The organism is Pelomonas candidula, assembly GCF_043555985.1.
Classification (GTDB): Bacteria; Pseudomonadota; Gammaproteobacteria; order Burkholderiales; family Burkholderiaceae_C; genus Pelomonas; species Pelomonas candidula.
Map to the genome: position 1 here is coordinate 280064 of NZ_JBIGIC010000006.1, position 55619 is coordinate 335682.

Consider the following 55619-nt stretch of genomic DNA (forward strand, 5'->3'; position numbering starts at 1 on the left):
GATGCTGGTCAAGGAGTGCGAGGCCGGCGGCGTGACGCGCTGGCAGCCTTGCACGGTGGCGGACGTGCACCCGCTGCCCGACGGCGGCTTCGAGCTGGACACCAGCCAGGGCCCGGTCAAGACGCCACGCGTCGTCGTCGCAACCGGCGGCCTGCCGGTGCCCAAGATCGGCGCCAGCGATTGGGGCCTGCGCCTGGCCAAGCGCTTCGAACACGCCATCGTCGAGCCCCGCCCTGCCCTCGTGCCTCTGACCTTCGACGCCGATGCCTGGGCACCGTTCGCGGCGCTGGCCGGGTTGTCGCTGCCGGTGGAGGTCTCGTGCGGCAGCGGCAAGGCGCGCGGACGCTTCGTGGAGGATCTGCTGTTCACGCACCGCGGCCTCAGCGGCCCGGCCATCCTCCAGATCTCCAGCTACCGGACGGCAGCGGACCAGCCGCTGCAGATCAACCTGGCGCCCGAGCTGAAGCTGGACAAGGAGCTGGTCGACGCCAAGGCCAGCTCGCGGCGCCAGTTGGGCAACGAGTTCGCCGCCCGCCTGCCGCAACGCCTGGCCGCCGCCTGGCTGGAACGCGCCAAGCTGGACGCCTCACGCCCGATGCCCGAATGCCGCGATGCCGACCTGCAACGCCTGGGACGCAGCGTGCACGACTGGCAACTGACGCCCAGCGGTGACGAAGGCTGGCGCAAGGCCGAGGTCATGCGCGGCGGGGTCAGCACGAAGGACCTCAGCTCGCAGACGCTGGAGAGCAAGCGGGTGCCGGGCCTGCATTTCATCGGTGAAGTCGTCGACGTGACCGGCTGGCTGGGGGGCTACAACTTCCAATGGGCATGGTCCAGCGCAGCCGCCTGTGCAGAGGCCATGGCGGCGGCTTCAGCAGCCGCCTGAGCAAATATTGGCAAGTCCTTGATTTCCCGGCTACAATCCTCGGCTTTGCTGGCAAACCCCGCGCGTCGATTCGCTGATTCACTAGGTGACGCAGTAATCCGGAACCTGCTGCTGAAACTTAGCCGCGAACACCGAGCGCAATCTGAAGGAAATACATGACCACCATCCGCGTCAAGGAAAACGAGCCGTTCGACGTCGCACTGCGTCGCTTCAAGCGCACCATCGAAAAGCTGGGCCTGCTGACTGACCTGCGTGCCCGCGAGTTCTATGAGAAGCCCACCGCTGAGCGCAAGCGCAAGAAGGCCGCCGCCGTCAAGCGCCACTACAAGCGTGTGCGCAGCATGCAGCTGCCCAAGAAGCTGTACTGATCGGCTCCTGACGCGACCCGGAACCTGTTTGAGAAAGCAGTTCCGGTGAACTCCAAAACCCGCCACAGGACGCTGTCGCGGGTTTTGTCTTTTCGAACCGGAATTTCCCATGAGCCTCAAAGACCGCATCACCGAAGACATGAAGGCCGCGATGCGCGCCAAGGAAGCCGACCGCCTGCTGACCATCCGTGGCCTGCTGGCTGCCGTGAAGCAGAAGGAAGTGGACGAGCGCGTCGTCGTCGACGACGCTGCCCTGGTCGCCATCGTCGACAAGCTCATCAAGCAGCGCAAGGACTCCATCAGCCAGTTCACCGCCGCCGGCCGTGACGACCTCGTTGCCAAGGAAACCGCCGAGCTGGCCGTGCTGCAGGTCTACCTGCCCGATCGCCTGTCCGCCGAGGCCGTGGCCGAGAAGGTGGGCGCCATCGTTGCCGAGCTCGGAGCCAGCGGCCCGGGCGACATGGGCAAGGTCATGGCTGCCGCCAAGGCGGCCCTGGGCAACTCGGCCGAAATGAGCACCGTGTCGGCCGCGGTCAAGGCCGCTCTGGCCAAGTAAGGAGATCTCCATGAGCCTGCCGCTGCAAGCCATCGCCCCCGACATCTGCGCCGCACCGCAGCTGACGCCCGAAGCCATGGCCGAGGCCGCGGCGATGGGCTTCAAGAGCGTCGTCAACAACCGGCCCGACTTCGAGCATGGCCCGGACCAGCCGACTTCAGCCCAGATCCAGGCCGCGGCTGAGGCGGCCGGCCTGCAGTACCGCCACCTGCCGGTGGCCGGCGGTTACCAGTCGCCTGAGGAGATCGCGGCGTTCGCAAAGCTGCTGGAAGAACTGCCGCGCCCGCTGCTGGTCTTCTGCCGCTCGGGCGCACGCTCGACGCGCCTGTTCGTCCAGGCGCAGCAGCTCGGCTGAGTCATGCCGGGCGCCCTGCATGGCGCCCGTCCTTCGACACGCGTCGCGCAGTGCGCAGGCACTGCGCTCGGTCGTGTCTCAGTGCCCGAGGTAGGCGGCCTGCACGCGCGGGTCGCCCAGCAGTTCGGCACCGCTGCCCTGCAGCACCACCTGACCGTTCTCGATGACGTACGCGCGTTGCGCGAGCTTCAGCGCCTGCTTCACGTTCTGCTCGACGAGGAAGATGGTCAGCCCTTCCGCGTTGATGCGCCGCAGCGTGCGGAAGATGTCCTGCACGATGATGGGCGCGAGGCCCATCGACGGCTCGTCCAGCAGCAGCAGGCGCGGTTTGGCCATCAGCGCGCGGCCGATGGCCAGCATCTGCTGCTCACCGCCCGATAGGCTGCCGGCCATTTGCGCGGCACGCTCGGCCAGCCGCGGAAACAGCGAGTAGACATGCTCGATGTCGCGCGCACGAGCCGCGGCGCCATCGCTGCGCGTGTAGGCGCCCAGCTCCAGGTTCTCGCGCACGCTCAGCGTCGTCAGCGTGGCGCGGCCTTCGGCCACCTGCACGAGACCGCTGGCGACGATCTTGTGCGGCGCGAGCGACGTGATGTCCCGGCCGTCGAACTGCACGCTGCCGCCGGCCTTCTTCACCAGGCCCGACAGGGCCATCAGCGTGGTCGACTTGCCGGCACCGTTGGCGCCGACGAGCGTCGTGATCTCGCCGGCGGCCAGGTCGAGGTCGATACCGCGCACGGCGTTGACGTGGCCGTAGTTGACGGTCAGGTCGCGAACGCTGAGCAGGGGTTGACCGCTCATGCCGCGACCTCCTCGTCATCCCGCCCCAGGTAGGCCTCGATGACCTGCGGGTCGTTGCGCACCGCGTCGGGCCCGCCCTGGGCAATGATGCGGCCGAAGTTCAGCACGGCGATGTGCTCGCACAAGCCCATCACAAAGCGCATGTCATGTTCGATCATGAAGATGGTGTAGCCGCGCGTCTGGATGTTGCGGATCTCGGCCATCAGCTCGGTCTTCTCGGTGCTGTTCATGCCGGCAACGGGCTCGTCCAGCAGCAGCAGCCTGGGCTCGGTGGCCAGTGCGCGCGCCAGTTCGAGCTTGCGTTGCTCGCCGTAGCTGAGGTTGTCGGCGATGTCGTCGGCCTTGTGGTCCAGCTTCATCCACGACAGCAGCTCGCGGGCACGCTCGCGCGCGGCGTGCTCCGCGGCACGAAAGCTGGGCAGGCGCAGCAGCAGGCCCGCCGCACCGTAGCCCAGGCGGCCATGCATGCCGACGATGACGTTCTCCAGCAGCGTCATCTCCTTGAAGACGCGGATGTTCTGGAAGGTGCGCGCGACGCCGCCCGTGGTGATGCGATGCGGCTTGCGGCCCACCAGGCTTTCGCCGTTGAACAGGATGTCACCCGACGTGGGCGGCAGCAGCCCCGTGATGAGGTTGACCACCGTGGTCTTGCCGGCGCCGTTGGGGCCGATCAGGCCGAAGATGCCGCCCTGCGGCACCTCGAAGCTGACGTCCTGCAGCACCTTGAGGCCGCCGAAATGGCGCGATACGGATTGCAGCTTCAGCATCGTCAGCCCTTGCGCCCCAGCAGTGCGCGCACGCGCGCCGGGTCCCACAGCCCGCGCGGCAGGAACAGCACGATGCCGACCAGGATGAGGCCGTTGACGACGTTGCGGAAGTCCGCGAGGCCGCGGAGCAGTTCGGGCAGCAGCGTCAGGATGACAGCGCCGGAGATCGGTCCCATCAAACCGTTGATGCCGCCGAGGATGGTCATGGTCAGGATCTCGACGCCGCGGTCGAAGCCGTATTCATTCGGGCCGATGAAAAAGGTCAGGTGGGCGTTCAGTGCACCGGCCAGGCCAGCCAGCATCGCCCCCAGCACGAAGGCCAGCATCTTGTGGGCGTTGACGTCGATGCCCATCAGGCCCGCCGCGGTCTCGTCGAGCTTGATGGCTTCGAAGGCACGGCCCACCTTGGAGCGCCGCAGCAGCGCCAGCACCACGCAGGCCAGCACCAGCGCCAGCAACACATGCCACCACTCGGTCTGCGGCGGGATGCCGTTCAGCCCCAGCGCACCGCCGGTCCAGTCCTCGGTGTTGAGGATGAAGATGCGCACCACCTCGCCGAAGGCCAGCGTCGCCATCGCGAGGTAGACGCCCGACAACCGCAGCGTCGGCCCGCCGATCAGCAACGCCACGACGGCCGGCGCGGCCATGCCGCCGGCCAGCGCGACCGGGAACGGCATGCCGGCGTTCATCGTCAGCAACGCGGCCGTGTAGGCGCCGATGCCCATGAAGGCCGCGTTCGCCATCGCCAGCATGCCGCAGGACAGGGTCAGGTAGATGGATAGCGCCAGCAGCGAGTTGGTGCCCAGCGTGAGCACCAGGTTGCTGTAGACGGCCCAGAAACTGTCGAAGGCTTCCATCACACCTTCCGTTCGTTCGTCGTACCGAACAGGCCCTTGGGCCGCAGCAGCAGCACGGCGAACAGCAGGCCGAAACCCACGGCGTCGCGCATCGTCGAGCCGATGTAGGCCACCGACAGCACCTCGGCAAAGCCCAGGAACAGGCCCGCCAGCATCGCGCCGCGGATGTCGCCCATGCCGCCCAGGATGATGACGGCGATGCCCTTGTGCAGGATGGGCTGGCCCATCAGCGGGAACAGCGCGTTGGAGTACAGGCCGATCAGCACGCCCGCCACGCCGCCCAGACCGGCGGCGAAGAAGCTGGTCAGCATGAACAGCCCGCCGACATTGATGCCCAGCAGCGCCGCCGCCTTGGGCGACTCGGCGATGGCGCGCAGCGCGCGGCCGAGCTGCGTGCCGCGCAGCACCAGCAGCAGCACGGCCATGAGGCCGAAGGACAGCACGATGATGCCCAGTTCCAGCACGGTCACGTGCAGGCCGGCGATATTCAGCGTCTGCTGCGGCAGCACCTCGGCCGGGAAGCGCAGGTTCTCGGCGCCGAAGAGGCCCTGGGCCAGGCTGTTCAGCGCAATGGCCAGCCCGATGGTGGCGATCATCGGGATCAGGTGCGGCGCGTTCCGCGCGCGCAGCGGCCTCAGCACGAGCAGGTCGATAAGCAGGCCCAGAACGCCTGACACCGCGAAGGCCACCACAAGCGCGCCGGCCAACGGCAGGTTCAGCCGCGTGACGGCCTGCAGCGCCGCGTAGGCGCCCACCATGAAGACGGCGCCATGCGACAGGTTGACCACGCCCAGCACACCGAAGACCAGCGTGAAGCCGAGTGCGAACAGCGCGTAGACGCTGCCGAGCGAGAGGGCGTTGAAGAGCTGCTGTTCAAGCACGGGGTAGCCTGGAAAAAAGGAGGCCCGCGGTGACGGGCCGCGGGCCGCTGCGGCAGAGCGCGCTTACTTCTCGATGGCGTAGCGGCCGTTCTTGGTGACGCTGACGATGGCGGTCTGCTCGGCGTCGTAGCCGGCCGGCTTGCCGGCCTTGTCGACGGCGCGGCGGAACGCGAAACCGCCGGTGGCACCGGTCCATTTCACCGCGGGCAGCGCGTCGCGCAGAGCTGCGCGGTCCTTGGCAAGATCGCCGCTGAGCTTGATCTTCTTCAGCGCCTGGGCCGTGATGTACATCGCGTCGTAGGCCTGGGCCGCAAACTGGTCGGGCGCGGACTTGTGCTGCTTGGTGTAGGCCACGATGAACGCGCCGTTCTCCTTGGTCTGGCTCTCGATGGACCAGGGGCTGCCGATCCAAAGCCCGTCGGACGCGCCCTTGGCGAGATCGAAGACCTTGACCGAGTTCATGCCGTTGCCGCCGATGACCGGCACGTTCAGCCCGAGCTGGCGGGCCTGCACCATGATGGGCGCGCCTTCGGCGATCAGCGCGGACAGCACCAGCGCGTCCGGCGCGCTGGCCTTGATCTTGGTCAGTTGGGCCTTGAAGTCGACATCGCCCTTGGCGAAGGTCTCGGTCGTCGTGACGGCGATCTTCTGCGCCTCCAGCGCCTTCTTGAAATTGTCGTAGCCGCTCTTCGTGAAGACGTCGTCGTTGCCGTACAGCACGGCGACCTTCTTGATGCCCAGCTTCTTCACCGTGGTGGACAGCGTGACAGGCAGCACGTCGGCCTCGGTGACGGAGTTGCGGAACACGTGGTCGCCGATGGAGGTGATGCCGTCGGCCGTGTTGGAGGTGCCGAACACGACTGTCTTGGAGGCCTGTGCGATCGGGTCGGCGGCCTGGGCCGAGTTGGACAGCGTGGGGCCGAAAAGCATCAGCACCTTGTCCTGGAAGATCAGCTTCTTGAAGGCGTTGATCGCCTCTTCCTTCTTGCCCTGCTCGTCTTCGACGACCAGCACCAGCTTGTTGCCGTTGATGCCGCCGGCGGCGTTGATTTCGTCAGCCGCGAGCTGGAAGCCGTTGCGGATGCTCTGGCCGTACTGCGCGGCACCGCCCGACAAGGCCTCCGCCACGCCCAGCTTGATGTCGGCGGCCTGGGCCAGGCCGGCCAGCGCCATGAACGCGGCGACGACGAGCGGCTTGAAGGTGCGGGTGATCATCTGCGAGGTCTCCTCGTGTTGTTCGGTGGAATCGGTTTTCGATGATAGGGCGGCGGCTTCAGTTGCCTGCCAGCTTCATGCCCGTGACCAGCACCGAGCCGACGGTCTTGGTGCCCATCGAATATTCGTCGGCGCCGATGCCGACGATGTTCCGCAACATGTCCTTCAGGTTGCCGGCGATGGTGACCTCGTGGACCGGGTAGGCGATCTCGCCGTTCTCGACCCAGTAGCCGCTGGCGCCGCGCGAGTAGTCGCCGGTCACGTAGTTCACGCCCTGCCCCATCAGTTCGGTGACGAGCAGGCCGCGACCGAGGCGGCGGATCATCGTCGGCAGGTCATCGCCGGGCGCCGTGGCGCGGCTGGTCATGCGCAGGTTGTGCGAGCCGCCGGCATGGCCGGTCGTCTGCATGCCCAGCTTGCGCGCCGAGTAGCTGGACAGGAAGTAGCCCTGCAGCACGCCACCCTGCACGACCGAGCGGGCACGTGTGACGACGCCCTCGTCGTCGAACGGCGAGCTGCCCTTGCCCTTCTTCACATGCGGGTCCTCGGCGATGTCGATGTGCGGCGCCGTGACCGCCTGGCCCAGGCTGTCGAGCAGGAAGGTGGTGCGCCGGTACAGCGCGCCGCCGCTGGTGGCCTGCACCAGCGCGCCCAGCAGGCCGATGGCCATCGTGCTCTCGAACAGCACCGGCACCTCGGCCGTGGCGACCTTGCGGGCCTTCAGGCGCGACAGCGCGCGCTCGGCGGCGTAGCGGCCCACGGCCTCGGCCGAGGACAGGTCGGCCGCGTCGCGCATGGAGCTGTACCAGGCGTCGCGTTGCATGTCGTTGCCGCGGCCGGCGATGGGTGCAACGGACAGCGAATGCCGCGAGCTCGCATAGCCACCACGGAAGCCGCGTGAGTTACCCATCCAGAAGTGCGACTGCTGGGCCGACACGGCCGCACCCTCGCTGTTGGTGATGCGCTTGTCCACGCCCAGCGCCGCGGCCTCGCAGCGCAGCGCGATCTCGGCGGCCTGGGCCGCGTCGATGGCCCAGGGATGGAAGAGGTCCAGCTCAGGCCGCGCGGCGGCGTCCAGCGCGAGGTCGGCTTCGTCGGGCAGGCCGGCGAACTCGTCCTCGGCCGTGAAGCGGGCGATGTCGTAGGCCGCGCGCACCGTGTCGCGGATGGCCTGGGGTGAGAAGTCGGACGTGCTGGCGTTGCCGCGGCGCTGGCCCAGGTAGACCGAGATGCCCAGCGACTTGTCACGGTTGCGCTCGACGTTCTCCAGCTTGCCCAGCCGCGCCGACACCGACAGGCCGCAACCCTCGGACACCTCGGCGCCCGCGTCGCTCGCACCCAGTTTCTTCGCCTCGGCAAGGGCATCCTCGATCCACTGCTGGAACTGCTCGGGGCTGTAGGCGAAACCGTCTTGGGCTTGGGACATGGATGGAACGCAAATCGAGGTGGGCGACAATCATAGGTCTGGCACGACACGTCCACAGATGCAAGACAACACCCCCGAATACGACGCCGAGGACGACTTCGACCGCCCCAGCAAGTCGCAGCTCAAGCGCGACATGACCGCGCTGCAGAAGCTCGGAGACGATCTGCTCGCCCTGCCCGAATCGCGCTGGGAGCCGCTGGCCCTGCCCGAGATCCTGTACGACGCGCTGAAGGCCGCCAAGAAGATCACCAACTTCGAAGGCAAGCGCCGGCAGATGCAGTACATCGGCAAGCTGATGCGCAAGATCGACGCCGAACCCGTGCGCGAGGCCGTCGCCGCCTTCAAGCTGGGCCATGCGCAGGACAGCCTGCGCCTGCACCAGTCCGAACGCTGGCGCGAGCGCCTGCTGGCCAGCGACGACGCGCTGCAGGAGTTCCTGAACGCGCACGCCGACGTCGACATCCAGCAGCTGCGCAACCTCGTGCGCGCCGCGCGCAAGGACGCCGCCAACGTGCCGGAGAAGCGCAGCGGGCGCGCGTTCCGCGAGCTGTTCCAGTTCATCAAGGCGTCCGAGGCCCCCGAAGAGGCGGCGGAGCCCGCTGACGAGGACGCCGATGAGTGACGCCGTCCGCATCGGCATCGTCTCGATCAGCGACCGGGCTTCCACCGGCGTCTACGAGGACAAGGGCCTGCCGGCCCTGAAAGACTGGCTGACGAGCGCGCTGCTGAACCCCATCGAGTACGTGCCCCGGCTGATCCCCGACGAGCAGGCCGGCATCTCGCAGGCGCTCATCGAGCTGGTTGACACCGAGCGCTGCGACCTCGTGCTGACCACCGGCGGCACCGGCCCGGCGCCGCGCGACGTGACGCCCGAAGCGACGCTGGACGTGGCCGATCGCGAGATGCCCGGCTTCGGCGAGCAGATGCGCCAGATCTCGCTGCATTTCGTGCCGACGGCCATCCTGTCTCGCCAGGTCGCCGTCATCCGCGGGAAGGCGCTCATCATCAACCTGCCCGGCCAGCCCAAGGCCATCGCGGAAACGCTGGCAGGCCACGAGAAGGCCAGCGGCATCTTCGCCGCCGTGCCCTACTGCATTGACCTCATCGGCGGGCCTTACCTCGAAACGCGCGACGAGGTCTGCAAGGCCTTCAGGCCCAAGAGCGCCCAGCGCACACCGGCCGCCTAACCGACGACGGCGCCCGGCTCCGCCGGCGAGCCCATCGCGGCCTCCACTTCGTCCAGCTCGCGATTGCTGCTGAGGCCGAAACCGCCCACGACGCGCGCGCCAATGGCGCCGCGGCCGCTGGCTGTGTGCACGCCCACCCAGGCGTTGCGGCCCGAGCGCTTGGCTGCGTACAGACCGAGGTCGGCCAGGTTGACGACCTGCTGCCAGCTGCGCGCCTGCGGCCGCTCCAGCTCGAAGGGCATGCAGGCAAACCCGACGGAACAGGTCACCACGATCTCGCCGCCGTCCTCGAGCCGGAACGGCGCACCGGCGATGACGGCCCGCATGCGCTCGGCCAGCTCCTCGGCCTGGACGCGGTCGGTGTCGCGGGCCACGGCCAGGAACTCCTCGCCGCCCCAGCGCACCAGGTAGTCGGACTCGCGCAGCACCGAGCGCAGCCGTGCGCCGAACTGAACGAGTACCGCGTCGCCGGCCGCGTGGCCGTGGCGATCGTTGATGCGCTTGAAGGCGTCGATATCCAGCAGCAGGAAGACGCTGTCCGTGTCCAGCGTCTGGCCTCCGGCGGCGCGCGTCTCCTGCGCGCGGCGCAGGCTGGCGGCGAGATCCTGGTCGATGTGGTCGGTCAGGAAGCGGCGGTTGTGCAGGCCGGTCAGCGGGTCGGTCACGCTGCTCATCTGCAACTGCACGGATTTCTCTTCCAGCGAGCGGTGCAGCGTCTCCAGCTCCGCGGTGCGCTGGCGCACCTTGAGCTCCAGCTCACGCTGGCGATGGCGCAGCAGTCGCGTGCGCACGCGCACGGCGCCCAGCAACAACAGCAAGCCCCCCACCGCAGCCAGCGTGCGAAACCACCACGTCTGGTGCCAGGCCGGCAGCACCCGGATGGGCATCGCCAACTCATGCTCGCCCCATCGACCGTCGCGGTTGGACGCGCGCAACAGCAGCCGGTAATCGCCCGGCGGCAGGTTGGCGTAGGCCGCCAGCCGGCGTGACGCGTCGGTGGCCACCCAGTCGGCGTCGTAGCCTTCCAGCTTGAAGGCGAAGCGGTTTCGCTCGGGGGCCGAGAAGTCGGTCGAAGAGAACTCGACGGCCAGGCTGTTGGCCTCGGGCTGCACCGTCAGCGCGGCACCGGCCGGGTCCACCGGCCAGGGCCGGCCGCCCAGCTTCACGTCGGTAACGAGCACGCGCGGGAGGTAGTCCCATGTCTGCAGCTTCTCCGGCCGCACGACGGTCATGCCACCGGCGCCGCCGAACAGCAGCTCGCCGCGGGCCGTGCGCGCGGCGGAGCCGGTCCAGTAGGTCGGGAAGACGACGCCCTCGGCGCGGCGCAGTGCCAGCACCTCCAGCGTCTTCGCGTCGACACGGGCCAGGCCGTTGTCGGTGCTGGCCCACACACGGCCCTGCAAGTCCTGCAACAGCGCGTTGACGGTGCTGTCCGGCAAACCCTGGGCCATGCCGATGCGGCGTAACGCCGTGTCACCCGGCGCCGGCAGCACGTCGATGCCACCGCCGTAGCTACCCACCCACAGCCGACCGCCGTCGTCGGTCAGCAAGGCGGTGATGAAGCCGGCCGCCAGATGGCCCACCTGGACCGGACCGGGCAGCCACTGCGTGACGGCGAGATCCGCCAGCTCGACGCGGTTCAGTCCGTGCCGCGTGCCCACCCACAGCACGCCGGGCGCGCGGGCGTCGCGCGCCAGCACGGTGATGCGCTGGTCGCTGAGTCCGGGCGCGGCCGGCGTGACCGGCGCGCTGCGGCCCGAGCGCAGGTCCAAGCGCCACAGGCCATCGGCCTGGCCGCCGATCCACAGGTCATCGCCATCGGCCAGCAACGCCCACACCGAAGCCGCCGGGTCGCGCCCGGCCAGCTCGACGCGGGCGACGCGCCGGCCCGCAGCATCCGCGCGATAGAGGCCGCGTTTGGTGCCAATGAAGAAGCCGCCATCCGGCGCAGGCGCCATCGCCAGCACGATGTCGACCGGCAGCGCTGCATCCGGCCGCATGGCGTCGGGCCGCAGCGCACCGACACGGGCGCCGGAAGCGTCGAGGATGTCGATGCCGTTCTTGTGCGTGCCCAGCCACAGGCCACCGTCTGACAGAGACTGAATCCAGCTGATCTCGGTACTGACGAAGCGGGCATCGAGCGCGTCGCCACCGTCGGGCGTGACGCCGAAGCGCGTCAGCACGCCGCTCTGACGGGGGTCGTGGCGGCTCAGGCCACGGTTGGTCGCCACCCAGATCAGGCCGGCACGGTCGCGGTACAGCCCTCGCAGCGCGTTGTCCGCCAGACTCATGGGCCAGGCCGGCACGTGGCGGATGCGGCGCGTGCTGCCGTGGGCCAGATCCACGGCAACGAGCCCCTGGCTCAGCGTCGCCACCCACATCTCGCCGGGCTGTACCTCGACCAAGCCGGCGATCTGGCTGTCCTTCAACAGGTCCAGCCCGTCGGGCATGGCCACCTCGCGTACCGGCGACGCCGGCGCCCTGCCCTCGTCCGGCAGCACGAAGACGCCGTGCTGCAAGGTGCCGACCCAGATGCGCCCGGCGCTGTCCTGCTTCAGGATCTCGGGCTGGACGATGGCGCCCGGCCGCAGCGGCACGGCCTGCAGCTGCTCGGCACCCGGCTCGCGCCGGAACAGGCCGGCCGCGCTGCCCAGCCACAGCGTGCCGCGGCGGTCGCGCAGCAGCACACGCACCTGGTCGCCGGCAGCGGCGGCCCAGCCGCGGCTGGCGTGCTCGATGCGGCCGCTGACCGGGTCCAGCCGGTCCAGGCCGCCATCGGTGACGACCCACAAGCCACCGTCGCCATCGTCCTGCACCTGGCGCACGCTGACGTGGCTGAGCCCGCGCTCGCCGCCGACCGGGTAGCGCACGAAGCGGTCGGTCGCCGGGTCGTGGCGCAGCAGCCCTGCGGACGTCGTGCCCACCCAGAGACGGCCGCGCGCATCGCCGTGCAAGGCCTGCACATAGTTGTCCGGCAGCGAGCCCTCGCGTTGCGGGTCGGCCTGGTAGACACGGAAACGGTAGCCGTCCCAGCGCGACAGCCCACCCGGGCTGCCTATCCACAGAAAGCCCTGCCCATCCTCGGCCAGCGCGGTCGCGATGGCGTTGGGCATGCCCTGGTCCTGGCTGACGTGCTGGAAGGTGATGTCGGCCAGGCGGTCTTGACGAGGCTCGGGCGCGGCCTGGGCAGCCAGGCCGGCGGCCAGCACCAGACCCGGCGCCAGTCGCCAGGCAGAAAGGAACCGAAGTCGTAACTCGCGCAGCAGCAAGGCAGGCCGTCGGGGGCGGGCACATCAGGCCCGGAACCGCCGATTCTCATCGACGGCGGTGCCCGTCAGCAGCAAGAAGCCGTCTTGCTGCGGCCTATTTCATCGCCAGACCTATTTGACGAGCCGGCTCATCTCGGCGGCGTCGAAGGCCTCGTCACGCTGGGCGTCGCAAGGTACGCAGTCGCTCACCGGCTTGCCGAGTTCCGACGAGAGCTTGCAGACCGCTTCCCACAGCAGAGCGATCTGATGCTCGTGGCCCGAGGCGCTGTCGATCAGGCCGCGCATGGCCTGCCCCACCGGATCGTCGCCGTGCGCCACACCGTAGGCCGAGAAGCCCATTCGGGCCGCGGCCTCCTCGCGGGCCTGGTCACTGGCGGCCTCGATGATGCGGGCCGGGTTGCCCACGGCCGTCGCGCCTGCCGGCACGGGCTTGGTGACGATGGCACCCGAGCCGATGCGCGCACCGGCGCCGACCGTGAAACCGCCCAGCACGCAGGCGTTGGCCCCGACAATGACGCCCGGGCCCAGCGTCGGATGCCGCTTGGCGCCCTTCACGAGCGAGGTGCCGCCCAGCGTGACGCCCTGGTAGATCGTGCAGCCCTCGCCGATCTCGGCCATCTCGCCGATGACGATGCCCATGCCGTGGTCGATGAAGACCTTGCGGCCGATCTTGGCGCCGGGGTGGATCTCGATGCCGGTCAGGAAGCGGCCCCAGTGCGAGACCCAGCGCGCAAGCCACTTGAAGCCACGCGTCCACAGCCAGTGCGCGCGACGGTGCATCCACAGCGCATGCAGGCCCGGGTAACAGGTCAGCACCTCCCACGTCGACCGCGCGGCCGGATCGCGTTGCAGGATGAGGGCGATGTCTTCGCGCAGGCGCTGGAACATGGTGTGCTGCCGGAAGGAAAGGCGGACCAGTCTAGGCGGGTGGTCAATGACCTGACGGGGCTGAGGTCTTGGTCATCTGCCGGGCAATGCCGCGCAGGATGTGGACTTCCTCGTTTGTCAGGCCGGCGCGGTTGAAGAGCTGGTTCAGCCGCGGCATCAGCTTCCTGGGCGCGGCCGGGTCGAGGTAGCCGATGTCGGTCAGCGCCGTCTGCAAGTGGTCGAGCAGGCCCTGCACGGCGCGGGCGTCGGCGCGCTCGGGGTCGGGCGTGCGGGCCGCGACCTCGAAGCCACCCAGCGCCTGGCGCAGGTCGTAGGCCAGCAGTTGCACGGCCTGCGAGAGGTTCAGCGAGCCGTAGTCCGGGTGCGTCGGGATGCTGAGCACCGCGTGGCAACGATAGACGTCTTCGTTCGCCATGCCGTAGCGCTCGGAGCCGAACACCAGCGCCAGCCGCGGTGCGGCCTCACGCGAGGCCAGCTCGGCGAACAGCGCGCGCGGCTGGTGCGTCGGCGGGCCGAAGTCGCGCGGCGTCATCGCCGTAGCGCAGGCGTAGTCGACGCCGTCCAGCGCCTCGGCCAGCGTCGGCACGACGCGGGCGCGGGCCAGGATGTCGGCCGCGCCACTGGCCATCGCGATGGCTTCCTCGTGGCACAGCACGTCGGCAAAACGCGGCGCGACGAGCACCAGGTCGCGAAAGCCCATGACCTTCATCGCCCGCGCCGTCGCCCCGACGTTGCCGGCATGGCTGGTGTTGATGAGGACGAAGCGTGTGGATTCCACGGGGTTTCTACGGAGGCGTGCAGCTAGAATGCCGCGATTATCCGGGCCTGCCGTCAGTCAACCTGCCGTCGCCCGACGCTCTTTCCTCCTGTCAGCCCCTTCTTCCCAGCGAGTGCACGCATGCAGCAAACGTCCCTCCATCCCATGCTCAATGTCGCCATCAAGGCGGCGCGTGCAGCCGGCGCCATCATGAACCGCGCCTCGCTGGATCTCGAGGCTCTGCGCATCAACACCAAGAGCCCGAACGACTTCGTCACCGAGGTCGACCACGCTTGCGAAGGGGTGATCATCGAGACGCTGCTGGGCGCGTACCCCGACCACGGCATCCTGGCCGAAGAGTCCGGCCGCAGCCACGGCAACAAGCATTCCGACTACGTCTGGATCATCGATCCGCTGGACGGCACCACCAATTTCATCCACGGCTTCCCCGTGTACTGCGTGTCCATCGCGCTGGCGTTCCGCGGCAAGATCGAGCAGGCCGTCGTCTACGACCCGACCCGCAACGACCTCTTCTACGCCACCAAGGGCCGCGGCGCCTTCCTGAACGACAAGCGCCTGCGCGTGTCCAAGCGCACACGCATGAGCGACGCGCTGATCGGCACCGGCTTCCCGTTCCGCCGCGGCGACAACTTCAAGCGCTACGTGAAGATGTTCGAGGAGGTCATGCAGCAGTGCGCCGGCCTGCGCCGCCCGGGTGCGGCCGCGCTGGACCTCTGTTATGTCGCGGCCGGCTACTACGACGCCTTCTTCGAGACCGGCCTGCAGCCCTGGGACGTCGCGGCCGGTTCGCTGATCGTCACCGAGGCCGGCGGCCTGATCGGCAACTTCACCGGCGAATCCGACTTCCTGCACCAGCGCGAAGTCGTCGCCGGCACGCCGCGCATCTACGCGCCGCTGGTGCAGACACTGTCGCCCTACAGCCGCGTCATCAAGGAAGAAGACCTGAACGCCCCGGCGCCGGCCGCTCAGGCCGCCGAGGTCGTGCCCACGCCGGCACCCAAGAAGCGCGGCCCCGTGCGCCTGAAGAAGGCAGACCAGGGCGACGACGCGCCGGTCTGACCCTCGACTTCTCCGATCTCGAAGCCCTCCGCGTGAGGGCTTCTTCGTTTTCGGCCGTGACGAAGTTGGCACCAAGTTGGACCACGGGTGAACCCGAGCTTTCGGCCGTGACTTGTGCACGGCCTACCCCCTTGGACGTGGGGGGAGGGCTGGCCAGAATGCGGGTCAACGCGGCACGACGCCGCACCGAATCCACCTGCAACCTCAAAGAAAGATTCCGATGCTCGTTCGCTCCGCTCTCGCTCTCGCCCTCGCCGCTGCCGCCACGCTGGCCCACGCCGATGCCAAGGTCCTGAAGAAGGTGGCCCCGGAGTACCCGAACGAGGCCGTGAAGAAGAACATCAATGCCGGCAGCGTGCGCGCCAAGATGACCATCGCCGGCGACGGCAAGGTCTCCAACGTCGAAGTCGTCGAAGCCGAACCCAAGCGCATCTTCGACCGCGCCGCCATCGACGCTCTGAGCCAGTGGAAGTTCGAAGGCACGGGCGCCGCCCAGACCCACGAAGTCAAGCTGGTGTTCAAGTCGGAAGACTGAACTCCTCCCGAGACAGGGCCTTTAGCCTGTCGTTCGTGAGCAGCAACCAAGGCCCGCATCGCGGGCCTTGTGCTTTTATGGCGTCGCCCGTGGCGGCACTCGCGTCTCGAGGGGTTGAGGCATATAGCCCGGCTCGAAGCGGCAGCTCGACCCCAGCACCACCCTCGCCTTCTCGCATGCCGCGGCGATGCCGTCAGGCGTCGGTTTCCTGCCCTGGGTCGCCCAGGCCACCAGCGCTTCCATCAACGCGGCATAGGTCGGGTCGCTGAGATAGCTGTGGTCGCGGTCACCGGTGTAGGTCTGCACCAGACCGTCCGCGTGACCGGCCGCGGCCATGGCGTGGCCAAAGCTTTCCTGTAGCTCGACCATCGCCGTCGGGTCATGGATGGCATGCACCGTCAGCACCGGCACCGGAATGTGCCCGCCCAGGTCGGTGTCCGCCGCCAGCATCGCCACGGCCTTGGGGTCTGCCGTGTAGCGCGATACGCCGGCATTGAGCGCCTCGTCGTCCGTGGAGCCCGAGTAGCGCACGCCGGCATTGCCGAAGGGGCTGGCGCCGCCAGTGCGCTTCAACGTGATGTCCTGGAAATGCCAGGTCGCCCAGTTCAGATGCGAGCCAATGCTGCGCTCCGGAATATGGATGACATCAACAAGCGTCTTCACCTTGGCCGCCTGCTCGGCCGTGCGCTGGGCGGCCGGCTTGTCCAGCCCCAGGCAGTCGTCTAGGCGCCTGCCCAGATACGCCGGGGTCAGCTTCGCATCGGCAGGCAGGCCGATGTTCAGCGGGTACTGCGCCTCGCTCGGCAGCGGGTGGTTGTGGCACAGGTATTGATAGACGACGCGCAGGTCGAGCCGGAAGTCGTAGCTGCGCGTGCCGCCGCCCAGCACGCCGGAAGTCAGCAGCACGGCGTCGTAGGGCCTGCCCTCGGCGAAGAGCTCGGCTCCCTTGGCCGCCACGCTCGCACCCCAGGACTGGCCGTGCAGCCAGACATGCTTGGGCTTCGCCACCTTGGCGATGAAGATCTGGCGCAGCCTTTCGGTGTCCTGCGCCGCCGCGCTCACGGCGACGCCCCCCTGCCGGTAGCTCGAAGCCGCCCAGGCGTAGCCGAGGCGGGGCATGACGGACCAGCGCTCCAGGTCCTCGGCCACGCGCCTGGCCGTCGGCGCACCGAGGAACGGCCCGCCATGGGCGTGCAGGACGAGGTCGCCGTTCCAGGCCTTGGGCATGGCGATCAGGTAGAAGGCGCCCTCACGGTCCCTGCCGGCCAGACAGGTCGCGCCCTCGCCGACACCCGGCGGGCAGGCTGTCGGCACCGGCGCGGTCTCGGCCGCGATATCGGCCGGCGCCGGCTCGATCGCCTGGGCCTGCATGCTCGTCAGTCCAGCCAGCGCAAGAGCAGCCAGCAAAGCCTTGTCCATCTTGGTCTCCAGGCAGGCGGAACCCACCGCCGCTTAAACTGCCGCCCATTCTGAAGCCCTCCGCCGAGGGCTTTTCCATTCCCGAACGACGCCGATGACCCAGCCCGCTGACTTCAGCGCCCACACGCCCATGATGGCCCAGTACCTGGGCCTGAAAGCCGACTTCCCGGACACGCTGTTGCTGTACCGGATGGGCGATTTCTACGAGGTCTTCTACGACGACGCCCGCAAGTGCAACGCGCTGCTGGACATCACGCTGACGCAGCGCGGCCAGAGCGCCGGCCAGCCCGTCATCATGGCCGGCGTGCCGGTACATGCGCTGGAGAGCTATCTCGCCAAGCTCATCAAGCTGGGCGAGGCGGTGGCGATCGCCGAGCAGGTCGGCGAGGTCGGCGCCGGCAAGGGGCCGGTGGAGCGCAAGGTCGTGCGCGTCGTCACGCCGGGCACGATCACCGACACCGAATTGCTGGCCGACAAGCAGGACGCCGTGCTGCTGAGCGTCAGCGGCCACGGCCGGCGACACGGCCTGGCGTGGCTGTCGCTGACGCAGGGCGAGATCGGGCTGGCCGAGTGCAGCGACGTGGAGCTGCCCGCATGGCTGGCGCGGCTGATGCCGGCGGAGATCCTCGTCAATCGTGAGCAGCAGCCGGCGGGCGTCATGCGGGCGCGCTTCCCGGTGACGAACCGGCCGAGCTGGCAGTTCGATGGCGCTTTAGGCCAGCGCAAGCTGTGCGAACAGCTGGGCGTGGCCAACCTGCAAGGCTTCAACGCGCATGAGCTGACGCTAGCCCACGCGGCCGGCAGCGCCCTGCTGGCGTTCGCCGAGCACACGCAGGGCCGCGCGCTCGCCCACGTGCGCTCCCTACGCGTGCAGCGCGCCAGCGACCTGCTGGACCTGCCGCCTGCCACGCAGCGCAACCTGGAGCTGGTGCAGACGCTGCGCGGCGAGTCCTCACCCACCCTCTTCTCGCTGATCGACACCTGCAAGAGCGGCATGGGCAGCCGCACGCTGCGCCAGTGGCTGCGGCATCCCAAGCGCGACCGCAACGAGGCCATCGCGCGGCACAACGCCATCGCCGCACTGCATGCCGAGGGCTTCGAGCCTCTGCGCGACGCGCTCAAGTCGGTCAGCGACGTGGAGCGCATCTCGGCCCGCATCGCGCTGCGCCAGGTGCGCCCGCGCGAACTGACCGGCCTGCGCGCGACGCTGCGGGTGCTGCCGCAGCTGCGCGCCGTGACCCCAGCTGCGCTGCGCGACGACACGCTGAACCCGCCCGGCGACATCCTCGAGCTGCTGGAGCGCGCCATCGCAGAGGAGCCGGCACTGCTGCCTCGCGACGGCGGCGTCATCGCCAACGGCTTCGACGCCGAACTGGACGAGCTGCGCGGCATCCAGCAGAACTGCGACGGCTTCCTGCTGGACCTGGAGACGCGCGAGCGCGCCCGCACCGGCATCGCCAACCTGCGCGTGCAGTTCAACCGCGTGCACGGCTTCTACATCGAGGTCACCCAGGGCCAGGTCGACAAGGTGCCGATGGACTACCAGCGCCGCCAGACGCTGAAGAACGCCGAGCGCTACATCACGCCCGAGCTGAAGGCCTTCGAGGACAAGGCGCTGTCCGCCAACGAGCGCGCGCTGTCGCGCGAGAAGCTGCTGTACGAACAGGTCATCGACGCGCTCATCACGCGCCTGGAGCCGCTGACCGCGCTGGGCCGCACGCTGGCTGGCCTGGACGCACTGGCCGCGCTGGCCGAGCGCGCCATCACGCTGAACTGGTGCCGGCCGGAGTTTGTCTCGCAGCCCTGCCTGGAGATTGAGGCCGGCCGCCACCCGGTCGTGCAGGCCCGGCTGGCCGAGACCGGCGGCGCGGAATTCATGCCCAACGACTGCCGGCTCGATGCGCGCACCCGGCTGCTGGTCATCACCGGCCCCAACATGGGCGGCAAGAGCACGTTCATGCGGCAGGTCGCGCTGATCGCACTGCTGGCCGCCATCGGCTCCTACGTGCCGGCGACGAGCTGCCGGCTCGGGCCGATGGACGCCATCCACACCCGCATCGGCGCGGCGGACGACCTCGCCAACGCGCAGTCCACCTTCATGCTGGAGATGACCGAGGGCGCGGCCATCCTGCATTCGGCCACCGACCAGTCGCTGGTGCTGATGGACGAGATCGGCCGTGGCACGTCCACCTTCGACGGCCTGGCGCTGGCCTCGGCCATCGCCACCCACCTGCACGACAAGACGCGCGCCTTCACGCTGTTCGCGACGCACTACTTCGAGCTGACCGAGTTCCCGGCCAAGCACCCGCTGGCGCAGAACTGGCACGTGTCGGCCGTCGAAAGCGGCGACGACATCGTCTTCCTGCACGAGCTGCAGGCCGGCCCGGCCAGCCGCAGCTACGGCGTGCAGGTGGCCAAGCTCGCCGGCATGCCCGCCAGCCTCGTGCGCCAGGCGCGTGCGACGCTGGAGGCTTTGGAGGCGCGCTCCAACGCCGCGGACGACCAGTTCGACCTCTTCGCCGCGCCCCCGGCCCCGCCACCGCTGCCCGAACCGAGCGGACTGGTCGCGGCGCTGGACGGCATCGACCCCGACGCGCTGTCGCCGCGCGAGGCGCTGGAAGCGCTCTACAAGCTGAAGCGGCTGGCCAAAGCATGAGCGAGAAGGTTCTCGTCTTCTCGCACGCCAACAGCTACCCCGCCGGCTGCTACCGCGTGCTGTTCGAGCGCTGGCGCGCTGCCGGCTGGCGTGTCGAGGCGCTGGACCGCCTGGGGCATGACCCGCGCTTCCCCGTCACCGGCGACTGGCGCAAGTTGCGCGACCAGTTGCTGCACTTCATCGACACGGAGGTAAAGCCCCAAGGCCAGGTCGCGCTGGTAGGCCACTCGCTGGGCGGCATGGTGAGCCTGCTGGCCACCTGCCGCCGGCCGGAGCTTGTCAGCCGCCTCGTCATGCTCGACTCGCCGGTCGTCTCCGGCTGGAAGGCCGCTGCCGTCGCCGTTGCCAAGACGACCGGGCTGATCCATCGCTACGGCCCGTCCCGGATCGCCCGGGAGCGCCGGCACGTGTGGCCCAACCGCGAAGCGGTCTACAAGCATTTCTCGTCCAAAAAGCTCTTCGCCCGCTGGGACCCACGGGTGCTGGCCGACTACATCGATGCCGGCTTCGAGGAGGCCGGCGGCCAGGTGCAGTTGCGCTTTCGCCGCGAGGTGGAGGCCCACGTCTACCGCACGCTGCCCCACCACCTGCCGCTGCTGTTGCGCCTGTGGCCGCCGCAGTGCCCGGTCGCCTTCGTCGGTGGCACGCGCTCGGCCGAACTGCGCCAGGCAGGCGCGGCGGCGTCCCGGAAGCTGGCCGGCGAGAACTGGCGCTGGATGGAAGGCAGCCACCTCTACCCGTTCGAGAAGCCCGACGAAACGGCGGATCTGGTGCTTGAGCTGCTGGCCTGACGAGCCCCTCCCGTACAATCAGAATTTCCCACCACAGCAGCCTGTTCTGGGCTGCTGCAAGACATGACCAAATACGTCTTCGTCACCGGCGGTGTGGTGTCCTCCTTGGGCAAGGGCATCGCGTCGGCCTCCCTGGCTGCCATCCTCGAATCGCGCGGCCTCAAAGTCACCCTCATCAAGCTGGACCCGTACATCAACGTCGACCCCGGCACGATGTCGCCGTTCCAGCACGGTGAAGTCTTCGTCACCGACGACGGCGCAGAAACTGACCTCGACCTCGGCCACTACGAGCGCTTCATCACCACGCGGATGAAGAAGGCCAACAACTTCACCACCGGGCAGATCTACATGTCCGTGCTGGAGAAGGAACGCCGCGGCGACTATCTCGGCAAGACCGTGCAGGTGATCCCGCACATCACCAACGAGATGCAGGAGTTCATCCGCCGCGGTGCGGGCCAGGGCACGCCCGAGGCCGTGGACGTGGCGATCGTGGAAATCGGCGGCACGGTGGGCGACATCGAGTCCCTGCCCTTCCTCGAAGCTGCGCGCCAAATGAGCCTGAAGGCCGGCCCGAACAACGTTGCCTTCGTGCACCTGACCTACGTGCCGTGGATCGCCGCTGCCGGCGAGCTGAAGACCAAGCCCACGCAGCACACGGTGCAGAAGCTGCGCGAGATCGGCATCCAGCCCGACGCGCTGCTGTGCCGCGCCGACCGCCGCATCCCCGACGACGAGCGCGAGAAGATCTCGCTGTTCACGAACGTGCCCGAGTACGGCGTGATCTCGATGTGGGACGTGAACACCATCTACAAGGTGCCGCGTGTGCTGCACGAGCAGGGGCTGGACCAGCTCATCTGCACCAAGCTGCAGCTCAACACCAAGAGCGCGGACCTGAAGCGCTGGGACAACCTCGTCTATGAAGTCGAGAACCCCAAGGAGCAGATCACCATCGCGATGTGCGGCAAGTACACCGATCTGTCGGACTCGTACAAGTCGCTCAACGAGGCGCTGCGCCATGCCGGCATCCACAACCATGCCGGCGTCAAGATCGAATACGTCGACAGCGAGACGCTGACGCCCGAGACGGTCTCCAGCCTGGCCCAATACGACGCCATCCTCGTGCCCGGCGGCTTCGGCAAGCGCGGCGTGGAAGGCAAGATCCTGGCCGCCCAGTACGCCCGCGAGCACAAGGTGCCGTATCTCGGCATCTGCCTGGGCATGCAGGTCGCGACCATCGAGTACGCGCGCCACATGGCCGGCCTGGAAGGCGCCAACTCCACCGAGTTCGAGCCCGACACGCCCCACCCCGTCATCGCGCTGATCGACGAATGGCAGGACGCCGACGGCAGCATCCAGAAGCGCGATGCCAACTCCGACCTCGGCGGCACGATGCGCCTGGGCGCGCAGAGTTCCGACGTCAAGGCCGGCACGCTGGCTTATGACATCTACGGTCCCATCGTCACCGAGCGTCACCGCCACCGCTACGAGGCCAACGAGCACTACCTCGATCGCCTGACCAAGGCCGGCCTCGTCATCTCCGCCATCACCCAGCGCGAGAAGCTGACCGAGATGGTCGAGCTGCCGCGCGAGGTGCACCCCTGGTTCGTCGGCGTGCAGTTCCACCCCGAGTTCAAGTCCACGCCCTGGGGCGGCCACCCGCTGTTCACGGCCTTCATCAAGGCCGCGCTGAACCACAAGCACGAGGCCTGATCACCATGAAGCTTTGCGGATTTGATGTCGGCATCGACAAGCCCTTCTTCCTGATCGCTGGCACCTGCTCGATCGAGAGCATGCAGATGTCGCTGGACGTTGCCGGCCTGCTGAAGGAAGCCTGCACGACGCTGGGCATCCCGCTGATTTACAAGGGCTCGTTCGACAAGGCCAACCGCTCGTCCGGCACCACCAAGCGCGGGCTCGGCATGGACGCCGGCCTGAAGATCCTCGACGAGGTGCGCCGCCAGACCGGCCTGCCCGTGCTGACCGACGTGCATGACAACACGCAGGTGGCCGAGGTCGCCAGCGTCGTCGACGTGCTGCAGACGCCGGCCTTCCTGTGCCGCCAGACCGACTTCATCCGTGCCGTCGCGCAAAGCGGCAAGCCGGTCAACATCAAGAAGGGCCAGTTCCTCGCGCCCTGGGACATGAAGAACGTCATCGACAAGGCCCGCGCCGCCGCGCGCGAGGTGGGCTTGCCGGAAGACCGCTTCCTCGCCTGCGAGCGCGGCGTCAGCTTCGGCTACAACAACCTCGTGGCCGACATGACCAGCCTGGCCGAGATGCGCAATTCCGGCGCGCCGGTGGTGTTCGACGTGACCCACTCCGTGCAGAAGCCCGGCGGCCTTGGCGGCTCCAGCGGCGGTGCCCGCGAGATGGTGCCGGTACTGGCCCGTGCCGGCGTCGGCGTCGGCGTGGCGGGCTTGTTCATGGAGACGCACCCGAACCCGGCCGAGGCCTTCAGCGACGGCCCCAACGCCGTGCCGCTCAAGCACATGAAGACACTGCTGGAGCAGCTCGTCGCGCTGGACCGTGTCGTCAAGAAGCAGCCGCTTCTTGAGAATGATTTCTCCTGCTAACGCGAAGCCGTAGCAAGCACCGAAGGCGCCTGATGTTGTGACGCGGTAACGCCCGCTTGGCACACTGTCGCCGCCCTGTTTTTACTTCCCTGGAGACCCAAGAATGAGCGCCATCGTTGACATCGTCGGCCGAGAAATCCTCGACAGCCGCGGCAACCCCACCGTCGAATGCGACGTGCTGCTGGAATCCGGCGTCATGGGCCGTGCGGCCGTGCCGTCGGGCGCGTCCACCGGTTCGCGCGAAGCCATCGAACTGCGTGACGGCGACAAGAGCCGCTACCTGGGCAAGGGCGTGCTGAAGGCCGTCGAGCACATCAACACCGAAATCTCCGAGGCCGTGCTGGGCCTGGATGCCTCCGAGCAGGCCTTCCTGGACAAGACGCTGATCGACCTCGACGGCACCGAGAACAAGAGCCGCCTGGGCGCCAACGCGATGCTGGCCGTGTCCATGGCCGTGGCCCGCGCCGCCGCGGAAGAGTCCGGCCTGCCGCTGTACCGCTACTTCGGCGGCATGGGCGGCCTGCAGCTGCCCGTCCCGATGATGAACGTCATCAACGGCGGCGCCCACGCGAACAACTCGCTAGACCTGCAAGAGCTGATGATCATCCCCGTGGGCGCGCCGAGCTTCCGTGAAGCGCTGCGCTGGGGCGCCGAGGTCTTCCACGCGCTGAAGAAGATCCTGCACGACAAGGGCATCTCCACCGCCGTCGGCGACGAAGGCGGCTTCGCGCCCAGCGTCGAGAGCCACGAGGCCGCGATCCAGCTGATCCTGCAGGCCGTCGAGAAGGCCGGCTACCTGGCCGGCTCGCAGATCGCCATCGGCCTGGACTGCGCCGCCAGCGAGTTCTACAAGGACGGCAAGTACGTGCTCGAAGGCGAAGGCGGCATCCAGCTGACCTCGCAGCAGTGGACCGACATGCTGGCCACCTGGGTCGACAAGTACCCCATCATCTCCATCGAAGACGGCATGGCCGAAGGCGACTGGGACGGCTGGAAGATCCTGACGGACCGTCTGGGCAAGAACGTGCAGATCGTCGGCGACGACCTTTTCGTCACCAACACCAAGATCCTGAAGGAAGGCATCGAAAAGGGCATCGCCAACTCCATCCTCATCAAGATCAACCAGATCGGCACGCTGACCGAGACCTTCGCCGCCATCGAGATGGCCAAGCGCGCCGGCTACACGGCCGTCATCTCGCACCGCTCGGGCGAGACCGAAGACAGCACCATCTCCGACATCGCCGTTGGCCTGAACGCCGGCCAGATCAAGACCGGCTCGCTGTCGCGCTCGGACCGTATGGCCAAGTACAACCAGCTGCTGCGCATCGAGGAAGACCTGGGCGACATCGCTTCCTACCCCGGCCGCGCTGCGTTCTACAACCTCAAGTAAGCGTTGAAGGCGCTTGCCGCGGTCCTGGCGATTTTCTTGATCGCCATCCAAGCCCAGCTCTGGGTGGGCCGGGGCAGCGTGCCGTACGTGGCCCACCTCCGGGAGGAGGTGGCCGCGGCGCAGGCCGACAACGATCAGGCCCGCGCCCGCAATGCCCAGCTCCAGGCTGAACTGCGGGACCTGCGCGAAGGCCTGGAAATGGTGGAAGAGAAAGCCCGGTTCGACCTGGGCATGATCAAGTCCGACGAGGTCTTCGTGCCCGTGTCGGCCGCTGCGACTTCGTCGGCGGCGTCGGGCACCAAGCGCTGATGCTGGCCGCCCTCTGGGCGGCGCTGCTGGCGCCGGCCTTCACTGCCTTTGGCAGCCCCATCACGTGGCTGGAGCTGGCCGCCTTCGTGCTCTCTGTCTGGATGGTCGTCTGCAACATGCGGGTGAATCCGCTGGCCTGGCCGCTCGCGCTCATCGCGTCACTGATGTACTTCGCGCTGTTCCTGGATGGCAAGCTCTACGGCGAGGCGGCGCTGCAACTCGTGTTCGCCGCGCTGGCGGTGTGGGGCTGGTGGCAGTGGCGCTTCGGCCGCACCCGCGAGGGCGATGTGCTGACCGTGCGGCGGCTGGGCCTGCAAGGTCTCGCGAAGCCCGCGCTGCTGACGCTGGCCGCCTGGCCGCTGCTGGGCGTGTTCCTCGCCCGCTTCACCGACAGCCCGCTGCCGTGGTGGGACGCCTTCCCCACCGTCGCCAGCCTGCTGGGCCAGTGGCTGCTGGCGCGCAAGTACGAAGAGAACTGGCCGACGTGGATCGTCGTCAACACGGTCAGCGTCGTGCTGTTCGGGCTCAAGGGCTACTGGCTCACGGTGATCCTGTACGCCGGCTTCATCCCCATGAGTGTCGTCGGCTGGCGGGCATGGCAGCGGGCATGAGCAAGCTCGTCGCACTGCTGGGCGCCGAGTGCACCGGCAAGTCCACACTGGCCGAGGCGCTGGCGGCGCACTTCAATGCCGGCCTCGTCACCGAGTACCTGCGCGAATGGTGTGCAGCCCACGGCCGCACGCCGCAGCAGCACGAGCAGGCCCACATCGCCGGCGAGCAGGCCAGGCGCATCGACGCCGCCTCGCGCGAGCACGCACTGGTCATCTGCGACACGACGCCGCTGATCACGGCGCTGTGCAGCGAACACTACTTCAGCGACGACTCGCTGACCGCCGGCGCGCTCGCCTTCCAGCGCCGCTGCGACCTGACGTTGGTGTGCGCGCCCGACCTGCCCTGGCAGGCCGACGGCTTCCTGCGCGACGGGCCTGCGGTACGGGCGCGCTTTGATGCGCGGCTGCGCGACGCGCTGGCCCGCGCCGAAGTGCCCTGGGTGGATATCCGCGGCGACGACGGCGCCCGCCTCACCGCCGCACTGTCCGCGCTACAGACGCCGGCCTGACTCGCCCTGCAACTGCGAGATCGCGTCGATGGAGCGGTTGACGGTGCGATCCAGCACGGCAGCCAGGCTGCTGCCGGGGTATTCCGCCGAGATCGCTGACAGTTTGGCCGCAAAGCCCAGGTGCAGTTCCGCCAGCCAGTTCGGATGCGGTTCGGGTTCGGGGATCGGCGGCCAGCCGATGGGCAGCTTGATACGGCGCGGCTGGGTGGGGCACCAGTCGTCCAGGTCCTGAGCCTGCGTCTTCCAGTTCACGCCGAGGCGGTCGGCCGTCCAGGCCATGTGCGCGAACTCCTGGGCCAGCGCCGCGCCCAGATGCTCGGGCGGCAGCGGCTGGGGATTGATGGCCACGGCAGCCAGTCGGTCCTGCGGCCCGCGCGGGATGACGTCGAAGATGGCCGGCAGGCGCCGGCCGATGAGGGCCAAGAGTCGTTGATCGATGTTCATCAGGTACTCCAACGGCCGGCATGCAAGGCGATGCCGGAGGTCGCCCGGCGGGGTCTCGGCATCGAGGCGGCCGCACGAGGGTTGCGCTCGCAGCCCCGATCTAGAGACTAGGCGGCGCATGCCGCGAAGACCATCGTATGGACGGTGGACGCCAACGTTCAAGGCGCGCTTGCAATCGGCGCACGACTGACCGAGGACGCCGCCGTCAGCGCCCCAACAGCAGATAGTCGAACAGCTGCGTGCCGCCCGCGCCACCCAGCGGCACGAGCATGGCCTTCAGCAGCGGCTGGTCGAAGAACGACGCGAACGCCCCCTTCTGCTCGTTCTCGACCTGCGCAATCAGCCGCTTGAACAGCTCCACCAGGTCCGACAGCGGCTTGCCGCTGCCCGCCAGCCAGCGCAGGTCGGCCTGCATGGACTCCAGCGCGCGCTTGCGCGTTGCCTCGGCGGACTGCTTGAGCAAGACCGTCAGCCCGATCAGCACGGCCACGTAGAAGCACACGCCCACGGCAATGGCCGGCGTCAGCGCCCAGTTGTCGAACAGCCGGCTGCGCGCAACCACCAGCAGCGCCAGCACGACGAAAGGCCCGATGACCAGCCGCGCAACCGGCGCGCTGCGCCGGGCCACCACCTGCACGTCGATCCAGTCGTCCAGCAGCGTGTGCATCGCGAAGCCACCGCCATCCTTGCTGCGCTCTTCAGGCCGCGCGCAGAAACGCTGCGCCCACAGCGCCTGCTGCTCCTCGCCCAGCGACTTGGCAAACATCTCGATGGTCGCGTCAGGGTAGAAGCTGCGACCCGCGTTCAAGTGCCGCACGAAGCGCGTGAGCAGCACGATCGCGTCGGCCACGGCGACGATCAGCAGCGGCAGCATCAGCAGGATGACGTAGAGCGTGGCCTTGACGATCTGCCGGTGCTCGTCGCCGCGCACCGGCACCTCGGGGATCTGGCCGTCCGACAGGCCCAGGAACATCAGTCCGACGAGGCTGATGGTCAGCACGAACCACACCAGCACGCGCGCCGCCCGCGGCCGGGCCTCGCCGCGCTCGCCGTACTCCTGCCAGAGCTGGTCGAAGTCGCAGCTGTAGCCCACGCCCGGCTTCCAGAACAGCACGCTGACGCGCTCGAACCAGCCCTGCGCCAGTTCACGCAGGTTGCTGCGCACCACCGGCCGCGGCACCGCGCGCGGCAGGCGCAACCAATCGGAGTCCTGGCGCAGTTGCTGCAGCGTGCAGGCCCAGGCCCAGTCCAGCGTCCAGAAGATCGCGAACAGCGCCAGCAGGTGGATGAGGTGCGACGGCCAGGCGCTGACGCCCTCCAGCCAGGCCACCGGCTCGCAGGTGCTGCAGACACCGCCGGTCTGCCAGCCCTTGGCCGGCCAGGCCAGCCACAGCCACACGCCCACCACCATCAGCAGCACGACGAGGTGCAGCCGGTCCACGCCGGCCGGCTGGTCGGCCGGCAGCGGCTGTTCGCGACGCGCCGACAGCAGCGCCGGCAACACGGCCAGCAGCGCGCCGAAAGCCGCCAGGCTGGCCAGCAGCAGCGCGTGGATGAAGTCCAGCCGGCTGGGCAGTACAAACTCGATGAGGCTGGCCAGCACGTAGGAGAACAGCCCCGCATGCAAGGCCACCAGCACGATGGCGGTCATGTCCATCTGCGGCTGGTTGTTCAGCGTCGGCTCGCGCAGGAACACACGCCGTGCCTGCTTGATGGCCGGCGTCGACGGCCACACCAGCAGCATCGTGCCGGTCAGCGCGATCATCAGCACAGCCACGAAGATGCGCCCCGCGCCGTTGGTCGGCGGCCGGTTGTCCAGCGCGTAGCCGGCCAGCGGCACGGCGTTGCTACGGCCCACTTCGTACAGCGACGGGTTGGTCAGCGCCAGGTCCAGCGCGGTGCGCTCGCGCTGCTTGCAGGCCTCGTCGCGACAGCCGGCGCGGCGGGCCGCGGCGTAGGTGCTGGTCTGGTAGATGTCGCGCAGCGGCGGCGTGCCGGCCTGCAGGTCGACGGGCACCGCCTCGCCCTTGTCGGCCGGTGGCGGCGGGTAGAAGGCCAGCGGCAGGCTGCTGGCGACGACGAGGTTGCGCGTGAAGGCCTGCGTGCGCGGGTGCAGGTAGCGCGCGTCCATGTCCGTGGTGAAGAACATGCGGTCGGAAAAGTCCTCGTGCAGCGCCTGCAGCACCAGCAGCTTGTCGTGCACGTCGTTGGCGAAGATGCCGATGGCGCCGATCGGCGGCAGTTCGGGGTTGGACTCGCTGCGCTTGAGCTCCGCACCGAGGCGGCGCAGGTAGTCGAGCTGGTCGCGGCTCTCGGGCCATTCCAGCGTCTGCGTGGCCTTGCTCGCCGTCGCGGTGGCAGCCGTCTCGCTCGACGTCACGCCGTCCAGCCCGCGGAAGAAGTAAACCACCTCCAGCTGCAGCCGGTCCTGCCCGCCCTGCCCGAGCCGGTGCTTCAGCTCGGCCACCAGCGACTGCGCGTACAGCGAATCCCGCTCGGCGACGACGACGACGCGACGCCGGCACTCCGCCGACAGCCGCAGGCGGATCTCGGCATCCAGCTTGCGGATCAGGTCGCCGTCGTTGCCCACCGTGCGCTGCAGCACCACCGAACGGTTCTCGCCGGTGATGCGGCTGAACTGCTCGGTGACAAAGGCGTCCAGGTCCTGCTTGTTCAGCTCGGCCAGCATGCGGTTGGGCGCCGTCGAGGCCGAGTTGTAGAACTCGGCGTGCGACAGCAGCCGGTAGCCCTCCTGCACGTCGGCGTCCAGCGCCAGCCGCCCCTGCGCGCCGGGCGCGGCGCAGCGTTCGGCGGCGGCCGATGCCGCCGTGCTGCGATCGGCCGCGCAGCGCAGGTCGGCCAATGCCATGCGCAGCGCGTCGGTGGATGATGGGCCGATGACGGCCAGGCTGGGCTGGCCGCCGTCCTTGAACTTGAAGCTGGCAACGCCGCGTGCGTGCACGCCCACCAGCTGCTGCGTCATGCGGGCCAGCGCATCCAGCTTGCGGTTGGGCAGCGAATTCTCGTCCACCCACAGCACGGCCACCTGGGCATAGCGCCCGCTGCCGCGGCCGGGCGTGTCACGCGGCCCGCTGCGTTGCGACAGCAGCTCGTAGGGCATGACGAAGGGTGCGCGGGCCCGCGCTGGGCTGCTGGCCGCGGCCGCTACTGGCGATGGGGCGCTCGCGGCCGTGGCCGGCGGCGGTGTCAGCAGGTCGAACTCCAGCAGGCTCAGCCGCTCGGCGTTATCGGGCACGTAGTCCATCGCCAGCAAGCCTGCAAGCGCGGCGTAGCGCACACGGCGGCGCGCCTCCTCCGCGCCGACGAAGTCGGCCCCCGGCAGCAGGCCCAGCACGATGAGGGTGTCGTCCAGGCGCTGGTCGTGATCGCGGTCCAGCTTGGCGAGCATGTTGCGCGGGTCGCGCGCCTCGGCCACGCGGTCCAGGCAGTCGACGTCAACCTCCTTGGACGCCTGCTTGCGGAAGCGCTCGCAACGATCGGCACGCTCGCTCTCGTAGCGGCGCAGGGCGGCAAAGGGGTCTTCCCAGAGCCGGGCGTTGACCTCCAGCTCCGGGTCCAGCGGCACCAGCGCGCGCGGCTTCTCGGGCGGGCGCAGCGGCTCGAAGGCGTGCGGCACGAGCTGGGTGCTGGCCACGAAGGCCACCAGCACCGCCGCACTCGCCCAAGGGAAACCGCCCAAGCCACCTTTGGCATCCGCCATCGCCCCGCTCCCGGCCCTTGCGAAAACGGGCCAGCCGCCAAGGTCTCAGCTCAGGCTGGTGGCGTCAATCACCAGCGGTCGGCGCATCCTCATTCGGCATGAGGGGCGTTGCGCAAGGGCTACTGAATCGAGCCGCCTTCGGGCGAATGGCCGGCCGGCGCGAACAGCAGGCCCACGTCCACGGCGTCGAAGCGGTAATGCCGGCCGCAGAAGTCGCAGCCGATCTCGATATCGCCGCGCTCGGCCAGCACGCTGTCGGCCTCCTCACGGCCCAGGCCGCGCAGCATCTGGCCGACCCGCTCGCGCGAGCAGGTGCAGGCGAACCGCGGCGCCTGCGGCTCGAAGCGGGTCACCGTCTCTTCCCAGAACAGGCGGCGCAGCACGGTATCGGCGTCCAGCGTCAGCAGCTCCTCGGCGGTCAGCGTGGCGGCCAGCATGGAGATGCGGTTGAAGGCGTCGGACAGGCCGATGTCGTCTTCATTCCGGCGACCTTCCAGGTTGCCCTCACCCTCGACCGGCAGGCGCTGGATCAGCAGGCCCGCGGCGATGTCGCCGTTGGCGGCCAGCACGAGCTTGGTGTCCAGCTGCTCGGACTGCAGCATGTAGTGCTCCAGCACCTCGCTCATCTTCTGCAATGGCTCGCGCTGGTCGCCGTGCAGCGGCACGACGCCCTGGTAGGGCTGCTGACCGGGCAGCTTGTCCTTGGGGTCCAGCGTGATCGCGCAGCGGCCGTGCCCGCGCAGGTTGACCATGGCCTCCAGCGTCGCGCCGGACTCCACGGTGCCGACGCACTTGGCCGTCGCGCGGTAGCTCAGGTCCGGCTGCGCTTCGGCCACGGCCAGCTTGACCGGGCCGTCGCCGAATACCTGCAGCACCAGCGCGCCGTTGAACTTGATGTTGGCCTGCATCAGCACGGCCGCGGCGCTCATCTCGCCCAGCATGTCGCGCAGTTCGGGCGTGTATTGCTGGCCGGGCTCGCGGCGGCTCAGCACCTCGCGCCAGGAATCGGTCAGCCGCACCAGCATGCCGCGCACCGGCAGGCCGTCGAACAGGAATTTATGCAGTTCACTCATCGAATTCTTTTCAGGTCGGCCGCATATCGGCGACCGTTGTTCACGTAATGGGCGGCGCTGGCCTTCAGGCCGGCAATCTGCGCCTCGGTCAGCTCGCGCACGACCTTGGCCGGCGCACCGACGATGAGGCTGCCGTCCGGAAACTCCTTGCCCTCGGTCACCAGCGCCCCGGCACCGACGATGCAGTTGCGGCCGATGCGCGCGCCATTCAAGACCACGGCACCGATGCCGATGAGGCTTTCGTCACCTACCGTGCAGCCATGCAGCATGACCTGGTGGCCCACCGTCACGTTCTCGCCCAGCACCAGCGGAAAGCCGTGGTCCGCGTGCAGCACCGAGCCGTCCTGAATGTTGCTGCCGGCGCCGATGGTCAGCGTGTCGCTGTCACCACGCAGCACGGCGTTGAACCAGACGCTGACGTCACGCCCCAGCGCCACGCGGCCGATGACCTCGGCGCTGTCGGCCACCCAGGCGGTGTCGTCGACGGTCGGCTGCCAGTCGCCCAGCTGATAGATGGCCATGGCTCACCCTCCCGTGACCGCAAAGCGACGATTTTAGGGGGGCTCCCTGCTAGGCTCGCCACCATGCCGGTGAGCCTCGACCGCAGGCACTGCCTGTCCGCACTCGGGCTGCTGCCCGCCATAGACGCCGCGCTGCCCGCGAGCGAGCCACTGCTGGTGCGCCACTCGCTGGTGCAACTGCCGCAGGAGTCACCCAACTACGAGCTCGCCGTGTTGTCGCTGCTGCTGGACAAGACCCGGCCGACCCACGGCCCCTACCGTCTGGCCTACGCCCCGCCGATGACGCAGAGCCGCGCCTTCCTGCAACTGGGCAGTGGCGACCTCGACATCGCCTCGTCCATCACGACGACCGCGCACGAGAACGAGGCGTTGGCGCTGCGTGTGTGCCTCTACCGCGGCCTGATCGGCATCCGCCTGCCCATCGCCCTGGCCCGCCGGCGCGCCGAGCTGCAGCGCGTGGCCAGCCTGGCGCAGGCACGCCAGCTGCGGCTGGCCCAGGTCGAGAGCTGGCCCGACACGCAGATCCTGAAAGCCAACGGCTGGCCCGTGCAAGGCATCGCCCGGCGCGACAGCTTCCCGGCGTTGCTGCAACGCGAGCGCATCGACCTGTTCGCGCTGGGCGCCATCGAGGTCTACCCCATCGTCGACGCCCTACCCGACCTGGCCGTGCTGGACGGCTGGCTGATCGCCTATGCCGCGCCGTCCTACTTCTTCGTCAGTCCCCGCCGGCCCGAGCTCGCCGAGCGGCTGCGCAAGGCCTGGGAGCTGGTACTGGCCGACGGCAGCTTCTTCGCGCTGTTCGATCGCTGGCTGGGCCCGCAGTTGCAGCGCGCCGCCCTGGAGCAACGGCGCTGGCTCAAGCTGCGCAACCCCGGCCTCCCGGCCGACACGCCGCTGGGCGACGACCGGCTGTGGCACCCGCTGGTCAGCACCCGGCTGCGCGGCTGACGCCTCAGGGCCGCCACCGATAATCCGGGCATGGAAGCCCGTGCCCTTGCCCTGCAGATCCTCCGCCTTGCCGACCCGCTTGCGAAAGCGGCGGCCGCCATCGCGCTGGACCCGGCCATGCCGCTGGACCCTCAGGCGGTGTTGGACGAGCCAACGGGTGTCCCCGGCCGCCCGGCGCGCCCACGGCTCGTCGGGCACATCACGCTGAAGCCGCCTTCGATGCGCACGCCGGCCGGCATCGCCGCGCTGGTGCACAGCATCGCCCACATCGAGTTCAACGCCATCAACCTGGCGCTGGACGTCTGCTGGCGCTTCGCGGGCATGCCCGACGCCTTCTACCGCGACTGGCTGCGCATCGCCCAGGAGGAGGCCCGGCACTTCACGCTGCTGCGCGATCACCTCGTCGGCTTGGGTTTCGACTACGGCGACTTCGACGCGCACAACGCACTGTGGGACATGGCCGAGCGCACCCGGCACGACCTGCTGGCCCGCATCGCCCTCGTGCCGCGCACGCTGGAGGCGCGTGGGCTGGACGCGTCGCCCGCCGTCCGCGCCAAGCTGGTCGGCGCCGGCGACCGCCGCGCCGGCGAGATCCTCGACGTCATCCTGCACGACGAGATCGGCCACGTGCTGGCCGGCAACCGCTGGTTCCGCTTCCTGTGCGAGCAGCGCGGCCTGGAGCCGGTCGCCACCTATGCCGAGCTGGCCGCGCGCTACCAGGCGCCGAGGCTGCGTGCGCCCTTCAACCTCGAGGCCCGCCGCGCCGCCGGCTTCGACGAGGCGGAACTGGCCGCCCTGACCCAGACATGACACGCTTCCAGGCCAACCTGCTGCTGACCGTCGTCGCGCTGATCTGGGGCTCGGCCTTCGTCGCGCAGAACCGTGGCATGGCCGACGTCGGCCCGCTGCTGTTCACCGGCGTGCGCTTCCTGATCGGCTCGGCGGTCGTGCTGCCGCTGGCGGTACTCGAATGGCGGCGCCTGGGCCGCGAAGGCCGGCCGCTGACGCGGCTGGACGGCATGCACATCGCCGGCCTGGGGCTGCTGATGACGCTGGGCGCCGTCATGCAGCAGATCGGCATCCAGTTCACCAGCGTGACCAATGCCGGCTTCCTGACGGCCGTCTACGTGCCGCTGGTGCCCGTGCTGGCCTGGCTGCTGCTGGGCCATATCGCCCACTGGTCGGTCTGGCCTGCGGCGGCGGGCTGCCTCGTGGGCGCCTTCCTGCTGTCCGGCGCGCACGAACTCAACATCGGCCTGGGCGACCTGTGGGTGGCCGGCTCGGCCATCCCCTGGGCCGTGCATGTGCTGATGGTGGGCCGCTGGGCCGACCGCATGGGCGCACCCTTCCTCGTCGCCAGCGGCCAGTTCGCCGTCTGTGGCGTGCTGTCGCTGCTCGCCGCCTTCGTCATGGAGCCCGTGCGCTGGGCCGGCATCACGGCCGCGGCCTGGCCCATCGTCTACACCGGCGTGCTGTCGGTGGGCGTGGCCTTCACGGCGCAGGTCGTGGCGCAGCGCTACGCGCACGCGGCGGACGCCGCCATCATCCTGTCGTCCGAGACCTTGTTCGCCGCCGCCTTCGGCTACGCGCTGCTGGGCGAACGCCTGAACACCGCCGGCCTGATCGGCTGCAGCCTGATGCTCGCCTGCATCCTGCTGGTGCAGTTGATGCCACTGCTGGGAACCCTGAGGCGCCGTCAGATTCTTACGAGTCCGTCAAACACGCTCTAGACTCGGGGGCCTTCCGAGGAGCCCCGCATGAGTGCAGACGTTTCCAAGCTTGACGCCTACTGGATGCCCTTCACCGCCAACCGGCAGTTCAAGCAGGCGCCACGCCTGCTGACGCAGGCCGACGGCATGTTCTTCCGCGACGACAAGGGTCGCGAGGTGCTGGACGGCATCGCCGGCCTGTGGTGCGTCAACGCCGGCCACAACCGGCCGAAGATCGTGCAGGCCATCCAACAGCAGGCCGCCGAGCTGGACTTCGCACCGCCCTTCCAGATGGGCCACCCCAAGGCCTTCGAGCTGGCCGAACGTCTGGCGCAGATCGCGCCGACCGGCATGAACCGCGTCTTCTTCACCAACTCCGGTTCCGAGTCCGTCGAGACGGCACTGAAGATGGCCATCGCCTACCACCGCGTGCGCGGCGAAGGCGCCCGCACCCGCCTCATCGGCCGCGAGCGCGGCTACCACGGCGTCAACTTCGGCGGCATCTCGGTAGGCGGCATGGTGGCCAACCGCAAGATGTTCGGCAGCCTGCTGGCCGGCGTGGACCACATCCGCCACACGCACGACCCGGCACGCAACGCCTTCTTGGTGGGCGTCCCGCAGCACGGCGCCGAGTTCGCCGACGACCTCGAACGCCTGGTGCAGCTGCATGACGCGAGCACCATCGCTGCCGTCATCGTCGAGCCCGTGGCCGGCTCCACCGGCGTGCTGATCCCGCCGCAGGGCTATCTGCAACGCCTGCGCGACATCTGCGACAAGCACGGCATCCTGCTGATCTTCGACGAGGTCATCACCGGCTTCGGCCGCACCGGCAACCCGTTCGGCGCGCAGACCTTCGGCGTCACGCCCGACCTGATGACGGTGGCCAAGGGCATCACCAACGGCTGCGTGCCGATGGGCGCGGTCTTCGCGCAGCAGAAGATCCACGACGCCTTCATGACCGGCCCGGAACACCTGATCGAGTTCTTCCACGGCTACACCTACTCGGCCCACCCGCTGGCCTGCGCTGCCGGCATCGCCACGCTGGACACCTACGCCGACGACAACCTGCTGACCCGCGCCGCCCGCATGCAGGACGAGTTCGCCAAGGCACTGCACTCGCTGCGCGACGAGCCCAACGTCATCGACATCCGCAACATCGGCCTCGTCGGCGGCATCGAGTTGAAGCCGCTGGACGGCCAGCCAGCCAAACGCGCCTTCAACGTCTTCCTGGACTGCTGGGACAAGGGCCTGCTGATCCGCACGACGGGCGACACCATCGCGCTGTCACCGCCGCTCATCATCGAGAGCGGTCACATCGAACGCATCATCGACACGCTGCGCGGCGCTTTGCGAAGAGCCGCCTGAACCTGCACGCGCCACACGAACAAAAAAAGGCGCCGCGTCCGCCACCGGCGGCGCCGAGGACAAGCAATGAAGTCGTTGTCAAAACTGGCCGCACTCGCGGCCTTTTCCTTGCTGGGCCTGTCGGCCAGCGCCCAGACGCTGAGCTACCTCGGCCAGCAGATCGTGCCCACCGGCACGCCGTTCCAGGGCATCGCCGTCGGCGGGCTGTCCAGCCTGGACTTCAGCGCCGCCACGGGCCACTACCTGGCCATCAGCGACGACCGCAGCGACATCGCGCCGGCGCGCTTCTACGAACTGGCGCTGGACCTGTCCAGGTTCCGTCGCACCGCCACGCCCGGCAGCGAGGGTGTCCGCTTCATCGCGATGACGACGATGCAGGACCTCGACGGCCACCCCTTCGGCCGCAACCGTGTCGACCCCGAAGGCCTGCGCCTGGACGCCCGCCGCCGGCTGATCTACTGGTGCAACGAAGGGCAGCGCAAGAACGGCGACATGCAGAACCCGACCGTGCGCCGCATGCAACTGGACGGCAGTCCGGCCGGCGAGTTCCCGGTGCCGAGCTATTACTTCCCGGTCGGCAGCGCCGGCGGCCTGGCCGCCGGCGACATGGGCGTCTACAACAATCTCGCCTTCGAGAGCATCGCCCTCACGCCAGACGGACGCACGCTCTGGACCATGACCGAGAACGCGCTGGCCCAGGACGACCTGCCGACCGCCGTGGGGCGCACCAGCCGCGCGCGCCTGCTGTCCTTCGACCTGGACACCGGCCGGGCCGGCGCCGAATACGTCTACGACGTGGGCCCTGTCGCCTTCGCCCCGGCCAGGGCCGGCGACTTCGCCACCAACGGCGTGGCCGACATGCTGGCGTTGTCCGATCACGAATTCATTGCCATCGAACGCTCCTATGCCGTCGGCGCCACGACGCCGGGTGTTGCGGCCGCGACCGGCAAACCCACCAGCAACACCATCCGCCTCTACCTCATCGACACCACCGGTGCCACCAACGTGGCCGGCTGGCCGTCCATCAAGGGGCGCGATGTGGTGCCCGCCAGGCGCCGCCTGCTGCTGGACCTGTCCACGTTGAAGAACGACGACGGCAGCACGCTGGCCGTCGACAACCTCGAAGGCATCACCTTCGGCCCGTCGGTCAATGGCAAGCGCACGCTGGTGCTCGTGTCGGACAACAACTTCAATCCCGAGCAATTCACGCAATTCGTCGCGTTGACGGTGGATTGAACCTACCCCCGAGCTTGCCGGAACACCGGAAGCCCGGCCGATCCTTCAGGCGGCTCGACAGCGGCGTCGAAGGCGCTGGGCACAATGCGCGCCCGGCCCGGCGCCGGGCCCGCATCCGAACACTGAACCATGCATCCCATTCCCTGGCGCTCCTACGCGCTGTTGGCCGCCAGCATGACCCTGGTGGGCAGCTATGTCGGCCTGTCCAAGCTGCTTGTCGCGGCGTTTCCCGTGTTCCTGCTGGCCGGCCTGCGCTTCGGCTTCGCGGCCGTGCTGATGCTGTCGTGGCTACAAAAACCGGCGCACGAGGCGCCGCTGGACGCGCGCTCGCGCCTGCTGCTGTTCCTCGAGTCCTTCCTCGGCAACTTCCTGTTCTCGATCTGCATGCTGTTCGGCCTGCGGCAGAGCTCGGCGGTAGTGGCCGGCGTCATCATGGCCGGCATCCCGGCGGCCGTGGCGCTGCTCAGCCGCGTCTTCCTGCGCGAGCACCTTGGCAGACGCACGCTGGCCGGCATCGCCTGCGCGGTGGGCGGCATCGCACTGGTGGCGACCGGCAAGCACGGCGGCGCCGACACGACGCCGGTCGGCGCCCTGCTGCTGATCGCCGCGGTGCTGTGCGAAGCCAGCTATGTCGTCATCGGCAAGCAGCTGACGGCCGGCCTGGGCCCCAAGCGCATCAGCGCGCTGATCAACCTGTGGGGCCTGGTGCTCGTCACGCCGCTGGCGATCTGGCAGGGCCTGGGCTTCGACTTCACCGCGCCGCGCGTGCAGGACTGGGGCCTGCTCGCCTACTACTCGGCCACGGCCAGCGTCATCACCGTGTGGCTGTGGATGGCCGGGCTGCGCGGCCTGCCTGCCGCCAAGGCCGGCATCTTCAGTGTCTTCCTGCCCATCAGCACGGCGCTCGTTGGCCTGGCGCTAGGCGAGACGCTGTCGACCCAGCAGGCCATCGCCTATGGCCTGGCGCTCGTGGGTGTGCTGCTGGCGACCTGGCCGGTGAAGCCCGGGGCTCGGTAGGATGACGGCATGTCCCTGGAAGCCGATCTCGCGCGCTGGCGCGAGCACCTGACCCGTTTCGCGGCCCTTCTGGGCAACCCGCCGGACCGCCACGCGACGCCCGCACCCGGGGCTGCCCCCGGCCACTGCCTGATCTTCGCGCCCCACCCCGACGATGAATGCATCGTCGGCGCGCTGCCGCTGCGCCTGCGCCAGGAGGCCGGCTGGCGTGTCAGCAACGTGGCCGTCACCCTGGGCAGCAACGCCGAGCGCCGCGAGGCCCGCTGGGCTGAACTGCTGGACGCCTGCGCCGTGCTGGGCTTCGGCTGCATCCGCGTCGGTGAAGACGGCTTGTCCGACGTGCGCGCCGACGCCGTCAAGCCCGAACAGGTCGAAGCCCTTGCCGCGCTGCTGACCGAACACCGCCCTGCCCTCGTCCTCGCACCGCATGCCGACGACGACAACCCCAGCCACCGCGGCGTGCACCGCCTCGTCGTCGAGGCCATCGCCGCGGCGAAGGTCGACACCGTGCTGGCACTGACCGAGTTCTGGTCCACGCAAGACCAGCCGAACGCGCTGGTCGAGACCAACATCGCCGACACGGCCCGCCTCATCGCCGCGCTCGAGCGCCACACCGGCGAGATCGAACGTAACCCGTATCACCTGCGTCTGCCGGCCTTTCTGGCCGATGCCGTGCGCCGCGGCGGCGAGCTGGTACTGGGCGCCGGCGAGGCGCCGCCCGACTTCGCCTTCGCCACCCTCTACCGCCTCATCGCCTGCCGTGCCGGCCAGCCCGTGGCGGACCTGCCCCGCCGCGTCTTCCCCGCCGCCCAGGCCCTGTCTTCCGACCTGCTCACGTCATGAACCAGCCCACCCATCTTCGTGTCCACCAGTTCGCCGGCCTGCAGCCCGGCCCGCGTTTCCTCGTGACGGGTGCCGTGCACGGCAACGAGATCCACGGCACGAAGGCGATGGCCGAGATCATTCGCCAATTGGATGCGGGCGAGCTGACGCTGCTGCGCGGCACACTGACGCTGGTGCCCATCGTCAACCCGCTGGCCAACCAGCTCAACCGCCGCGAGGGTGACCGCAACCTCAACCGCAACCTGCGCCCGCCCATCATTGCGCAGGACTTCGAGGACCGCATCGCTAAGCAGCTGTGCCCGCTGATCGCACAGCACGACGGCATCCTGGACCTGCACAGCTTCCAGGGCCAGGGCCCCGCGTTCGCGATGATCGGCCCGCGCAACAACAGCGGCGAGCTGGAGCCGTTCTCGCAGGAGGCCACTGAGTCCGCGCTGGCCGCGCGCCTGGGCGTGGGCCGCATCGTCGAGGGCTGGCTGTCGACCTACGCTCTGGGCATCGCGCGCCGCCAGCAGCGCAGCCACGACGGCTCGCGCCGCGCGTCGCTGATCTCCGACCCGCACTACGGCGTCGGCACCACGGAGTACATGCGCTCCACCGGCGGCTGGGCCATCACGCTGGAATGCGGCCAGCACCTGGACCCCAACGGCCCCGAGGTCGCGCGCCTGGCCATCCTGCGCGCGCTGGTGTTCCTGGGCATGCTCGATGAAACCGCGGTCGAGCCGCACCGCCCCGCGCAACCGCCGGAGCTGCTGCAGCTCTACGACGTCATCGACCGCGAGGACATGGGCGACGCCTTCGAGCGTGAATGGGCCAGCTTCGACGCGGTCGAGAAGGGCCAGAAGATCGGCACCCGCGCCAGCGGCGAGGCCGTGCTGGCGCCCAGCGAAGGACGCGTCGTGTTCCCGAACGTGAAGTCGCTGCCGGGCACTGAGTGGTTCTACCTGGCGCGGCCGAGCGATCGCCGGCTCTGAACGCATGAGATGGGTCGCGGCGCTGCTGTTGATGCTGGCCGCACTGCCAGCGGCCGCCGCGCCGCCCCTGGTCGTCACCATCCCCTACATGGAGCGCGAGGCGCCGCACCGCAACTACGCGGACCAGCTGCTGGCGCTGGCGCTCAAGCTGTCCAGCGACAGGTACGGTCCGTTCCGCATCGTCCAGCAGCGCGACGAAACCGTCATCCGCCGCCAGTTGCTGGAGCTGGGCAAGGGCAGCCTGTCCGTCGCCGTGGCGATGCCGACGCCCGAGTGGCTGGACGGTGCGCTGCCGGTGCGCGTGCCCATCATGCGCGGCCTGGCGAGCTTCCGCTACTTCCTCGGGCGCCGCAGCGAGGCGCCGCTCTACGACTCGATCAAGACCGTCGACGACCTGCGCGCGCTGACCGTCGGCCAGGGGCCCGGCTGGTCCACGGCCAAGATCCTGGAGGACAACGGCTTCAAGGTCGTCTACGGCGGCGCCCACCCGACGCTGATCCCGATGCTGGGTTCCGGCCGCTTCCAGCTGTTGATGCGCAGCGCCTACGAGGTCGAACCTGAATTGCGCGCGCAGCGGGCCAGCTACCCCGACCTGATGATCGTCGACAACTTCGCCGTCTTCACCTACATGCCGATGTACTTCTTCGTGGCCAAGGGCCAGCCGCTGCTGGCCGAGAGGCTGGAGTACGGTCTGAAGAAGGCCTACGCGAACGGTCAGCTCGACCTGCTCTTCAACCGCAGCTTCGGCGACAGCCTGAAGCTGCTGAGGAACAGGCAGACGCGCTTCCTTTCCGTGCCGAACACCAACATCGACCCGGGCTTCTTCGAGCGGGACCGGCCGTACCTGCTTGCCCCCGTCGTGACACTCGAAACGGAAGCGCGCCGCAAGCGCTGAGGCCTTCGTGCGTCAGCCGCCCATCGTCCCGCGCGCCTGCATCGCCTCGCGCCAGCGCCGCAGGTTCGGATGCTCGTCGCCCGGCCTGACCTTCACGACACGTGCGAAATCCACCGCGACGACGGCCGTGATGTCGACGATGCTGAACTGGCCCGCGGCGATGAAGTCGCGGCCGGCGAGGTGGTTGTTCAGCATCGTGAAGAACAGCTGCACGCGCGCCAGGCCGCGCTGGGCCAGCTCGGGGATCTGCGCGTAGCCCACCGGCCCCGTCAGCGCACGGCCGGCCATCGCTGGGCTGCTGTTGCGGAAGGCCTCGGCAATCGCAGCCAGCCCCTCGAACTCGACACGCCACTGCCAACCCGCGATCTCGGCCTTGTCCAGCGGCGTGCGGCCCAGCAGCGGCGGCTCGGGGTAGCGCGCCTCCAGGTAGGCGGCGATGGCGGCGTTGTCGGTCAGCACCGCCCCCTCCTCCACCTTCAGCGCCGGCACCGTGCAGTGCGGGTTGATGAGGCGGTAGGCCTCGCCCAATTGCTCGCCGTTGCGCAGATCCACCTGCACGGTTTCATGAGGCACCCGCTTCTCGGCGAGCAGGATGCGCGCGCGGCGCGGGCTGGGCGCGGTGACGCAGTCGTAGAGGGTGATCATGGTGCGACCTTGTCCTGCGTCTTCAGCTCGAAGTCGCTGGCGTCGTGGCGTTCGTACAGCTGGCTGCTCGGCTCGCCCCAGGTGCGGTTGACCTTGCGGCCCCGCTGCACGGCCGGGCGCTTCGCGATCTCGTCGGCCCAGCGGATGACGTGGGTGTACTCGTGCACCGACAGGAACTCGCCCGCGCCGTAGAGCTGGCCCTTGGCCAGCGCGCCGTACCAGGGCCAGGTGGCCATGTCGGCGATGGTGTACTGGTCGCCGGCCAGGAAGCGGCGTTCCGCGAGCAAGCGGTTCAGCACATCCAGCTGGCGCTTGACCTCCATCGCATAGCGGTCGATGGGGTATTCCTGCTTGGTCGGCGCGTAGGCGTAGAAGTGGCCGAAGCCGCCCCCCAGGAACGGCGCGCTGCCCATCTGCCAGAACAGCCAGCTCAGGGTCTCGGCGCGCGCGGCAGGGTCGGTCGGCAGGAAGGCACCGCCGAACTTCTCGGCCAGATAGACGAGGATGGCACCGGACTCGAACACACGCACGGGCCGGGGCCCGCTGCAGTCCACCAGCGCCGGGATCTTGGAGTTCGGGTTGGCCTCGACGAAGCCGCTGCCGAACTGCTCGCCTTCGTTGATGCGAACAAGCCAGGCGTCGTACTCGGCGCCCGCGTGGCCCAGCGCCAGCAACTCCTCCAGCATGACGGTGACCTTCACGCCGTTGGGCGTGGCCAGCGAGTAAAGCTGCAGCGGATGCTTGCCGACCGGCAGCGCTTTCTCGTGCGTGGCCCCGGCGACGGGGCGGTTGATGCTGGCGAACTGGCCGCCGGAGGCCTTGTTCCAGGTCCAGACCTGGGGCGGGGTGTAGTCGGACATCGAAGCGTTGTGGGGCTGTCAAGCCGGCAACGCTAGCGCAAAAGCCAATTTCCCGTTGCGCTTCACGTGATACAGAGCTTCATCAGCCGCACGCACCAGTCGCTGCGGCTCGACACCGTGCATGGGCAGGCAGGCCACACCGATGCTGACGCCGACACGCACCTCCGCGCCCGACGACAGCCGGATCGGCAGCGCGAGGCCATCGATCAGCGCGCGCATGACCTGGATCAGCACCGCGTCGCCCGGCCCCACGTCGCGCAGCGCGATGAGGAACTCGTCGCCGCCCAGCCGAGCGACCAGGTCGGACGAGCGCCGCACCGCCGCGCGCATGCGATCGGCGCAGGCCACCAGCACCTCGTCGCCGGCAGCGTGGCCGTGCCTGTCGTTGATCTGCTTGAAGCCATCGAGGTCGATGCAGGCCACCGTCAGCACTGCATCGCGGGCACGCGCGTCGGCGACGAAGCGCTCCAGCGTCGCCTGGCCGGCGGCGCGGTTCTTGAGCTGCGTCAGCGCGTCGTGCTCGGCGCGGTGGCGCACGGCGTTCTCGTCGCTCTTGCGCTCGGTGATGTCGTAGATGACGCCCTCCACCGTCTGCCCGTCCGCGCGCTGCACGGAGATCAGGCAGTGCACCCAGCGCCGCTCATCGCCCTGCTGCACCAGTTCCAGGTCGGCCGATACCGTCTCGCCGCGCGCGACGGCCTCGTCGATCATCTGCCGCACCTGCTCCGGCCGGTTGAAGACGCGGCTGACGAAGTCGTCCTCGCTGAGCCGGCGCAGTTCGTCCATCGACAGCCCCACCACGCGCGACACCGTCGGGTTGCCGTTGATGAGCCGACCGTTCTCGTCGAGCACGAAGATACCCGCGCTGCTGGAGTCGAAGATCTGGCGGTACTGCGCCTCCATCGCTTCGACCTCGGCACGCAGCCGGCGCTCGGTCTGCAGCGCGCGCTCGTTGGAGTCCAGCAGCGTGTTGGCGCCGGCGATCAGCACGCCGATCTCGTCGCCCGCGTGGCTGGCGGGCGTCTCCAGCCGCTCACCGGAGCCCGGCGTCATGCGGCGCAGCGCGCTGGCCAGCCTCACGATGGGGCGCGACACCAGCCGCGCCGCCACCAGGTAGAGCACGCCCGCCAGCACCGCCGCCTGCGCCACCATCGCCGCCGCCAGCGTGTAGGCCTCACGGTCGGCATCGGCCTGGACCTTGTCGTCGTTCAGGCGGATACGCAGCTGGCCCAGGCTCTCCTGAGCATCGAAGGGCGACACCAGGGGCCGCGTCAGCAGCGTCGCGCCATGGCGCTCCGCGCCGCCCGGTCGTACGACCTTGGCCAGCGCGCGTCCATCGGCGGCCACGACCTCCACCACATCCACCAACTCGTTGCGGACCAGGCCGCCGGCGACCTCCTGCAGCAGCACCTCGTCCTTCGCGTAAGCACCGATGGCCAGCGTCTTCTCGACGGCGGTGGCCAGTGCCTCGACGCTGTTGCGGCTGCTGGCCAGCTCGCGGGCCTTGCCGAACTGATAGGCAAAGGTCGCGGCCACCAGGGCCAGCACGGTGGCACTCGCGAACACCAGCAGCATGAAGCGCAGCTGCAGGCTGTTCGCACCACGCACCCGGGGCGCGGCGGATTTCGTCATTTGGTGGCGGCTTCCCTGATGACCAGCACGGTGCGCAGCCCGGGCTCCGTCGGCTCCCTGCTGAGCCAGCCCAGTGCGCTGGGGTTGCGGCGCAGGATGCTGACCATCGCAGCCTCGTCCGGCAAGGCCTGGGGCGGCACGCTCTGGCCGGAGAACATCAGCCGAGACCAGTAGCTGTTGACCTGGGCCACGCTCATGCCGGTCAGGGCCTGGTAGAAGGCCGCGCGGCGCGGGTTGTCGCGTGGCAGGTCGAAGATGAGCGCGAAGTCGCCGTTGGCGAAGGCGCGGCTGCGGCCCATGAAGAGGTCCACGGCCTCTTTCTGCGTCAGCGTGCGCTGCGGATTGCCGGCATGCACGACGATGTAGAAGTCGGCCCGCGCGGGCGCCGCCGCCATCAGCAGCGACAGCCAGGCCAGGAGCAGGACGCGGCGCGGCATGGCGTCAGAAGATGAAGTCCACGACGGCGGTCGCGATGTCCGCGCTGCCGCCCTGACCGCCCGAACCGGTCCACAGCGCCGAGCCGCTGGGCCGCACACGCACATGGTCCCACTGCAGCTTGAGCGCGGCCTGGGGATGGAAGTCCCAGCGCACGCCCAGCGTCCACGTGGACTGCTGCAGGCGCGCGTTGTTCAGCGCCGCGACCACGGTGTCGCCCAGCTGCTGCGCGGGCGCGGCCCCGGCCGCACCGACCACCGGCGTCAGCGGGGCCTGCCAGTCGGGCACGGGCAACGGGGCGATCGAATTGCTGGCGCGGCCATAGCCGACGTAGGGCGTGAAGTCGCCCAGCCGGCGCCCCAGCGTCGCGTAAGCAGCATCGTCCATCGTCACCGGGCGGGCGGAAACGCGCACGAACTCGGCACTCCACTGCCAGTCCGACAGCTCCTGGCGCACGCCCAGCTCCCAGAACATGGCGCCGACGTTGCTGGCCCCCAGGCGCTCGCGTAGCGCGCGGGCCTGGTCGGCCACGGCGGGAACGGGCAACGCGCCAAGCTGGTCCAGCCCGGTCAGCGCAGCCCGGATGCTGGTCTGATCGAGGTCGATGCGCGCGTGGGACACGCTGGCCCGCAGCAGCAGCCCCCCCTCCTCGCGCGACACCATGCCGCCGGCGACCGCGCGCACGCGGCTGGGCTTGCCCGTCTGCAGGTCGCCCACATGCGCCGTGCCGGCCATCAGCTTGGCACGCCACTGCACCTCGCCCACCAGCCAGCTGCGCGACACGTCGGCACCGTCCAGCGTCGTCGGCAGCTGGGAGTACAGCTCCACCGGCGGACGGACCATCATGAAGCCATAGCCCACGTTGCGGTAGTCGGCCATCAGGAAGGCGTCGACGTTGACGCGGCCGGCGCGCAGCGTCCAGTCGGCGTCGGGCCGGTAGCTCGCGTAGGCCCACTCCACGGCGTCGCCGAGGCTGGCGTAGGCGCCGCGCTTCCTCGCGATGACCTGCGCCACCAGCTCGAACTGCGAGCCCAGGCTGTAGTTCACCTGCGCCCCGAGCCGGGTGTCGATGTCGTAACGCCAGGACTGGCCCGAGCCCGACTGCGTCAACTCGCGCCGGAAGCCCCAGCCTGCGGGCGCATCCACATGGCTCAGGCCCAGCGTGCCGAAGCCGCTGAAACGCAGCGCCGCCGGCCCCACGGGCCTGCCATCCGCCTCCTGGCCCTGGGCCGTGCCGGCCCAGGCGACCACGACCAGGCCCGCAAGCAGGCCGCGGGCCCTGGAACAGAGGTGTGCAGAGGTCTTGTGGCGCATGTCGACAGGCAGCTGCCGACCGATTATTAGCCCCGCGCTGCCCGGGGCGGCAAGCCCTGGCTCCAGCATTTGCGAGACCGTCACGCGGGAATCCCCCTTGCAACCGCCCGGGCTTGAAAGCAAGCCACGAAAATGGCAAGCATGCGTATCGACTTCATCTCCGACATCGTCTGCCCCTGGTGCGCCATCGGCCTGTATTCGCTGGAGGCCGCTGCCGCGCGCATCCCGGGGCTGGCGCTGGACCTGCACTTCCACCCCTTCGAGCTGAACCCCGGCATGGGCCCGGAAGGCCAGGACATCGAGGAGCACCTGGCCGAGAAGTACGGCGCCAGCCCGGCCCAGCTCACCGGCTCGCGCCAGGCCATCCGCGATCGCGGTGCCGAACTGGGCTTCACCTTCAACATGGAAGCGCGCAGCCGCATTTACAACACCCGTGACGGGCACCGCCTGCTGCACTGGGCGGATGAAGCCTTCGGCGGCACCGTACAGCGCACGCTCAAGCTGTCGCTGCTGAAGGCCTACTTCACCGACGGACGCAACGTGTCAGACCCCGCCGTGCTGCTGGAACTGGCCACCGCCGCCGGCCTGCCCGAGACGGAGGCGCGCGAGCTGCTGGCCAGCGACCGCTACGCGGCCGAAGTGGAAGCTGCCGAGGCCGAAGTCCATCGCCAGGGCATCCACGCGGTGCCGGCCATCGTCGTGAACCAGCGCCACCTGATCCAGGGCGGGCAATCCGTCGAAGTGTTCGAGAAGCTGCTGAGGCAGGTGCTCGACGAGGCCTGAGACAATCACGGCTCAACTTTCCGGAAGCCCGCCGCTGGCGGGCTTCTCGTTTCTCCAGCGCCCATGTTCAAGAACCTCATCACCTACCGCATCGGCGAAGGCTGGACGGCCGACGCCCAACTGCTCGCCGAACAGCTTGCCAAGGAACCCTTCCTGCCCTGCGCGCCCACCCAGCCCCTGGCCGTCGGCTGGGCGCCGCCACGAGGCATCGAGCACGCGCCGCTCGTCGAGGTCGTCGACGGCCACTGGCTCGTCAAGCTCAAGCGCGAGGTGCGCCTGCTGCCCTCGTCCGTCGTGCAGGAGCGCGTGGACGAGCTGGCCGAGCACATCGAAGAGACCACCGGCCGCAAGCCCGGCAAGAAGGCCAAGAAGGACCTCAAGGAGCAGGCCCAGCACGAGCTGCTGCCGCGCGCCTTCACGAAGACCTCTGCCACGCAGGTGTGGATCGCGCCTGCGCAAGGCCTGCTGTTCGTCGACGCCGGCTCCAGCAGCCGCGCCGACGAGGTCATCACGCTGCTGATCCAGGCCAGCCCGGGCCTGAGCCTGCAGCTGGTGCAGACCGCCGAGAGCCCGGCCGCCGTGATGGCCGCCTGGCTGATGGACGGCGTGACGCCCGAGGGCTTCCAGATCGAGCGCGAGTGCGAGCTCAAGGGCAGCGACGAGCAGAAGCCCGTCGTGCGCTACGCCCGCCACCCGCTGGACATCGACGAGGTCCGCGCCCACCTGACCAGCGGCAAGATGCCCACGCGCCTCGCGCTGAGCTGGAAGGAACGCGTCGCCTTCACGCTGACCGAGGGCTTCGCGATCAAGAAGATCAGCTTCCTGGACCTGGCCTTCGAGGGCCGGCCCGAGGCCAGCGGCGACGAGGCCTTCGACGCCGACCTCGCGCTGGCCACCGGCGAACTGGCCGGCCTGATTCCGGCGCTGATCGAAGGCCTGGGCGGCGAACACGACTTCGCCGCCGCGGGTGGCACCGCGCCGGCGCCCGTGCCGGCTGCACTGCCCGCGCCGACGGCAGAAGAAGCCGTCAGCGACTCGCCGCCCTGGTGACCGCCGCGCCGGCGAGCGGTGGCTGGTAGCCCCGCGTCGCCAGCTGCCATGGCGCCAGTTCGCGCCGGTTGACCGGCCGTCCACGACAGCCGCGCCCATGACGCCGCCTGATCGAAGCCCTCGCGCCACGCGGCCAGGGCCTCCATCAGGCCGGGGCGCAGCCAGACATGCCAGCATTCCTGCTCCGGTGCCAGCCGCTTCAGGCCGACGTGTACCGCGTCGGCCAGCAGCCGCAGTCGCGCCGCGAAGGACGCGCTGCCACACACCGGCAGCAGCCCGCTCAGCGGCCGGGTGCGCGAGGCCGCCACGCCGGCGCTCAGCGTCAGCAGCCGCCACACCTGCTGCAGCGCCGTGCGCACCGACATGGCCGGCAGCGGTACGCACAGCGGCAGCGCCGGCGCCTGCAACGGCCGCTCGGCATGGACCGGCCCCAGCATCAGCACTGCCAGCCGCAGCCACTGGACGGGCGCAAGGCCCGACGCGGGCTCGCCACGCCGCGACAGGTCCAGCACGTCATCGAAGCTGCGCGTGCTCTTGGCACAGTTCACGCGGGCCGACAGCATCGCGAGATTGGCCGCTACATAGGCGCCGTCGTTGTTGAGCTGGTCCACCGACGCGTCGCTGCCCCGCATCGTGGCGTGCGTCAACGGCTCCCGCGTGACCTGGCAATGGCTGACGTCGAGCTCGCGCAGCAGCGCGCGCATCGGGCGCCGCTCAGAAGCCCATCTTCAGCGTCACGCGCAGCGTGCGCGGCTCGGCGGGGTGGACGTGCCTGTCGGCCACCGGCGCCGCCTCGCCGGGCAGCTGCGACTCGTAGTAGTACTCGATGTCGTTCATCTTGCGGTTCAGCAGGTTGAAGACGTCGAAGGTCACCTCGGCCTTGTTCCACAGCTTGCGGCTGACGCGCAGATTGGTCGTCAGCGAGGAGCGCGAACGCACGCTGTTGTCTTCGATCAGCGCGCCGGAGCCCAGGTAGCGCCATTGCAGGCTGCCCGACCAGGGCCCGAGGTCGCGCAGCGTGAAGGCGACGGAGCCGACCTTGTCGACGGCGTTGGGGATGCGGTCGCCGGCCGGGTCCGCATCGGCGAAGCGCGCATGCGTCCAGGCCAGGTCGGCGTCGATCAGCAGCCAGGGCACCGGGATGTAGCGGTTGTTCCATTCGAGCCCGAAGCGCTTGCTGGGCCGGTTCGCCTCGGTCGCGCCGGCGTCGCCGACATAGACCAGCTCGGAATCGAAGTCCAGCTTCCAGAGCGCCAGCGACGACTGCAGGCCCGGCACCCACTCCGTGCGTGCGCCCAACTCCATACCGCGCGCGGCGACGAGGCCCGGAGCCTGGTCGACGCGCGCCGTCACGCCGCGGGCGTCGTTGCTATGGAAGCCCCGTCCGGCGTTGAAGAAGAACTCGGTCTTCGCCCAGGGCCCAGCGATCAGCGACAGCTTGGGCGAGAACAGATGGGCGGACGCGCTGCCGGTGTCGGCGCCAGCGAGCCGGCTGGCGACCTTGAAGCCGGCCTCGTCAGCGCGCAGGCCGACAACGCTGCGCAGCCAGGCGTTCAGTTCGACCGAGGTCTGACCGTAGACACTCAGCTGCGTCTCGTCCACGTCGTCATCGCGCGTTGTCGAGGTGATGCGGCGCTCCACCGTGTCGTAGAGACCCACACGGATGCGGTCGTGGCGCAGTTGCAGACCGATCTCGCTGCGCGCCGGCAGGCCGGCCATCGTGTGCTCGATCGCGTGGCTGGCGCTGGCGCCGTAGACGCTGCGCCGGTCCTGCTGCGAGAACTGATCGCCGTCGTCCGACCGCTCCAGCGCGTAGGTGAAGTTGGAGAACAGCTGGAGGCGGTAGTTCATCGCATAGGCCGCGACACGCGTCTCCTGGCCATCCGTGGTGCGATGCCACTCGCCGGACAGGCTGCTGCGCTGCGTCTGGCCGCCGTCGGTGGGGTCCACCGCGTCGAAGCGGCCGAAGGGCTTGCCGTCGTACGTGCCGGCGTCGATGAGGCGTTCAGGCACCTGGTCGGTGGAGTTCCACTTCGCGTCGTAGGCCATCAGGCTGGCGCTCCAGCCTTCGGCCGGCGTGCCGCCGGACAGCGTCAACACGCCGTTGCTCTTGCGCAGGTGTTCGGGCAGCTTCCACGGCCCGTCGTTGCGCTGGACCTCGACGGCGCCCAGCAGGTTCACGCCGCCACCCAACGCCGTGGAGCCAGCACCCACGAAGCGCTGGAACTGATGCTGGCCCAGCGTCAGCGCCGCGAAGTTTTCGTCAAGTGTGCTGCGGTAAGCGATATCGGCCGAGCCGGCCGCGGCGAAGTCGCCGTTCTTCGCGAAGTACGGCCCCTTGCGGTACTCGATGCGGTCGACCAGCTCGGGGATCAGGAAGTTCAGGTCCGAGTAGCCCTGGCCGTGGCCGTGTGTGGGCATGTTGACCGGCAGCCCGTTGACGGTGGTGGCGAAATCGGTGCCGTGGTCGAGGTTGAAGCCGCGCAGGAAGTACTGGTTGGCCTTGCCGTCGCCGGAGTGCTGCGTGACGATGACGCCGGGCACGAACTCCAGCACCTCGCCCGGGCGCTGCGCGGGGCGGCTCTTCAGCAACTCGGCGCGGATGGTGCCTTGTGAAGCGGCATCAGCGCTGCCGATGGCGTTGTCGTAGTGGCGGCCGGTGACTTCGACCTTCTCCAGCACGGCGTCGGGCTCGGCGCGCGCGGTGGCGGCAAGGAGCAGGCAGGCAGCGGCCAGCAACGTCGGCTGGAAGCCGCGGCGGTTCTTGGGCATGGAATCTCTCGGGAAGCGATGGACCCTGCGCACGGGCGCAGGCACGCCTGCCGCGTTGGGCGGGCGTGGGACGTGCAGGAAGAGGCGCGAAAGCGCCGCCCGATCAGGCGCGCGGCGGCGTCAGCGGCGGCGCGATGACGCGGTCTCGCCAGCCCAGCGCCACCACCTGCGGGCAGGCATCGCCATCCACGTCAGGCAGGGTCAGGGCGGCCGGCAACCAGGCCAGGAAGGCAGTCGCCCCGCCCTGCTTCGCGTCGTCGGCCGCATCGCCGACATCCAGCACGTCGGCCGCGGCATGCGAGTGCTTGTGGAACACCCCGCCGTGCTGATGCAGGCCTTCGGTGTCACCCTGGCTCACCAGCCACGTGACGCTGGGCGCCGCCTGCAGCCGCGGGTCCTGCGCAGCGTGCAGCCGGTCCAGCAGCAGCCGCAGCGGCGACGGTGCCGCCGTGCCCGTGTGCACATGTCGATGCCCCTGCAGGCCTGCAACGAGCTGCACCACGCTCTGCAACGGCAGCACGACGAGCAGCAGCACGAGGAGGCCGGCGCGCGTTCGGTGCAACAGCGATGACAGGAAGATGGGCACGAGCGTGGCGAGGGTGGGGGGCAGGCCCAAACGGCATATCTTCGGCCGCACGGGTTGCCGGCGTATGACACGCTCTACGCAGCCCGGCCACCGCCGGATGCGCGCCTCACCCGGCCCAGCTCGTGAACGGCCGGACCGCAAGGTTGGCATTGACGTAGCGCGCGTCGCCGGTGACCTCGGCGCCCAGCCACGCCGGCCGTGCGAACACCTGGCCCTCGGTGTCGAGTTCGATCTCGGCGACGACGAGGCCCGCGTTGGCGCCGAGGAACTCGTCGACCTCCCAGGTCATGCCGTCGAACGGGCACAGGTGGCGGATCTTCTCGACGACCGGGCCATCGCACATCGCCAGCAGCTGCTGCGCGTCGGCGACCGGCACCTCGTACTCGAATTCGGCACGCGTCGCGCCCGTCGTCGCGCCCTTGATGGTCAGGAAGGCGCGCTCACCGGCAACGCGGATGCGCACCGTGCGCGCCGGGTCGCGGCTCAGGTAGCCCTGGCTGAAGCGGGTCTGCTGCGTGGCCTGCGGACGCCAGCCGTCGCCGCTGACGAGGAATTTGCGTTCGATCTCAATGCCCATCTGGTGCTGCCTTGGCTGCGACTTCGCGCAGCTTGTCCTTCTTGCTCTTGCGGGTCGTGCTCTTGATGCCGCCGGTGGCCTGTGCCTCGGTCGCGACCGCTTGCGGCCCGAAGCCGGCCAGCCGTTCGCGCGGCACGCGCTGGCCTTGGCGCTTCTCGATGAGGCGGAAATGGCTCTCGGCGTTCTCGGCACTGTCCGCGCAGATGAAGCTGATGGCCACGCCTTGCGCACCCGCGCGGCCGGTGCGCCCGATGCGGTGCGTGTAGTCGGCCGCCGAGCGCGGCAGCTCGTAGTTGACGACGGCATCCAGCGCATCGATGTGCAGGCCACGCGCAGCGACGTCGGTGGCCACCAGCACGTTGACGCTGCCGGCCTTCAACGCGTCCAGCACATCACGGCGCGCGCCCTGGCTCAGCTCGCCGTGCAGCACGCCGGCCTTGAAGCCATGGGCGAACAGCTTGTCCGACACCAGCTCGGCCGTGTAGCGGCTGGCGACGAAGATCAGCGCGCGCTGCCAGCCCTCGTCACGCAGCAGTTGGCGCAGCGCGGGCAGGCGCTGGGCGCGGTCCAGCTGGACGGCGCGCTGCGTGATCTGCGGCGGCGCTTCTTCGATCTGGATGCGCACCGGATCGCGCAGCAGCTGGTCGGCCAGTGCCTGCACGGCCGGCGGGAAGGTGGCCGAGAACAGCAGCGACTGGCGCCGCGCCGGCAGAGTGCTGAGCACACGCTGCAGCTCGTCGGCGAAGCCCTGGCCCAGCAGGCGGTCGGCCTCGTCCAGCACCAGGCATTGAACGCCGGCCAGCGTCAGCCCGTTGTGGTCCAGCAGATCCAGCAGCCGGCCCGGCGTGGCGACCATCACGTCGCAGCCGCCGCGCAGCGCCATCAGCTGCGGGTTGATGGACACACCACCGAACGCCAGCGCGATGCGCGGGCGGTGCAGCAGCAGCGCGGCCACTTCGCGCAGCAGCTCGGCCGTCTGCTGGGCCAGCTCGCGCGTAGGCGCCAGCACGAGGGCGCGCGGGCCCGGGCGCGGCGGCGCATCGACGAGGCGCTGCAGCAACGGCAGCACGAAGGCGGCCGTCTTGCCGGAGCCGGTCTGCGCGAGCGCCAGCACATCGGCGCCGGCCAGGATGGGCGGCAGCGCCGCGGCCTGCACGGCGGTGGGGGCGTGGTAGCCCTGTTCGCGCACGGCGCGCAGCAGGTCGGGCGACAAGCCCAGGGATGCGAAGGACATGCGCGATTGTCGTCGCGGCCGGGTCAGAAAAGCGCCTGCTGATCGCCCGCCAGTTGCCCCACAGCGCGGGCCTCGATGAGCAGCATGCGGCGCTTGGTCTCGACACCACCTGGCGCCGAGAAGCCCGTCGGCTCGCCTCCGGCACCCATCACGCGGTGGCAGGGCACGATGGGCGGGAACGGGTTGTCGCCCTCGGCGCGGCCCACGGCACGCGCGGCGCCGGGCTGTCCCAGCGCGGCGGCGATCTCGCCGTAGGTGCGCGTCTGGCCGGGCGGGATGGCACGCGTCAGCGCATGCACCTGGCGGCGGAATTCGGGGATGCCGCGCTCGTCGAGGACGATGTGGCCGAGATCACGCGCCTCGCCGGCCAGCAAGGCGCGGATGCCGTCGACAGCGTGGGCGATGTGGGGCGGCAGCGCGACGACGGCCTGCGCAGTCGGGTGGCGGCATGCGAGCCGCGCCGGACTGGCGTCGGGCAACAGCGACGCGACGATGCCGCGCTCGCTCCAGACGACGCCGCAGCGGCCCAGCGCCGTGTCGAAGCTGTGGCTCCACAGCGGCTCGTCCGGCGGCAGCACGGGGCCGATGTCGGGGTCGTCGACAAAGTCCGCCATCGCAGGGACTCAGGCCGCGACGGCCAGGCCCGATAGCCGCGCCGCGGTGGCCTGCGCAGCGACCTCGCGCGGGGGCAGCGCCTTCAGGCGGTGGTCGCTCCACACCTGGCGCCAGCGGCGCGCGCCCGGCGTGCCGTTCCACAGGCCCAGCGCGTGGCGCATCGCATGCACCCATGAGCGGCCCGACGCATGCACGCGGTCGAGGTAGTCCAGCCACTGCGCTTCGACCTGCTCTCGGCTCGCCGCCGGGTCGGCCGTGCCGAAGAAGCGCGAGTCCCACTGCGCCATGCTCCAGGGCTCGTGATAGGCCTCGCGGCCGATCATGACGCCGTCCACCACGGCCAGCTGCGCGGCGATCTCGTCGGGCGTCTTGAGGCCGCCGTTGATGGCGATGGTGAGCTGCGGGAACTCGCGCTTCAACTGCGCGACCAGCTCGTAGCGCAGCGGCGGGATCTCGCGGTTTTCCTTCGGGCTCAGGCCCTGCAGCCAGGCGTTGCGTGCGTGGACGATGAAGACCTCGCACCCGGCGGCGGCCACGGTGCCGACGAAGTCGCGCACGAAGTCGTAGCTCTCGATCTTGTCGATGCCGATGCGATGCTTGACCGTGACGGGCAGCGCCGTCGCGTCGCACATGGCCTTCACGCAGTCGGCCACCAGTTGCGGCTCGGCCATCAGGCAGGCACCGAACGCGCCCTTCTGCACACGCTCGCTGGGGCAGCCGCAGTTCAGGTTGACCTCGTCATAGCCCCAGCGCTCGGCCAGCTTCGCGCAGGCGGCCAGGTCGGCGGGCTCGCTGCCGCCCAGCTGCAGCGCGACGGGGTGTTCCTCGGCGTTGAAGTCCAGGTGCCGCGGCTGGTCGCCGTGCAGCAGCGCGCCGGTCGTCACCATCTCGGTGTAGAGCAGCGTGTGGCGCGTGATGAGGCGGTGCAGATAGCGGCAATGCCTATCCGTCCAGTCCATCATCGGCGCGACGGACAGGCGCCAAGGGCTGTAGCGTGGGTCTGAAAGCGTTTCTTGAAGCACCAGGGGTCTCTCATCCGGCATGTGCCGGGATTGTCCCAGCTCCATGGCGGGAGCCGGGACGGCGTCGAAGCGTCAGTCCCGTCCGACGGACCACTTGCCCGCCCCGCCCAACGCGGCGGCCAGCGTCACCAGCAGCAGGAACAGGCCATGCAGGTTGCCCAGCAGCGGGGCGCCATGCAGCCAGCCGGCCACCACCGGCCAGGCCATGACAACGGCGAGCACCAGACTCGCCACGGGCATCAACAGGCCGATGACGATCAGCAAGCCGCAAAGCACCTCGGTCAGATGGAGCAGCCCGTAGGCAGCCTGCAGCACCGTGGCAGGAAAGCCACTGTGGCGGAGAGACTCGAAGCCCATCCAGGTTGCCATGCCACCAATGGCAAGGCGCAACAGGAAACGCGAAAAGTCGATGCGGTCTTTGGATACAGCCATGAGGGCTCAGTCTCAAGTGATCCCGCCCCCACCGCACGGCTGGGGCCGTGACGGCGAAGTGAGGTCAGGTCAGGTCGCGCAAAGGATGTTGATCGCCCCCCCAGGGGCTGACGAAGAAGGCCGCCACCTCCGCAGCGTCGATCTCGGCGACCGATGCCGGCTGCCAGCGCGGCGCGTGGTCCTTGTCGACCGCCAGCGCACGGATGCCTTCGACCGTCTCGCTGCGCGCCGCGCCACGCAGGTGGAAGGCGTGATGCACGAGGTTGCGCTCCAGGCGCAGGTCATCGGCCAGGCTCAGCGTGCGGCCGCGGCGCACCAGTTCCAGCGTCACGGCCATCATCGTCGGCGAGCGCTTCAGCAGCGTCTCGCGCGTGCGGTGCGCCCACTCGTCGTCGGCGCTCGCGAGCGAGGCCAGGATGTCAGCGACCGTCGGCAGGCCGAAGTGGCGGTCGATGCGCGCGGTGATGCCCTTGGGGTCGGGCGATGGCGCGAGGTCGACGCGTTCCATGACCGAGGCGACGACATGCTCCGCGCTGGGCTGCGAGCCGTGGCGCAGGTCCTCGACAAGCGCAGCCCACTGCTCGGAGCGCACAAAGACGTCGCCCAGGCCCCATTCGATGGCATCGCCGGCGGCGATGGCCTCGCCGGTCAACGCCAGCCATTCCCCGACATGACCCGGGCACTGAGCGAGGAACCAGCCGCCACCGACGTCCGGGAACAGGCCGATGCCGGTCTCGGGCATCGCGAGCTTGGAGCGCTCGCTGAGCACGCGCAGCTTGGCACCCTGGCTGATGCCCATGCCGCCACCCATGACGATGCCGTCCATCAGC

55 protein-coding genes (2 of these 55 running past the window's edge) are annotated in these 55619 nt (G+C 69.4%); 28 read left to right on the forward strand and 27 right to left on the reverse strand.

The window, feature by feature from the left end:
- The 4 genes from ACG04R_RS14485 to ACG04R_RS14500 form a co-directional block, all read left to right on the forward strand.
- Positions 1–886, forward strand: partial view of a BaiN/RdsA family NAD(P)/FAD-dependent oxidoreductase gene (locus ACG04R_RS14485; protein WP_394411646.1) — the 3' portion only. The gene continues 335 nt to the left of window position 1, outside the view; 886 of the gene's 1221 nt are visible here — the last part of the coding sequence; its start codon lies beyond the left edge, outside the window; its stop codon occupies positions 884–886.
- A 155-nt stretch (positions 887–1041) separates the two neighbouring features.
- On the forward strand, positions 1042–1254 hold the full coding sequence (gene rpsU, locus ACG04R_RS14490) for a 30S ribosomal protein S21 (protein ID WP_007833691.1): 213 nt from the start codon (positions 1042–1044) through the stop codon (positions 1252–1254).
- Between the two features lie 109 nt (positions 1255–1363).
- A complete protein-coding gene (locus ACG04R_RS14495; protein WP_394411649.1) occupies positions 1364–1810 on the forward strand; it encodes a GatB/YqeY domain-containing protein in 447 nt (148 codons plus the stop codon).
- 10 nt (positions 1811–1820) lie between these two features.
- Positions 1821–2165, forward strand: a complete 345-nt coding sequence (locus tag ACG04R_RS14500; RefSeq protein ID WP_394411652.1) for a TIGR01244 family sulfur transferase — start codon at positions 1821–1823, stop codon at positions 2163–2165.
- Positions 2166–2243: 78 nt separating this feature from the next.
- On the opposite strand, the gene ACG04R_RS14505 is transcribed toward ACG04R_RS14500, so the two are convergent.
- The 6 genes from ACG04R_RS14505 to pmbA all read right to left on the reverse strand — a co-directional run bounded on the left by ACG04R_RS14505 (position 2244) and on the right by pmbA (position 8112).
- Entirely contained in the window at positions 2244–2966 is a 723-nt protein-coding gene (locus ACG04R_RS14505) for an ABC transporter ATP-binding protein (protein WP_394411655.1), read from the reverse strand.
- Positions 2963–3733, reverse strand: a complete 771-nt coding sequence (locus ACG04R_RS14510) for an ABC transporter ATP-binding protein (protein WP_394411658.1) — start codon at positions 3731–3733, stop codon at positions 2963–2965. The genes ACG04R_RS14505 and ACG04R_RS14510 overlap by 4 nt, the downstream gene beginning before the upstream one ends.
- A gap of 2 nt (positions 3734–3735) precedes the next feature.
- Entirely contained in the window at positions 3736–4590 is an 855-nt protein-coding gene (locus ACG04R_RS14515; protein ID WP_394411661.1) for a branched-chain amino acid ABC transporter permease, read from the reverse strand.
- Complete coding sequence (locus ACG04R_RS14520; RefSeq protein WP_394411664.1) at positions 4590–5471, reverse strand: branched-chain amino acid ABC transporter permease; 882 nt, start codon at positions 5469–5471, stop codon at positions 4590–4592. The genes ACG04R_RS14515 and ACG04R_RS14520 overlap by 1 nt, the downstream gene beginning before the upstream one ends.
- A gap of 63 nt (positions 5472–5534) precedes the next feature.
- Positions 5535–6686 carry an ABC transporter substrate-binding protein gene (locus ACG04R_RS14525; RefSeq protein ID WP_394411667.1) on the reverse strand — a complete coding sequence of 384 codons (1152 nt, stop codon included), beginning with the start codon at positions 6684–6686 and terminating at the stop codon, positions 5535–5537.
- 58 nt (positions 6687–6744) lie between these two features.
- A complete protein-coding gene (gene pmbA, locus ACG04R_RS14530; RefSeq protein ID WP_394411670.1) occupies positions 6745–8112 on the reverse strand; it encodes a metalloprotease PmbA in 1368 nt (455 codons plus the stop codon).
- Positions 8113–8170: 58 nt separating this feature from the next.
- On the opposite strand from pmbA, the gene yjgA reads away from it, so the two are divergent.
- On the forward strand, positions 8171–8734 hold the full coding sequence (gene yjgA / locus ACG04R_RS14535) for a ribosome biogenesis factor YjgA (protein ID WP_394411673.1): 564 nt from the start codon (positions 8171–8173) through the stop codon (positions 8732–8734).
- Positions 8727–9299 (forward strand): molybdopterin adenylyltransferase, encoded by a 573-nt coding sequence (gene mog / locus ACG04R_RS14540; RefSeq protein ID WP_394411676.1) that lies wholly within the window; start codon positions 8727–8729, stop codon positions 9297–9299. The genes yjgA and mog overlap by 8 nt, the downstream gene beginning before the upstream one ends.
- Here the strand turns inward: mog and ACG04R_RS14545 are convergent.
- From ACG04R_RS14545 to ACG04R_RS14555, 3 genes are all read right to left on the reverse strand, one after another.
- A complete protein-coding gene (locus ACG04R_RS14545) occupies positions 9296–12568 on the reverse strand; it encodes a ligand-binding sensor domain-containing protein (RefSeq protein ID WP_394411679.1) in 3273 nt (1090 codons plus the stop codon). The two genes, mog and ACG04R_RS14545, sit on opposite strands and share 4 nt — an antisense overlap.
- A 111-nt stretch (positions 12569–12679) precedes the next feature.
- Complete coding sequence (gene cysE / locus ACG04R_RS14550) at positions 12680–13456, reverse strand: serine O-acetyltransferase (RefSeq protein WP_394411682.1); 777 nt, start codon at positions 13454–13456, stop codon at positions 12680–12682.
- Between the two features lie 43 nt (positions 13457–13499).
- On the reverse strand, positions 13500–14234 hold the full coding sequence (locus ACG04R_RS14555) for an RNA methyltransferase (RefSeq protein WP_394411685.1): 735 nt from the start codon (positions 14232–14234) through the stop codon (positions 13500–13502).
- A 120-nt stretch (positions 14235–14354) separates the two neighbouring features.
- On the opposite strand from ACG04R_RS14555, the gene ACG04R_RS14560 reads away from it, so the two are divergent.
- Both ACG04R_RS14560 and ACG04R_RS14565 read left to right on the forward strand, forming a co-directional pair.
- Complete coding sequence (locus ACG04R_RS14560; RefSeq protein WP_394411688.1) at positions 14355–15293, forward strand: inositol monophosphatase family protein; 939 nt, start codon at positions 14355–14357, stop codon at positions 15291–15293.
- Positions 15294–15513: 220 nt separating this feature from the next.
- Entirely contained in the window at positions 15514–15828 is a 315-nt protein-coding gene (locus ACG04R_RS14565) for an energy transducer TonB (protein ID WP_394411691.1), read from the forward strand.
- Positions 15829–15903: 75 nt separating this feature from the next.
- On the opposite strand, the gene ACG04R_RS14570 is transcribed toward ACG04R_RS14565, so the two are convergent.
- Positions 15904–17247 carry a hypothetical protein gene (locus ACG04R_RS14570; protein WP_394411694.1) on the reverse strand — a complete coding sequence of 448 codons (1344 nt, stop codon included), beginning with the start codon at positions 17245–17247 and terminating at the stop codon, positions 15904–15906.
- 94 nt (positions 17248–17341) lie between these two features.
- Between ACG04R_RS14570 and mutS the strand changes: the two genes are divergently transcribed.
- From mutS to ACG04R_RS14610, 8 genes are all read left to right on the forward strand, one after another.
- Positions 17342–19903, forward strand: a complete 2562-nt coding sequence (gene mutS, locus ACG04R_RS14575) for a DNA mismatch repair protein MutS (protein ID WP_394411697.1) — start codon at positions 17342–17344, stop codon at positions 19901–19903.
- A complete protein-coding gene (locus ACG04R_RS14580; RefSeq protein ID WP_394411700.1) occupies positions 19900–20694 on the forward strand; it encodes an alpha/beta fold hydrolase in 795 nt (264 codons plus the stop codon). Before mutS ends, ACG04R_RS14580 begins: the two co-directional genes overlap by 4 nt.
- 63 nt (positions 20695–20757) lie before the next feature.
- On the forward strand, positions 20758–22404 hold the full coding sequence (locus tag ACG04R_RS14585) for a CTP synthase (protein WP_394411703.1): 1647 nt from the start codon (positions 20758–20760) through the stop codon (positions 22402–22404).
- Positions 22405–22409: 5 nt separating this feature from the next.
- Positions 22410–23267 (forward strand): 3-deoxy-8-phosphooctulonate synthase, encoded by an 858-nt coding sequence (gene kdsA, locus ACG04R_RS14590; RefSeq protein WP_394411706.1) that lies wholly within the window; start codon positions 22410–22412, stop codon positions 23265–23267.
- A gap of 103 nt (positions 23268–23370) precedes the next feature.
- A complete protein-coding gene (gene eno, locus ACG04R_RS14595; protein WP_394411709.1) occupies positions 23371–24657 on the forward strand; it encodes a phosphopyruvate hydratase in 1287 nt (428 codons plus the stop codon).
- A gap of 3 nt (positions 24658–24660) precedes the next feature.
- Positions 24661–24966: a septum formation initiator family protein gene (locus ACG04R_RS14600; RefSeq protein ID WP_394411712.1), complete on the forward strand. Its 306-nt coding sequence runs from the start codon at positions 24661–24663 to the stop codon at positions 24964–24966.
- Positions 24966–25577 carry a nicotinamide riboside transporter PnuC gene (gene pnuC / locus ACG04R_RS14605; protein WP_394411715.1) on the forward strand — a complete coding sequence of 204 codons (612 nt, stop codon included), beginning with the start codon at positions 24966–24968 and terminating at the stop codon, positions 25575–25577. Before ACG04R_RS14600 ends, pnuC begins: the two co-directional genes overlap by 1 nt.
- Positions 25574–26086 (forward strand): AAA family ATPase, encoded by a 513-nt coding sequence (locus ACG04R_RS14610; protein WP_394411718.1) that lies wholly within the window; start codon positions 25574–25576, stop codon positions 26084–26086. Before pnuC ends, ACG04R_RS14610 begins: the two co-directional genes overlap by 4 nt.
- Here ACG04R_RS14610 and ACG04R_RS14615 read toward each other — a convergent pair.
- The 4 genes from ACG04R_RS14615 to ACG04R_RS14630 all read right to left on the reverse strand — a co-directional run bounded on the left by ACG04R_RS14615 (position 26069) and on the right by ACG04R_RS14630 (position 31845).
- Positions 26069–26530: a hypothetical protein gene (locus ACG04R_RS14615; RefSeq protein WP_394411721.1), complete on the reverse strand. Its 462-nt coding sequence runs from the start codon at positions 26528–26530 to the stop codon at positions 26069–26071. The two genes, ACG04R_RS14610 and ACG04R_RS14615, sit on opposite strands and share 18 nt — an antisense overlap.
- A 205-nt stretch (positions 26531–26735) precedes the next feature.
- Complete coding sequence (locus ACG04R_RS14620) at positions 26736–30251, reverse strand: hypothetical protein (protein WP_394411724.1); 3516 nt, start codon at positions 30249–30251, stop codon at positions 26736–26738.
- A 119-nt stretch (positions 30252–30370) separates the two neighbouring features.
- The gene (gene hslO / locus ACG04R_RS14625) at positions 30371–31324 is read right to left on the reverse strand and encodes an Hsp33 family molecular chaperone HslO (protein ID WP_394411727.1); all 954 of its coding nucleotides are present in this window, start codon (positions 31322–31324) and stop codon (positions 30371–30373) included.
- Entirely contained in the window at positions 31321–31845 is a 525-nt protein-coding gene (locus ACG04R_RS14630; protein WP_394411730.1) for a gamma carbonic anhydrase family protein, read from the reverse strand. Before ACG04R_RS14630 ends, hslO begins: the two co-directional genes overlap by 4 nt.
- A gap of 63 nt (positions 31846–31908) precedes the next feature.
- On the opposite strand from ACG04R_RS14630, the gene ACG04R_RS14635 reads away from it, so the two are divergent.
- The 9 genes from ACG04R_RS14635 to ACG04R_RS14675 all read left to right on the forward strand — a co-directional run bounded on the left by ACG04R_RS14635 (position 31909) and on the right by ACG04R_RS14675 (position 40832).
- On the forward strand, positions 31909–32793 hold the full coding sequence (locus tag ACG04R_RS14635) for a hypothetical protein (protein ID WP_394411733.1): 885 nt from the start codon (positions 31909–31911) through the stop codon (positions 32791–32793).
- A 30-nt stretch (positions 32794–32823) separates the two neighbouring features.
- Positions 32824–33603, forward strand: coding sequence for a ferritin-like domain-containing protein (locus tag ACG04R_RS14640; protein ID WP_394411736.1), 780 nt, complete (start codon positions 32824–32826; stop codon positions 33601–33603).
- On the forward strand, positions 33600–34523 hold the full coding sequence (locus ACG04R_RS14645; protein WP_394411739.1) for a DMT family transporter: 924 nt from the start codon (positions 33600–33602) through the stop codon (positions 34521–34523). The genes ACG04R_RS14640 and ACG04R_RS14645 overlap by 4 nt, the downstream gene beginning before the upstream one ends.
- 27 nt (positions 34524–34550) lie before the next feature.
- On the forward strand, positions 34551–35867 hold the full coding sequence (aptA, locus tag ACG04R_RS14650; protein ID WP_394411742.1) for an omega-aminotransferase AptA: 1317 nt from the start codon (positions 34551–34553) through the stop codon (positions 35865–35867).
- 66 nt (positions 35868–35933) lie between these two features.
- Positions 35934–37103, forward strand: coding sequence for an esterase-like activity of phytase family protein (locus tag ACG04R_RS14655; protein WP_394411745.1), 1170 nt, complete (start codon positions 35934–35936; stop codon positions 37101–37103).
- 129 nt (positions 37104–37232) lie between these two features.
- Entirely contained in the window at positions 37233–38120 is an 888-nt protein-coding gene (locus tag ACG04R_RS14660) for a DMT family transporter (protein WP_394411748.1), read from the forward strand.
- Positions 38121–38129: 9 nt separating this feature from the next.
- The gene (locus ACG04R_RS14665) at positions 38130–38963 is read left to right on the forward strand and encodes a PIG-L deacetylase family protein (protein WP_394411750.1); all 834 of its coding nucleotides are present in this window, start codon (positions 38130–38132) and stop codon (positions 38961–38963) included.
- Positions 38960–39937 (forward strand): succinylglutamate desuccinylase/aspartoacylase family protein, encoded by a 978-nt coding sequence (locus tag ACG04R_RS14670; protein WP_394411753.1) that lies wholly within the window; start codon positions 38960–38962, stop codon positions 39935–39937. The genes ACG04R_RS14665 and ACG04R_RS14670 overlap by 4 nt, the downstream gene beginning before the upstream one ends.
- A 4-nt stretch (positions 39938–39941) precedes the next feature.
- Positions 39942–40832: a substrate-binding periplasmic protein gene (locus ACG04R_RS14675; RefSeq protein WP_394411756.1), complete on the forward strand. Its 891-nt coding sequence runs from the start codon at positions 39942–39944 to the stop codon at positions 40830–40832.
- Between the two features lie 12 nt (positions 40833–40844).
- Here the strand turns inward: ACG04R_RS14675 and ACG04R_RS14680 are convergent, their stop codons facing one another.
- Genes ACG04R_RS14680 through ACG04R_RS14700 form a run of 5 tightly spaced genes read right to left on the reverse strand, consistent with a single transcriptional unit; the run spans position 40845 to position 45718 of the window.
- Positions 40845–41477, reverse strand: coding sequence for a glutathione S-transferase family protein (locus tag ACG04R_RS14680; RefSeq protein WP_394411759.1), 633 nt, complete (start codon positions 41475–41477; stop codon positions 40845–40847).
- Positions 41474–42337: a glutathione-dependent disulfide-bond oxidoreductase gene (gene yghU, locus ACG04R_RS14685; protein WP_394411762.1), complete on the reverse strand. Its 864-nt coding sequence runs from the start codon at positions 42335–42337 to the stop codon at positions 41474–41476. The genes ACG04R_RS14680 and yghU overlap by 4 nt, the downstream gene beginning before the upstream one ends.
- An 18-nt stretch (positions 42338–42355) precedes the next feature.
- A complete protein-coding gene (locus ACG04R_RS14690; RefSeq protein WP_394411766.1) occupies positions 42356–43969 on the reverse strand; it encodes a diguanylate cyclase domain-containing protein in 1614 nt (537 codons plus the stop codon).
- Positions 43966–44406: a hypothetical protein gene (locus tag ACG04R_RS14695; protein WP_394411769.1), complete on the reverse strand. Its 441-nt coding sequence runs from the start codon at positions 44404–44406 to the stop codon at positions 43966–43968. Before ACG04R_RS14695 ends, ACG04R_RS14690 begins: the two co-directional genes overlap by 4 nt.
- A gap of 4 nt (positions 44407–44410) precedes the next feature.
- Positions 44411–45718 carry a hypothetical protein gene (locus ACG04R_RS14700; protein ID WP_394411772.1) on the reverse strand — a complete coding sequence of 436 codons (1308 nt, stop codon included), beginning with the start codon at positions 45716–45718 and terminating at the stop codon, positions 44411–44413.
- 132 nt (positions 45719–45850) lie between these two features.
- Here ACG04R_RS14700 and ACG04R_RS14705 point away from each other — a divergent pair, with 132 nt between their 5' ends.
- From ACG04R_RS14705 to ACG04R_RS14715, 3 genes are all read left to right on the forward strand, one after another.
- Positions 45851–46501, forward strand: a complete 651-nt coding sequence (locus tag ACG04R_RS14705) for a DsbA family oxidoreductase (RefSeq protein ID WP_394411775.1) — start codon at positions 45851–45853, stop codon at positions 46499–46501.
- A 63-nt stretch (positions 46502–46564) separates the two neighbouring features.
- Entirely contained in the window at positions 46565–47551 is a 987-nt protein-coding gene (locus ACG04R_RS14710) for a recombination-associated protein RdgC (RefSeq protein WP_394411778.1), read from the forward strand.
- Positions 47552–47842: 291 nt separating this feature from the next.
- On the forward strand, positions 47843–48136 hold the full coding sequence (locus ACG04R_RS14715; protein ID WP_394411781.1) for a hypothetical protein: 294 nt from the start codon (positions 47843–47845) through the stop codon (positions 48134–48136).
- A gap of 129 nt (positions 48137–48265) precedes the next feature.
- On the opposite strand, the gene ACG04R_RS14720 is transcribed toward ACG04R_RS14715, so the two are convergent.
- From ACG04R_RS14720 to ACG04R_RS14755, 8 genes are all read right to left on the reverse strand, one after another.
- Positions 48266–50323 carry a TonB-dependent receptor gene (locus tag ACG04R_RS14720; RefSeq protein ID WP_394411784.1) on the reverse strand — a complete coding sequence of 686 codons (2058 nt, stop codon included), beginning with the start codon at positions 50321–50323 and terminating at the stop codon, positions 48266–48268.
- A 103-nt stretch (positions 50324–50426) separates the two neighbouring features.
- Positions 50427–50939 carry a hypothetical protein gene (locus ACG04R_RS14725; RefSeq protein ID WP_394411787.1) on the reverse strand — a complete coding sequence of 171 codons (513 nt, stop codon included), beginning with the start codon at positions 50937–50939 and terminating at the stop codon, positions 50427–50429.
- Positions 50940–51015: 76 nt separating this feature from the next.
- Positions 51016–51486: a CYTH domain-containing protein gene (locus tag ACG04R_RS14730; protein ID WP_394411790.1), complete on the reverse strand. Its 471-nt coding sequence runs from the start codon at positions 51484–51486 to the stop codon at positions 51016–51018.
- The gene (locus ACG04R_RS14735; RefSeq protein ID WP_394411793.1) at positions 51476–52720 is read right to left on the reverse strand and encodes a DEAD/DEAH box helicase; all 1245 of its coding nucleotides are present in this window, start codon (positions 52718–52720) and stop codon (positions 51476–51478) included. Before ACG04R_RS14735 ends, ACG04R_RS14730 begins: the two co-directional genes overlap by 11 nt.
- 23 nt (positions 52721–52743) lie before the next feature.
- Positions 52744–53334, reverse strand: coding sequence for a methylated-DNA--[protein]-cysteine S-methyltransferase (locus ACG04R_RS14740; protein WP_394411798.1), 591 nt, complete (start codon positions 53332–53334; stop codon positions 52744–52746).
- A 9-nt stretch (positions 53335–53343) separates the two neighbouring features.
- Positions 53344–54378 carry a tRNA dihydrouridine(20/20a) synthase DusA gene (dusA, locus tag ACG04R_RS14745; RefSeq protein WP_394411800.1) on the reverse strand — a complete coding sequence of 345 codons (1035 nt, stop codon included), beginning with the start codon at positions 54376–54378 and terminating at the stop codon, positions 53344–53346.
- Positions 54379–54429: 51 nt separating this feature from the next.
- Positions 54430–54789, reverse strand: coding sequence for a hypothetical protein (locus ACG04R_RS14750; protein WP_394411803.1), 360 nt, complete (start codon positions 54787–54789; stop codon positions 54430–54432).
- A 64-nt stretch (positions 54790–54853) separates the two neighbouring features.
- Positions 54854–55619 carry the 3' portion of an enoyl-CoA hydratase/isomerase family protein gene (locus ACG04R_RS14755; RefSeq protein ID WP_394411806.1) on the reverse strand. The gene runs 350 nt beyond the window's last position, so only the last 766 of its 1116 coding nucleotides appear in the window; the start codon falls outside the window, past its right edge — the gene reads right to left on this strand; the stop codon is at positions 54854–54856.

Coding starts and splice junctions, on each gene's coding strand:
- ACG04R_RS14690 (WP_394411766.1), bottom strand. CDS start 43,969: ATGACGAAATCCGCCGCGCCCCGGGTGCGTGGTGCGAACAGCCTGCAG.
- ACG04R_RS14675 (WP_394411756.1), top strand. CDS start 39,942: ATGAGATGGGTCGCGGCGCTGCTGTTGATGCTGGCCGCACTGCCAGCG.
- ACG04R_RS14750 (WP_394411803.1), bottom strand. CDS start 54,789: ATGGCTGTATCCAAAGACCGCATCGACTTTTCGCGTTTCCTGTTGCGC.
- cysE (WP_394411682.1), bottom strand. CDS start 13,456: ATGTTCCAGCGCCTGCGCGAAGACATCGCCCTCATCCTGCAACGCGAT.
- ACG04R_RS14660 (WP_394411748.1), top strand. CDS start 37,233: ATGCATCCCATTCCCTGGCGCTCCTACGCGCTGTTGGCCGCCAGCATG.
- ACG04R_RS14565 (WP_394411691.1), top strand. CDS start 15,514: ATGCTCGTTCGCTCCGCTCTCGCTCTCGCCCTCGCCGCTGCCGCCACG.
- rpsU (WP_007833691.1), top strand. CDS start 1,042: ATGACCACCATCCGCGTCAAGGAAAACGAGCCGTTCGACGTCGCACTG.
- ACG04R_RS14735 (WP_394411793.1), bottom strand. CDS start 52,720: ATGTCCTTCGCATCCCTGGGCTTGTCGCCCGACCTGCTGCGCGCCGTG.
- ACG04R_RS14665 (WP_394411750.1), top strand. CDS start 38,130: ATGTCCCTGGAAGCCGATCTCGCGCGCTGGCGCGAGCACCTGACCCGT.
- ACG04R_RS14570 (WP_394411694.1), bottom strand. CDS start 17,247: ATGGACAAGGCTTTGCTGGCTGCTCTTGCGCTGGCTGGACTGACGAGC.
- ACG04R_RS14585 (WP_394411703.1), top strand. CDS start 20,758: ATGACCAAATACGTCTTCGTCACCGGCGGTGTGGTGTCCTCCTTGGGC.
- ACG04R_RS14730 (WP_394411790.1), bottom strand. CDS start 51,486: ATGGGCATTGAGATCGAACGCAAATTCCTCGTCAGCGGCGACGGCTGG.
- yjgA (WP_394411673.1), top strand. CDS start 8,171: ATGCAAGACAACACCCCCGAATACGACGCCGAGGACGACTTCGACCGC.
- ACG04R_RS14610 (WP_394411718.1), top strand. CDS start 25,574: ATGAGCAAGCTCGTCGCACTGCTGGGCGCCGAGTGCACCGGCAAGTCC.
- ACG04R_RS14620 (WP_394411724.1), bottom strand. CDS start 30,251: ATGGCGGATGCCAAAGGTGGCTTGGGCGGTTTCCCTTGGGCGAGTGCG.
- ACG04R_RS14695 (WP_394411769.1), bottom strand. CDS start 44,406: ATGCCGCGCCGCGTCCTGCTCCTGGCCTGGCTGTCGCTGCTGATGGCG.
- ACG04R_RS14505 (WP_394411655.1), bottom strand. CDS start 2,966: ATGAGCGGTCAACCCCTGCTCAGCGTTCGCGACCTGACCGTCAACTAC.
- ACG04R_RS14655 (WP_394411745.1), top strand. CDS start 35,934: ATGAAGTCGTTGTCAAAACTGGCCGCACTCGCGGCCTTTTCCTTGCTG.
- ACG04R_RS14720 (WP_394411784.1), bottom strand. CDS start 50,323: ATGCCCAAGAACCGCCGCGGCTTCCAGCCGACGTTGCTGGCCGCTGCC.
- eno (WP_394411709.1), top strand. CDS start 23,371: ATGAGCGCCATCGTTGACATCGTCGGCCGAGAAATCCTCGACAGCCGC.
- ACG04R_RS14740 (WP_394411798.1), bottom strand. CDS start 53,334: ATGGCGGACTTTGTCGACGACCCCGACATCGGCCCCGTGCTGCCGCCG.
- ACG04R_RS14630 (WP_394411730.1), bottom strand. CDS start 31,845: ATGGCCATCTATCAGCTGGGCGACTGGCAGCCGACCGTCGACGACACC.
- hslO (WP_394411727.1), bottom strand. CDS start 31,324: ATGAGTGAACTGCATAAATTCCTGTTCGACGGCCTGCCGGTGCGCGGC.
- ACG04R_RS14495 (WP_394411649.1), top strand. CDS start 1,364: ATGAGCCTCAAAGACCGCATCACCGAAGACATGAAGGCCGCGATGCGC.
- aptA (WP_394411742.1), top strand. CDS start 34,551: ATGAGTGCAGACGTTTCCAAGCTTGACGCCTACTGGATGCCCTTCACC.
- mutS (WP_394411697.1), top strand. CDS start 17,342: ATGACCCAGCCCGCTGACTTCAGCGCCCACACGCCCATGATGGCCCAG.
- ACG04R_RS14635 (WP_394411733.1), top strand. CDS start 31,909: ATGCCGGTGAGCCTCGACCGCAGGCACTGCCTGTCCGCACTCGGGCTG.
- kdsA (WP_394411706.1), top strand. CDS start 22,410: ATGAAGCTTTGCGGATTTGATGTCGGCATCGACAAGCCCTTCTTCCTG.
- ACG04R_RS14580 (WP_394411700.1), top strand. CDS start 19,900: ATGAGCGAGAAGGTTCTCGTCTTCTCGCACGCCAACAGCTACCCCGCC.
- ACG04R_RS14510 (WP_394411658.1), bottom strand. CDS start 3,733: ATGCTGAAGCTGCAATCCGTATCGCGCCATTTCGGCGGCCTCAAGGTG.
- ACG04R_RS14500 (WP_394411652.1), top strand. CDS start 1,821: ATGAGCCTGCCGCTGCAAGCCATCGCCCCCGACATCTGCGCCGCACCG.
- ACG04R_RS14710 (WP_394411778.1), top strand. CDS start 46,565: ATGTTCAAGAACCTCATCACCTACCGCATCGGCGAAGGCTGGACGGCC.
- ACG04R_RS14670 (WP_394411753.1), top strand. CDS start 38,960: ATGAACCAGCCCACCCATCTTCGTGTCCACCAGTTCGCCGGCCTGCAG.
- yghU (WP_394411762.1), bottom strand. CDS start 42,337: ATGTCCGACTACACCCCGCCCCAGGTCTGGACCTGGAACAAGGCCTCC.
- mog (WP_394411676.1), top strand. CDS start 8,727: ATGAGTGACGCCGTCCGCATCGGCATCGTCTCGATCAGCGACCGGGCT.
- pnuC (WP_394411715.1), top strand. CDS start 24,966: ATGCTGGCCGCCCTCTGGGCGGCGCTGCTGGCGCCGGCCTTCACTGCC.
- ACG04R_RS14515 (WP_394411661.1), bottom strand. CDS start 4,590: ATGGAAGCCTTCGACAGTTTCTGGGCCGTCTACAGCAACCTGGTGCTC.
- pmbA (WP_394411670.1), bottom strand. CDS start 8,112: ATGTCCCAAGCCCAAGACGGTTTCGCCTACAGCCCCGAGCAGTTCCAG.
- ACG04R_RS14645 (WP_394411739.1), top strand. CDS start 33,600: ATGACACGCTTCCAGGCCAACCTGCTGCTGACCGTCGTCGCGCTGATC.
- ACG04R_RS14705 (WP_394411775.1), top strand. CDS start 45,851: ATGGCAAGCATGCGTATCGACTTCATCTCCGACATCGTCTGCCCCTGG.
- ACG04R_RS14680 (WP_394411759.1), bottom strand. CDS start 41,477: ATGATCACCCTCTACGACTGCGTCACCGCGCCCAGCCCGCGCCGCGCG.
- ACG04R_RS14560 (WP_394411688.1), top strand. CDS start 14,355: ATGCAGCAAACGTCCCTCCATCCCATGCTCAATGTCGCCATCAAGGCG.
- ACG04R_RS14615 (WP_394411721.1), bottom strand. CDS start 26,530: ATGAACATCGATCAACGACTCTTGGCCCTCATCGGCCGGCGCCTGCCG.
- ACG04R_RS14525 (WP_394411667.1), bottom strand. CDS start 6,686: ATGATCACCCGCACCTTCAAGCCGCTCGTCGTCGCCGCGTTCATGGCG.
- ACG04R_RS14640 (WP_394411736.1), top strand. CDS start 32,824: ATGGAAGCCCGTGCCCTTGCCCTGCAGATCCTCCGCCTTGCCGACCCG.
- ACG04R_RS14700 (WP_394411772.1), bottom strand. CDS start 45,718: ATGCGCCACAAGACCTCTGCACACCTCTGTTCCAGGGCCCGCGGCCTG.
- dusA (WP_394411800.1), bottom strand. CDS start 54,378: ATGCCGGATGAGAGACCCCTGGTGCTTCAAGAAACGCTTTCAGACCCA.